This window comes from Hominisplanchenecus murintestinalis (genome assembly GCF_943193015.1).
GTDB lineage: Bacteria > Bacillota > Clostridia > Lachnospirales > Lachnospiraceae > Hominisplanchenecus_A > Hominisplanchenecus_A murintestinalis.
The window spans coordinates 55,123-112,793 of the sequence record NZ_CALPCM010000006.1 but is presented as its reverse complement, the minus strand read 5'-3'; the positions used below and the strand labels follow the sequence as shown (position 1 = coordinate 112,793).

Annotated in this window: 52 protein-coding genes, 1 tRNA gene and 2 other annotated features (2 of these 55 only partly in view); of the genes, 6 read left to right on the top strand and 47 right to left on the bottom strand. The window is 45.4% G+C overall.

The features are described from left to right. From rpsG to NFR99_RS04290, 5 genes are all read right to left on the bottom strand, one after another. On the bottom strand, nt 1-203 hold the 5' end (the start) of the coding sequence (gene rpsG / locus NFR99_RS04310; RefSeq protein ID WP_199735681.1) for a 30S ribosomal protein S7. 268 nt of this gene lie to the left of the window's left edge; the window shows 203 of its 471 coding nt (coding positions 1-203); the start codon lies at nt 201-203; its stop codon lies beyond the left edge, outside the window. A 178-nt stretch (nt 204-381) separates the two neighbouring features. Continuing rightward, nucleotides 382-804 carry a 30S ribosomal protein S12 gene (gene rpsL / locus NFR99_RS04305; protein WP_120482962.1) on the bottom strand — a complete coding sequence of 141 codons (423 nt, stop codon included), beginning with the start codon at nt 802-804 and terminating at the stop codon, nt 382-384. A gap of 320 nt (nt 805-1,124) precedes the next feature. Next, the gene (locus tag NFR99_RS04300; protein ID WP_135976577.1) at nt 1,125-1,691 is read right to left on the bottom strand and encodes a hypothetical protein; all 567 of its coding nucleotides are present in this window, start codon (nt 1,689-1,691) and stop codon (nt 1,125-1,127) included. Nucleotides 1,692-1,974: 283 nt separating this feature from the next. Next, a complete protein-coding gene (locus NFR99_RS04295; RefSeq protein ID WP_135976576.1) occupies nt 1,975-5,733 on the bottom strand; it encodes a phosphoribosylformylglycinamidine synthase in 3,759 nt (1,252 codons plus the stop codon). 139 nt (nt 5,734-5,872) lie between these two features. After that, nucleotides 5,873-11,344: a leucine-rich repeat protein gene (locus NFR99_RS04290; RefSeq protein ID WP_251352866.1), complete on the bottom strand. Its 5,472-nt coding sequence runs from the start codon at nt 11,342-11,344 to the stop codon at nt 5,873-5,875. Nucleotides 11,345-11,658: 314 nt separating this feature from the next. Between NFR99_RS04290 and NFR99_RS04285 the strand changes: the two genes are divergently transcribed. After that, nucleotides 11,659-11,729, top strand: a tRNA-Trp gene (locus NFR99_RS04285). A gap of 118 nt (nt 11,730-11,847) precedes the next feature. On the opposite strand, the gene NFR99_RS04280 is transcribed toward NFR99_RS04285, so the two are convergent. From NFR99_RS04280 to trxB, 14 genes are all read right to left on the bottom strand, one after another. Continuing rightward, on the bottom strand, nt 11,848-12,621 hold the full coding sequence (locus NFR99_RS04280) for a type III pantothenate kinase (RefSeq protein ID WP_120482970.1): 774 nt from the start codon (nt 12,619-12,621) through the stop codon (nt 11,848-11,850). Between the two features lie 71 nt (nt 12,622-12,692). Beyond that, nucleotides 12,693-13,331: an ECF transporter S component gene (locus NFR99_RS04275; protein ID WP_243126587.1), complete on the bottom strand. Its 639-nt coding sequence runs from the start codon at nt 13,329-13,331 to the stop codon at nt 12,693-12,695. Nucleotides 13,332-13,469: 138 nt separating this feature from the next. Further along, a complete protein-coding gene (locus NFR99_RS04270; protein WP_120482972.1) occupies nt 13,470-14,693 on the bottom strand; it encodes an SIR2 family protein in 1,224 nt (407 codons plus the stop codon). Nucleotides 14,694-14,695: 2 nt separating this feature from the next. Beyond that, entirely contained in the window at nt 14,696-17,563 is a 2,868-nt protein-coding gene (locus tag NFR99_RS04265) for a hypothetical protein (RefSeq protein ID WP_251352864.1), read from the bottom strand. A 97-nt stretch (nt 17,564-17,660) separates the two neighbouring features. Beyond that, nucleotides 17,661-17,822 carry a hypothetical protein gene (locus NFR99_RS04260; protein ID WP_160216367.1) on the bottom strand — a complete coding sequence of 54 codons (162 nt, stop codon included), beginning with the start codon at nt 17,820-17,822 and terminating at the stop codon, nt 17,661-17,663. A gap of 191 nt (nt 17,823-18,013) precedes the next feature. Then, nucleotides 18,014-18,550 (bottom strand): bL17 family ribosomal protein, encoded by a 537-nt coding sequence (locus NFR99_RS04255; RefSeq protein ID WP_120482976.1) that lies wholly within the window; start codon nt 18,548-18,550, stop codon nt 18,014-18,016. Between the two features lie 135 nt (nt 18,551-18,685). Continuing rightward, the gene (locus NFR99_RS04250; RefSeq protein WP_120482978.1) at nt 18,686-19,645 is read right to left on the bottom strand and encodes a DNA-directed RNA polymerase subunit alpha; all 960 of its coding nucleotides are present in this window, start codon (nt 19,643-19,645) and stop codon (nt 18,686-18,688) included. A 49-nt stretch (nt 19,646-19,694) separates the two neighbouring features. Then, on the bottom strand, nt 19,695-20,288 hold the full coding sequence (gene rpsD / locus NFR99_RS04245; RefSeq protein WP_120482980.1) for a 30S ribosomal protein S4: 594 nt from the start codon (nt 20,286-20,288) through the stop codon (nt 19,695-19,697). A gap of 18 nt (nt 20,289-20,306) precedes the next feature. After that, nucleotides 20,307-20,702, bottom strand: coding sequence for a 30S ribosomal protein S11 (rpsK, locus tag NFR99_RS04240; RefSeq protein ID WP_120482982.1), 396 nt, complete (start codon nt 20,700-20,702; stop codon nt 20,307-20,309). 65 nt (nt 20,703-20,767) lie between these two features. Further along, nucleotides 20,768-21,136, bottom strand: coding sequence for a 30S ribosomal protein S13 (gene rpsM / locus NFR99_RS04235; protein ID WP_120482984.1), 369 nt, complete (start codon nt 21,134-21,136; stop codon nt 20,768-20,770). Next, nucleotides 21,115-21,357: a hypothetical protein gene (locus NFR99_RS04230; protein ID WP_251352862.1), complete on the bottom strand. Its 243-nt coding sequence runs from the start codon at nt 21,355-21,357 to the stop codon at nt 21,115-21,117. The genes rpsM and NFR99_RS04230 overlap by 22 nt, the downstream gene beginning before the upstream one ends. Before the next feature lie 236 nt (nt 21,358-21,593). After that, on the bottom strand, nt 21,594-21,707 hold the full coding sequence (rpmJ, locus tag NFR99_RS04225) for a 50S ribosomal protein L36 (RefSeq protein ID WP_003497809.1): 114 nt from the start codon (nt 21,705-21,707) through the stop codon (nt 21,594-21,596). 188 nt (nt 21,708-21,895) lie between these two features. Then, the gene (locus NFR99_RS04220; RefSeq protein WP_120482988.1) at nt 21,896-23,128 is read right to left on the bottom strand and encodes a 6-phosphofructokinase; all 1,233 of its coding nucleotides are present in this window, start codon (nt 23,126-23,128) and stop codon (nt 21,896-21,898) included. Nucleotides 23,129-23,305: 177 nt separating this feature from the next. Then, the gene (trxB, locus tag NFR99_RS04215) at nt 23,306-24,229 is read right to left on the bottom strand and encodes a thioredoxin-disulfide reductase (protein WP_120482990.1); all 924 of its coding nucleotides are present in this window, start codon (nt 24,227-24,229) and stop codon (nt 23,306-23,308) included. 396 nt (nt 24,230-24,625) lie between these two features. Between trxB and NFR99_RS04210 the strand changes: the two genes are divergently transcribed. Together NFR99_RS04210 and NFR99_RS04205 are read left to right on the top strand one after the other, a co-directional pair. Continuing rightward, nucleotides 24,626-25,015, top strand: coding sequence for a Fur family transcriptional regulator (locus NFR99_RS04210; RefSeq protein WP_251352860.1), 390 nt, complete (start codon nt 24,626-24,628; stop codon nt 25,013-25,015). A 121-nt stretch (nt 25,016-25,136) separates the two neighbouring features. After that, entirely contained in the window at nt 25,137-25,679 is a 543-nt protein-coding gene (locus NFR99_RS04205; RefSeq protein ID WP_120482995.1) for an NADH peroxidase, read from the top strand. A 345-nt stretch (nt 25,680-26,024) separates the two neighbouring features. Here NFR99_RS04205 and NFR99_RS04200 read toward each other — a convergent pair whose 3' ends face one another. The 20 genes from NFR99_RS04200 to proC all read right to left on the bottom strand — a co-directional run bounded on the left by NFR99_RS04200 (nt 26,025) and on the right by proC (nt 48,245). Continuing rightward, nucleotides 26,025-27,065 (bottom strand): hypothetical protein, encoded by a 1,041-nt coding sequence (locus tag NFR99_RS04200; RefSeq protein ID WP_251352858.1) that lies wholly within the window; start codon nt 27,063-27,065, stop codon nt 26,025-26,027. Nucleotides 27,066-27,102: 37 nt separating this feature from the next. Then, a complete protein-coding gene (locus tag NFR99_RS04195; protein ID WP_120482999.1) occupies nt 27,103-27,606 on the bottom strand; it encodes a hypothetical protein in 504 nt (167 codons plus the stop codon). Between the two features lie 165 nt (nt 27,607-27,771). Next, nucleotides 27,772-28,632 carry a 16S rRNA (adenine(1518)-N(6)/adenine(1519)-N(6))-dimethyltransferase RsmA gene (rsmA, locus tag NFR99_RS04190; RefSeq protein WP_120483001.1) on the bottom strand — a complete coding sequence of 287 codons (861 nt, stop codon included), beginning with the start codon at nt 28,630-28,632 and terminating at the stop codon, nt 27,772-27,774. Nucleotides 28,633-28,634: 2 nt separating this feature from the next. After that, nucleotides 28,635-29,408 carry a TatD family hydrolase gene (locus NFR99_RS04185; RefSeq protein WP_135975550.1) on the bottom strand — a complete coding sequence of 258 codons (774 nt, stop codon included), beginning with the start codon at nt 29,406-29,408 and terminating at the stop codon, nt 28,635-28,637. 2 nt (nt 29,409-29,410) lie between these two features. Then, nucleotides 29,411-31,378: a methionine--tRNA ligase gene (metG, locus tag NFR99_RS04180; RefSeq protein ID WP_277613450.1), complete on the bottom strand. Its 1,968-nt coding sequence runs from the start codon at nt 31,376-31,378 to the stop codon at nt 29,411-29,413. 25 nt (nt 31,379-31,403) lie between these two features. Continuing rightward, nucleotides 31,404-31,649, bottom strand: a binding site (T-box leader). Between the two features lie 167 nt (nt 31,650-31,816). Next, complete coding sequence (locus NFR99_RS04175) at nt 31,817-34,165, bottom strand: ATP-dependent DNA helicase (RefSeq protein WP_251352841.1); 2,349 nt, start codon at nt 34,163-34,165, stop codon at nt 31,817-31,819. Between the two features lie 122 nt (nt 34,166-34,287). Continuing rightward, nucleotides 34,288-34,530 carry an HPr family phosphocarrier protein gene (locus NFR99_RS04170; RefSeq protein ID WP_120483008.1) on the bottom strand — a complete coding sequence of 81 codons (243 nt, stop codon included), beginning with the start codon at nt 34,528-34,530 and terminating at the stop codon, nt 34,288-34,290. Nucleotides 34,531-34,817: 287 nt separating this feature from the next. After that, the gene (locus tag NFR99_RS04165) at nt 34,818-35,588 is read right to left on the bottom strand and encodes a TIGR03915 family putative DNA repair protein (protein WP_135975552.1); all 771 of its coding nucleotides are present in this window, start codon (nt 35,586-35,588) and stop codon (nt 34,818-34,820) included. Beyond that, nucleotides 35,589-36,881 (bottom strand): putative DNA modification/repair radical SAM protein, encoded by a 1,293-nt coding sequence (locus tag NFR99_RS04160; protein ID WP_120483012.1) that lies wholly within the window; start codon nt 36,879-36,881, stop codon nt 35,589-35,591. It abuts the gene before it with no gap. 347 nt (nt 36,882-37,228) lie between these two features. Next, nucleotides 37,229-37,732, bottom strand: a complete 504-nt coding sequence (locus NFR99_RS04155; RefSeq protein ID WP_120483014.1) for a GNAT family N-acetyltransferase — start codon at nt 37,730-37,732, stop codon at nt 37,229-37,231. 51 nt (nt 37,733-37,783) lie between these two features. Beyond that, nucleotides 37,784-38,080, bottom strand: a complete 297-nt coding sequence (locus NFR99_RS04150; RefSeq protein ID WP_251352839.1) for a metallophosphoesterase family protein — start codon at nt 38,078-38,080, stop codon at nt 37,784-37,786. A gap of 130 nt (nt 38,081-38,210) precedes the next feature. Then, the gene (locus tag NFR99_RS04145; RefSeq protein WP_168354753.1) at nt 38,211-38,387 is read right to left on the bottom strand and encodes a DUF6472 family protein; all 177 of its coding nucleotides are present in this window, start codon (nt 38,385-38,387) and stop codon (nt 38,211-38,213) included. Then, nucleotides 38,384-38,980: a M48 family metallopeptidase gene (locus tag NFR99_RS04140; protein WP_251352837.1), complete on the bottom strand. Its 597-nt coding sequence runs from the start codon at nt 38,978-38,980 to the stop codon at nt 38,384-38,386. The genes NFR99_RS04145 and NFR99_RS04140 overlap by 4 nt, the downstream gene beginning before the upstream one ends. Beyond that, complete coding sequence (locus NFR99_RS04135; RefSeq protein ID WP_251352829.1) at nt 38,970-39,965, bottom strand: LacI family DNA-binding transcriptional regulator; 996 nt, start codon at nt 39,963-39,965, stop codon at nt 38,970-38,972. Before NFR99_RS04135 ends, NFR99_RS04140 begins: the two co-directional genes overlap by 11 nt. 42 nt (nt 39,966-40,007) lie before the next feature. Then, nucleotides 40,008-43,010: a fibronectin type III domain-containing protein gene (locus NFR99_RS04130; protein ID WP_251352828.1), complete on the bottom strand. Its 3,003-nt coding sequence runs from the start codon at nt 43,008-43,010 to the stop codon at nt 40,008-40,010. 201 nt (nt 43,011-43,211) lie between these two features. Continuing rightward, nucleotides 43,212-43,586, bottom strand: coding sequence for a 50S ribosomal protein L7/L12 (rplL, locus tag NFR99_RS04125; RefSeq protein ID WP_120483189.1), 375 nt, complete (start codon nt 43,584-43,586; stop codon nt 43,212-43,214). A gap of 44 nt (nt 43,587-43,630) precedes the next feature. Further along, nucleotides 43,631-44,119, bottom strand: coding sequence for a 50S ribosomal protein L10 (gene rplJ, locus NFR99_RS04120; RefSeq protein WP_120483022.1), 489 nt, complete (start codon nt 44,117-44,119; stop codon nt 43,631-43,633). Nucleotides 44,120-44,186: 67 nt separating this feature from the next. Next, nucleotides 44,187-44,321, bottom strand: a sequence feature (ribosomal protein L10 leader region). Nucleotides 44,322-44,368: 47 nt separating this feature from the next. Beyond that, nucleotides 44,369-45,916, bottom strand: coding sequence for a sodium/proline symporter PutP (putP, locus tag NFR99_RS04115; protein ID WP_120483024.1), 1,548 nt, complete (start codon nt 45,914-45,916; stop codon nt 44,369-44,371). 135 nt (nt 45,917-46,051) lie between these two features. Then, nucleotides 46,052-47,437 (bottom strand): aminopeptidase, encoded by a 1,386-nt coding sequence (locus NFR99_RS04110; RefSeq protein WP_135975559.1) that lies wholly within the window; start codon nt 47,435-47,437, stop codon nt 46,052-46,054. A 13-nt stretch (nt 47,438-47,450) separates the two neighbouring features. Then, a complete protein-coding gene (gene proC, locus NFR99_RS04105; protein ID WP_120483028.1) occupies nt 47,451-48,245 on the bottom strand; it encodes a pyrroline-5-carboxylate reductase in 795 nt (264 codons plus the stop codon). A gap of 128 nt (nt 48,246-48,373) precedes the next feature. On the opposite strand from proC, the gene NFR99_RS04100 reads away from it, so the two are divergent. Then, complete coding sequence (locus tag NFR99_RS04100) at nt 48,374-49,228, top strand: GNAT family N-acetyltransferase (RefSeq protein WP_251352826.1); 855 nt, start codon at nt 48,374-48,376, stop codon at nt 49,226-49,228. 6 nt (nt 49,229-49,234) lie between these two features. Further along, nucleotides 49,235-50,092: a class I SAM-dependent methyltransferase gene (locus NFR99_RS04095; protein ID WP_120483032.1), complete on the top strand. Its 858-nt coding sequence runs from the start codon at nt 49,235-49,237 to the stop codon at nt 50,090-50,092. A 108-nt stretch (nt 50,093-50,200) separates the two neighbouring features. On the opposite strand, the gene NFR99_RS04090 is transcribed toward NFR99_RS04095, so the two are convergent. After that, a complete protein-coding gene (locus NFR99_RS04090) occupies nt 50,201-51,058 on the bottom strand; it encodes a putative manganese transporter (protein ID WP_120483034.1) in 858 nt (285 codons plus the stop codon). 299 nt (nt 51,059-51,357) lie between these two features. Between NFR99_RS04090 and NFR99_RS04085 the strand changes: the two genes are divergently transcribed. Next, on the top strand, nt 51,358-51,900 hold the full coding sequence (locus tag NFR99_RS04085) for a manganese efflux pump MntP (RefSeq protein WP_120483036.1): 543 nt from the start codon (nt 51,358-51,360) through the stop codon (nt 51,898-51,900). 157 nt (nt 51,901-52,057) lie between these two features. Here the strand turns inward: NFR99_RS04085 and NFR99_RS04080 are convergent, their stop codons facing one another. The 7 genes from NFR99_RS04080 to dnaX all read right to left on the bottom strand — a co-directional run. After that, nucleotides 52,058-52,993 carry an ROK family glucokinase gene (locus NFR99_RS04080; protein ID WP_120483038.1) on the bottom strand — a complete coding sequence of 312 codons (936 nt, stop codon included), beginning with the start codon at nt 52,991-52,993 and terminating at the stop codon, nt 52,058-52,060. A gap of 93 nt (nt 52,994-53,086) precedes the next feature. Further along, entirely contained in the window at nt 53,087-54,559 is a 1,473-nt protein-coding gene (locus NFR99_RS04075; protein WP_135975570.1) for an HD domain-containing protein, read from the bottom strand. A 10-nt stretch (nt 54,560-54,569) separates the two neighbouring features. Continuing rightward, the gene (locus NFR99_RS04070) at nt 54,570-55,049 is read right to left on the bottom strand and encodes a hypothetical protein (RefSeq protein WP_135975572.1); all 480 of its coding nucleotides are present in this window, start codon (nt 55,047-55,049) and stop codon (nt 54,570-54,572) included. A gap of 218 nt (nt 55,050-55,267) precedes the next feature. Beyond that, complete coding sequence (hprK, locus tag NFR99_RS04065; RefSeq protein ID WP_120483045.1) at nt 55,268-56,200, bottom strand: HPr(Ser) kinase/phosphatase; 933 nt, start codon at nt 56,198-56,200, stop codon at nt 55,268-55,270. A gap of 149 nt (nt 56,201-56,349) precedes the next feature. After that, complete coding sequence (gene recR / locus NFR99_RS04060; protein WP_120483047.1) at nt 56,350-56,946, bottom strand: recombination mediator RecR; 597 nt, start codon at nt 56,944-56,946, stop codon at nt 56,350-56,352. Then, the gene (locus NFR99_RS04055; RefSeq protein ID WP_120483050.1) at nt 56,946-57,302 is read right to left on the bottom strand and encodes a YbaB/EbfC family nucleoid-associated protein; all 357 of its coding nucleotides are present in this window, start codon (nt 57,300-57,302) and stop codon (nt 56,946-56,948) included. The genes recR and NFR99_RS04055 overlap by 1 nt, the downstream gene beginning before the upstream one ends. A gap of 13 nt (nt 57,303-57,315) precedes the next feature. After that, nucleotides 57,316-57,671: the final stretch of a DNA polymerase III subunit gamma/tau gene (dnaX, locus tag NFR99_RS04050; protein WP_120483052.1), read on the bottom strand. 1,243 nt of this gene lie beyond the right edge of the window; only the last 356 of its 1,599 coding nucleotides appear in the window; its start codon lies off the right edge, out of view; the stop codon is at nt 57,316-57,318.

Genomic DNA, 57,671 nt, shown 5'->3' with positions numbered 1-57,671 from the left:
TTATTCATAGCCTCTTCAAAAACTTCGATCGCCGGCTTACCGGATTTCTCTTCAACTCTGCTAAATGCTCCGTATACGATTTTCTGTGCAATCCCCTTCTTACCATCTAACATGATGTTATTGATAAGCTTGGTAACCACTTTATTATTGTACAGCGGATCTGCTAAAACGTCTCTTTTCTGAGTATGTCCTTTACGTGGCACGGTACTTCCCTCCTTAACTATTGTTGCGGTCCTGCCGCATTGATTAAATCATCGGTACTCACAATGTGTCGTTCTACTTTGTGTGCATGCTGGGACTTCTATATCAACCTGCAACCACCTGGCGAATATATCATCCGGCACAACCATAGTTCTGTTAGTGATACGATTTTATGAAAATTTACTTCTTAGCGTCTTTCGGTTTCTTAGCGCCATATTTGGAACGTGCCTGCCTTCTCTTTGCAACGCCTGCCGTATCCAGAGTTCCACGGATGATGTGGTAACGGGTACCTGGCAAGTCTTTTACCCTTCCCCCACGAATCAGCACAACGCTATGTTCCTGAAGGTTATGTCCCTCACCCGGGATATAGCTTGTCACTTCAATTCCATTGGAAAGACGGACTCTGGCAATCTTTCTAAGCGCGGAGTTCGGCTTCTTTGGTGTTGCAGTCTTTACTGCGGTACATACCCCCCTCTTCTGTGGTGAAGATACGTTCGTGCTTCTCTTCTGCAGGGAGTTAAATCCTTTTTGAAGCGCCGGTGCAGTAGATTTCTTTTCAGAAGTCTGACGTCCTTTTCTTACTAACTGATTAAATGTTGGCATTCCTATTCACCTCCTGTTAGAATGTGGTTGCTTTAAATGTCAATTTTATGTGTGCAAAAAAAATGTGTTCACACACACTTTTTCATTATACGTATCCCACTATGCCCTGTCAAGGGCTTTTCTACTGTTTTTTATCCTGTTTTTTATCAAATAAAGTAACAGTTCAGCCTTCGGATTCACTGTTACGGAATCCAGCCCATTTAAAGTTTGCTGTTCGCAAAGGGCTGGATTCTCTGGCTGAATTTACGCATTCTCATGGACTTTGCAGCAGGTGCAAAGTCCTGGGCTGAACTGTTACCAAATAAAAACTATTTTCCGCGTCATATTTCGCTCTGTGAAACGTTTTTAATTAACAGGGAGTATTTTTTATGATACTGCACAAATTTCTGCAAGGCTCGGTGCGGATTGGTATCAAGAGTACGGAGTACTGTCTCTGTTTCTACCAGTCCCGTAACATTTTTATGCAGGTATTCGGAATAGCTGCTCCACCAGTAGTCCTGTATTCTCTCAGCATATCCCCTGGCCAGCATATGAATATAGCAACAGTATTTCAGCGTATCTTCACTGCCGCAGAAAACCATACGTTTACTCACGGTTTCTACCTCTTCCTTCCCGCAGGGATATAGGGAAAGATAGCTTTCCTGCAGTTCCTGTGCCATGGCATCCGAAGTCTGTCCAATACCGCTGTCTTTAAGAGGGTGCAGCAGAAAATGCGCTTCCTGGTCCAAAATACAGAATGCATATACACGAAACCTGACTTTTTCCCTTATCCGCAAGAGCCGGTTAAGAAACTGCTTTTTCACCCGTTCGTCTGCCAGCCACCACGTCCTTTTGCTGCCCCGAAAAATCAAATAATGAAAATCGCCTTCTATTTTTGTATACGACATAAATATCCTTCCTCCCAATTTTTGTATGGATGCAAAACAAAACGCCGGCTTTCGTCTTACATTTATTTTAAGACATTTTTCTTCAATATTCAACATATTTTTCTTTATGCCCCGCATCGAAACGCAAAACGCGTATATTCCGGAAGGACTTTTTTCTATTATCCTATTTTCTAAAAAATGCAACATTTTGTCGCATACAAAAGAACAGGCAAAACAGTTCTTTATCTGTTCTGCCTGTTCCCTGCACTTTCTGTATTCTATTACTGCTGATTTCTTATGTGTTTTATTTAAAGTATTCCACACCGGACTCAAAAATTCTGATATCCTGTTCACCGTAAATATTGAGCGCTACAGAATCGCCCTTTCTTTCACAATGCGCCATCTTTCCGAGTACACGCCCATCTGGGCTTGTAATTCCTTCAATCGCACAGTATGAGCCATTCACATTCCATTCTTCATCATTCACTTTCAGATTTCCATCCGCATCTACATACTGGGTAGCTACCTGCCCATTCGCAAATAATCTGTCAACCCATTCTTTATTTGCCACAAAACGCCCTTCACCATGGGAAGCCGGATTACAGTAAGTCCCTCCAAGTTTGGCCTGCTGCAGCCACGGCGATTTATTTGTTACAACTTTCGTATAAACCATTTTGGAAATATGCCGCCCAATCGTATTAAACGTCAGTGTCGGCGAATCCTCCGTCTGCCCTGCGATTTCTCCATGTGGCACCAGTCCCAGTTTAATCAATGCCTGAAACCCATTACAGATCCCCAGCGCCAGCCCGTCCCGCTCATTTAAAAGCTTCATGACTGCCTCTTTCATCTTTGCATTCTGGAACGCCGTTGCAAAAAACTTTGCTGAACCATCCGGCTCATCTCCGGCAGAAAAACCGCCTGGGAACATAATAATCTGCGCCTGTTCAATCGCATCTGCGAACACATTCACGGAATCACGGATATCCTCTGCTGTCAAATTCTTAAATACTTTCACATCCACTTCCGCTCCGGCACGCTCAAAAGCTTTCGTACTGTCATATTCGCAGTTTGTCCCAGGGAAAACCGGGATGAATACCCGCGGTTTCGCCACCTTATGCCTGCATATATAAACACTGTCCGCCCTGTAAAGCGACTCCTCTTTCTCTTCCTGAGGCTCTGCACCAGATACCGTGCGGAACACATTTTCGAGCGTTCCTGTCCACGCACCAAGCGCTTCTTCCATAGAAATGCACACATCCCTATATTCTAATGCTGCTCTGTCTGTCACCTCGCCAATGAGCGTATAGGTAATCGCCAGACTGCCAACTTTTCCATCTGGCACTTCTGCCACGATATTTCCAAAGCCCGGAGTAAACAAGTCTCTCTCATCTACATGATGTTCCATCTTGATACCCATATGATTTCCAAATGCCATCTTGCTTACTGCTGCCGCAATACCTTTACCGTCTACTGCATATGCTGAAATAATCCTGCCTTCTTTTACATCTTCAAAGAATTTGCCGTACTGCTCCATTGCCTGTCCGTAATTTGGCAAATCATACGTGTCCTTTTCCATTTTGAGCAGAACCAGTTTGCTTCCCGCACGTTTCAGCTCCGGAGTAATAATTGTCCGGCTGCTCGCCACATCCACTGCAAAGCTTACCAGCGTAGGCGGCACGTCAATTTCATTAAACGTACCGGACATACTGTCTTTTCCCCCAATGGAGGGAAGTCCGAAGCCAAGCTGTGCCGAATATGCCCCCAGAAGCGCCGCAAACGGCTGGCTCCATCTGGAAGGTTCCTCCGTCATGCGCCTGAAATATTCCTGGAAAGTAAAACGAATCTTCCTGTAATCCCCTCCATTTGCCACAATTTTTGCCACTGATTCCACCACGGCATAAACTGCGCCGTGATACGGACTCCAGCTGGACAAATACGGATCAAAGCCATAGCTCATCATAGTAACTGTGTCCGTCTTTCCTTTCAGTACCGGAAGTTTCGCTACCATCGCCTGTGTCTCGGTGAGCTGATACTTTCCTCCATGAGGCATAAACACGGAACCGGCGCCGATAGAACCGTCAAACATTTCCACCAGCCCCTTCTGTGAGCATACATTCAAATCTTTCAGAGTATCCATCCACTTTCCTTTAACATCAGCTATCTCTTTTCTGACAAAATATCTGTCTGTCTCGGAAGGCATCTCTACAAACACATCTGTTTCCTGATGCGCGCCGTTGGTATCCAGGAATGCGCGGGAAATGTTCACGATTTCCTTTCCTCTCCAAATCAATACCAAACGCGGCTCTGCAGTCACTTCCGCCACTTCTACTGCCTCCAGGTTCTCTTCCGCTGCATATTTCATAAACTCGTTTACATCTTTTGGAGCTACAACTACCGCCATACGCTCCTGAGACTCAGAAATCGCAATTTCCGTCCCGTCAAGCCCTGCATATTTTTTCGGTACTTTGTCCAGATATATATGGAGTCCATCCGCCAGCTCGCCAATAGCCACTGAAACGCCGCCTGCGCCAAAATCGTTACATTTCTTGATTAACCGGCTTACTTCCGGACGCCGGAACATACGCTGGATTTTTCTTTCAGTAGGCGCATTTCCTTTCTGCACTTCCGCCCCGCACACCTCGATGGACGCCTCTGTATGTACTTTGGAAGAACCGGTCGCACCGCCGATACCATCCCGCCCGGTACGTCCTCCCAGCAGGATGATGATATCGCCCGGATCGGAAGTCTCCCTGATCACGGCTTTGCGCGGAGCCGCGCCAAGCACTGCTCCAATTTCCATTCTTTTTGCCGCATAGTTCGGATGATAGATTTCCTTTACCAAACCTGTCGCCAGCCCTATCTGATTTCCATAAGAACTGTATCCGTGGGCGGCCTCCCGTACCAGCTTCTTCTGCGGCAGTTTTCCTTTCATCGTCTCTTTCACGGAAACTGTGGGATCGGCTGCCCCGGTCACGCGCATAGCTTGATATACGTAAGTACGTCCGGAAAGCGGATCACGGATTGCCCCGCCCAGGCAGGTTGCAGCGCCGCCGAACGGTTCGATTTCTGTTGGATGATTATGTGTCTCATTCTTAAAGTTCACAAGCCACTCTTCTGTTTCACCGTCAATCTCCACCGGAACTACAATACTGCACGCATTGATTTCATCAGATTCCTCCTGGTCCTCCAGCTTTCCTTCCTTTTTCAGCTTCCTCATAGCCATCAAAGCCAAATCCATCAGGCATACAAATTTATCATCTCTTCCTTTGAAGATTTCTTCACGGTCAGCCAGATATTTTTCATATGTTCCTACAATCGGCTCTTTATAATATCCTTCACCAAAAGCTACGTTTTTCAGTTCTGTGGAAAATGTAGTATGGCGGCAGTGATCTGACCAGTACGTATCTAACACACGTATTTCCGTCATAGAAGGATTCCGCTTCTCCTCAGCTTCAAAATATTTGCGGATATGCAGAAAATCTTTAAAAGTCATGGCCAATCCCAGGGAATTATACAGCTCTTTCAATTCCTCTTCAGACTTCCCGATAAAACCTTCAAAAATCATTACATCCTGTGGTTCTTCAAAATCTGCCGCCAGCGTTTCCGGCTTTACCATCCCTGTCTCCCTGGAATCTACCGGGTTAATGCAGTGTGCTTTAATCGCTGCGAATTCTTCGTCCGTAACATCTCCTTCAACCACATATGTAGTCGCTGATTTAATTATCGGCTCCTCATCCTCTTTTAGAAATTTGACACACTGCACGGCTGAATCTGCCCTCTGGTCAAACTGCCCCGGCAGATATTCTACGGAAAATACCCGTGCGCCTGCCGCCACGTCAAAGCTTTCTTTGTAAAGCACATCTACAGGAGGCTCAGAAAATACAGTTTTACATGCCCTTTCAAAAACCTCATCCGAAATATTCTCTACGTCATAACGAATCAGTTCCCGTACTCCCGTCAGGGAGCCGATTCCCAAATAGCTGCGGATTTCATGGCTCAGCTCCTTTGCTGCTCCCGCAAACGCCGGCTTCTTTTCCACATACACTCTTCTTACGTTGCTCATCTGGTTCCTCCATGCTCTATGTTATAATTTGCAGATACCAAAATCAGTTATCTTTTTTATTCTACCATTGCATTGGGTTTCTTGCAAGAAAAATACAGGCACAGAGTGCATTCCACACTCTGCGCCTGCAGTTTACTGCCTATTTAATTGTTGATTTTTTACTCATACCGCCCTTTTTCTTAAGGTTAGTAAGCAGTTTCTTTTTCTGTGCTGTCTTCTTAATCTTTTTCGCCGTAACTACAACCTTCTTAGCTGTCTTACTGAAAGCTTTCTTACCAATTGTGGGAGCTTTCTTACCCTGGAAGGTAACTTTTTTCAGTTTCTTACAGCCCATAAATGCCTGCTTTCCAATGGATTTCACATTCGCGCCAACCGTGAGTTTTGCGGCATTCTTACAGCTCTTAAAGGCATTATTGCCTATCTTCGTTACTTTATAGATCGTACCGCTAATCTTCACGGTAGATTTAACCGTTATGCTCTTAAGCTTTGCATCCCCTTTTACAGCAGATGCAGTTTTGCTCTTAGCATTGTCAATTTTATACTGAATGCCTGATATGGTTACCACGTTTGATACTGGTGGTTTCGGCGTCGGTCCTGGATCCGGCGCCGGCGTTGCTGCCGTAAACCGATACTTCACTAACCGCTCTGTCAGGCGCGTCAGTTCTGCCACACTCGGCGTCGCTTTCGCCAGCTCTGCCTGTAAAGCCTTCTTAATAGCTTCATAAGCGTTCCAGCTCTCGGCGGTATAGCGGCCATTATTACTGGTTTCTGCTTTACTCAGCGCTGCCTGTGCTGCTGCCTGTGCTTTTTTAAGTTCTTCGCTCGGCGGTACAACTGCCGACACTTCATCTAATTTATATTCTTTCAGCAATTTCGTCAGACGTACCAGCTCTGCTTCATTAAGCTCTTCCTTATCCAGCTCTGCCTGAAGCGCTTTTTTAATATCTTCATAACCCTTCCAGCTCTCGGCGGTATAGCGGCCCCCGTTAATAGCCTCCGCGTTAGCCAGCGCCTCTCTTGCCGCATCTGCCGCTGCTGTCGCTGTAGTGGTTTTCAAACATGCCATGGCAGCATCAAAAAGATCTTTGACCTCTTGTATCTCTTCTACAGAAAGCTGATCCAATCCCGGACTTGCGGCCGCATAAGCAATATCATATTTCCTTGTAAATTCCGTCCAGCTCTCAGCCGTATACTTTGTTTCACCATTTTCCAAAAGCACATTGCCTCTGTTCCTGATAGCGTGCGCCCTGTCTATAGCTGCCTGTGCTTCTGCTTTCACCTTTTCCTGCGCCTCTTTGCTTACCACCTTAATAATAAGCTGTTTTGCTTCTGTTAATGCATCGCCAAAGGAAGCGCTGACCATGAGCACTATCTGTCCCGGATTCGTTACTCGAAGTGTTTTCTGTCCGCCCTCGCCGTCAATAATAGACGCCCCGGCTGTATTCTGCTCTCCTGTCCCCAGCGAGTACGCCCGAACCAGCATCGGATCCACTGTATGCTTTAAACAGCCATATCTGTTCGTTCGTACTACTACTTTATTATCCATCACAACCATAGTTGATTCAGCGCCTGACTCCAGAACAATTTCGGACGGGCCTATATAAGAAATTGCACCAATCGCACACTCACAGGTATCTTTATTTCTGTCCTGTAAGTTTCCGTCTGCTGTCACCAAGTTTGTCTTTGCTGACGCATAAATCTCCGGCTTTCTATTTGCTTTCGACTGAACAAGCGCCTGGGCTCTGTCGTAAGCCGCCCTGTATGCCTGCCAGGTCTGCCGTGTATAACGGAGTTCGTCCGTATCTTCCATTTCTCCATTTTCATTTTCTACCTGCTTATAGGCAGATTTCCTTGGATTCTCCTGAATATACTCTGCCAGAGCCGCCTTGGGTTCTTCGAGTCCTTTACACTTATAAATATAAGTCAATACTGCTCCCGTGTCATCCAATTCACAAGATTCAATATCATCTTCCGAAACAGTTATCCATTCCTCGGCATTAGCTTCTGTACTTGGATTTTTTATATACAGGAAATTATTTTCTGCAGCATTTGACGGGAATACAACATCTTTATCCGTATCTTTTACCAGCTGCTTCTCACCTGTCTCTACCTCAACTTTCAGCCGATAGTCCTCATAAGCGCTTGGCATTTCAACCTCTGTCGTACTGCCTTCTGTATTTTCCAGCCATGTACAGCTTTTCAGCTTGTAGGCAGAAGGATTACCGCTCAACACTACATTCGGTTCATATCCCTCCAGATAATCATCAAAAAATTCTTTAATTTCAGCTGCCGTATCAACACTGGCCTCTGGCGCTGTATAACTTCCCAGAAAATCACTATCTCCGGCTTCTCCTGAATGTGTATAGGAGTACATTTCAAAGTTCTTTATTGTACCTGTATATATTTCTTTACTGGTCTTTGCTAGAGTTCCATCATCTCCATGCTCCCACATTTCGGCGTTATAGCCAATAGTAAATTTAGGAAATTCCGGCATATGCTCTCCAGGTTTCAGATTCCCGGACACTGCTCTGGCCGTACCACGTTTCCCGCCTGCATACAATTCGAACTTTCCGCCTGTATACACCGCTATCATCTCTATATTCTGTCCCAGGAACTCCTTAACATCAATCGTTGTTGTTGGCCACAGCTTTCCACTCGGATTGCTTGGATTCCACGCACACCCAAACACCTGCAGATTAACTGCGCTTCCGCTCGGCTCTAACTGTATTCCATATTGACTGTTCAGCTTTCCAATGACAGACTGCTTTCCGGTTACTGTTGCGGGCAGCCCCAGCTCACAGCGAATCAAAAAGCTCTTAGTCGGAGAATCCGCGCTTTCATGCCCCATATCAAAAATCTGGTTAATTGGATTCCCTTCCTCGTCGGTGTTATTTGCCGTTACCATTCCCTGAACGCTTCCATCTTTATTTACCTTAAATCCTTCTTCATAAATAAACTGTACGTCAGGGTTATCCGTAGTTCCCGTAATTCCTCCGTTATCCTCCATCCAAACTTTTTGTTCATCAAACGTCCTGTCTATATATACTTTGGGGTTAAACTCATCATTGGACAAATCCGCAGTGCTCACGTCTGCCGGTTTCAATCCTACATAACCTTTATACTCATACTCCGCCCGCAAATCTTCCAAAAGCTCTTTGTAATATTCCTCAGATTCATATGCAACATCCACCGTTTCCGATGAATCTGAACTTCCATAGGCTCCCACTGCGGCAACAGCTTCGTCATAAACCTCTTTAAACGTTTTCCAGCTTCTCTTGGAATACTGTGCTTCTGCCTGCTCTTTCGTCAGAGATGCAATCCTGTTCATTTCTTCTGCACGCCCGGAAGTCTGAACTTCAGCTTTCAGAGCGTTATATGCATCTATCGGAGAATTCAGCGGTTCATACTCGTAGTCTACGGTCAAATAGCTCTTCCCATTTTCATCCGGTCCCTGAGGAGCACCTGTTGGGTATGCCTGAAGCTCACTATCCCCGTTCAGGATAATTGTCGTCACATCTGCAAAACGGTTGGAAGTACTCAAAGTTGCTTCAAAACCGTACGTTACATTATCCCTGAATTTCTCATCCGCTGTCATGTCTGTTTTGGTATTTCCATTTTTCTTATACCATTTATAATTCTCCACATTATAATTGCCGTCTATTGCCGCAGAAATTCTGGAGTTCCCCACCGTTTCATTATATGTCGGCTCCTTAACACTCAGGCCTATATCCCCTGTTTCCTCTGCAATCCTTGTACCCATAATTTCGATTTCACTGATACCAATATTAGGATTCATTTCGTCTGCATTGGACGCCCTCTCCTTAAACTCAAAACGGACATATCTCTTAAGGCGTTTCGTCGTATAATTTTCCTCCGGAATGGCAAGCTCTTTAAAGCTCTGGCCTCCTGTATTTGTATCCGTCGCATTACCTACTACTTCCCACGTTCCCGGAAAAACAGGTGATCCGCCTGCCAGCTCAATATTATTCTCATTTTCCGGTACGCCATCCGGCTCACTATACTCGTCCGAAGTATAAACCATGTAATTATTCGCGGAGTCAAATGCAAACCATTTAACTGTAATAGAATTTACCAGCGTTGTTGTATCTTCTCCCAAATCCAACACAAAGTTAGCGGCATCCCTTTTATTTTCCAACATGTTGATACCTGTTTGATTTTCAGCATTGAACACGGACGGAACCCAATGCTCAACATCACTTTCTGATGTTTCTGCTTTCCCGTCAATCGCATATTCCGGAGTCATGGTGATCTTCTGTCCTTCAATTTCATATGAGTCCGCTCCTGAGTAAGCCGCAATCCGAGTGGAACCGCCTGCACTAATTCCCAAAGCCACGTTCTCTTCACCCTGTGGTTTCCAAACATCTCCATAGATTTCAAACTCGCGAAGCCCGCCTTCTGCCATACCGCTGTCTGACGCCGTATTTACGTTCTTAATTACCAGACGGACGTATCTCTTAAGCGTAGTAGTCTTAAGCTTCCTATTCTCATTATCGGAATCATTGAACACATCCAATGGCTGCTGAATCGGATTTGACGCCGTATCACTGTATACCTGACGGTCAAACTCCGCTACACTCGTCCAAGTGGAACCTTCCTTTCCGGCGTAATCCAGCTGTGCCCACGAAACCCCTGTGCTGTTTTCTCCTAAAGTAGACGTACAGGTATCTGAAGTCTCTATGGAATATCTGCTTCCCCACGCCCGCGCATTCCATCTAAGCTGAATCTCTGAAATTTTCGTTTCTGTAGAGTGCAGGTCATAAACAATGTAGTTTACATTCCCGTTTCCGTTATTCCATGCAGGAGCACTCTTTGGCCGCCAATAATCATTATCAGCCGTACCGGCCTCCACATTCCCATGTCCATTAATGGTATTTAAAGGACTCGTATCATTGTTCATCCTTCCGGTATACGCTTTCACAGTTGCTTTTCCACCGGCGCTCGCTCCCAACGCTACATTCTCGCTCTCTGCTTTTTGGCTCAGTCTTCCGACTTCATTAATATACATACGGCTTCCTGAGATGAATTTATTCTCTCTTTCCGCACTGCTTCCAGACGTCTCCTGCACTTCTACGCATACATGGCGCGCCTTCTGCGCTCTGTCAAAAACAGCTTCTTGCCAGCCTTCTGAAGTCCATTTATCATCTGCAGGCGTTTCGTAAACCTGGAGCCAGCCTGACTCATCAATCGTCTGTATATCCTCCGTATCTACATTAGATACGTAAATCTTACACCGCTCAATACTACCGTCTTCCCCGATTGGCAAATAACTCACAGACCCCAAAAGCTTTGAAGTTTCAAGGGTAAAATAAAGCTTTTTTCCTGCCGCTGAGGACAATTCATTGGTAAACATATACTTTGACTTTACTTTCAAACCGCTAACCGGCGTTGAAGTATTTTCCTCGCTGCTGCTCAAATTAGATGTCACGCTCAGCTTTCTTTCATCTACCGGTCTGTATTTATACTGCAGTCCCATATCCTGTTCCGTCTGCGCAGCCGCCTGCACTGAAATTCCTGCCAGCTTGGAGAACGGAACGCCCGTTACCGCCAAAGCACCTGCCAGGAAACCTGCCAAAAACCTTTTCCACTTCATACTTAAAATCTCCTTCGCAAAATATCCAGTGTATCCTACACCCAATTTATCAGATAACAAAAAACTCCGGAACTTTCTCTGTCCCTTTGAATATACCATCTCCTTTCCCACAAAAATCCCCTGCTATAAAAGTTTTTGCGAAACTTCTCTCTAATGTTTTTAATTATAGCATACACATTTATAGAAAGCAACTTAGAATCCCCTGCTCTCCACCTTTCGCTTTGATTTAAATTCGTAAAAAATAAAACGAAATTTCCGAAAAATTTTATTGACTTTTGTCACATTTCATGATATAAAGATATAGTATTTTGTACAGGGGATTGGTCAAATGGTATGACAGGAGTCTCCAAAACTCTTAGCGGGAGTTCGATTCTCTCATCCCCTGTTAAATAATATAAGGTTTAGTCAGTATTTGCTGACTAAACCTTATATTATTTAACATTTATTTGGGGCGGCTAACAAGCCGCCCCATTCTTATTTCCGCATAACTGCTGCCTGTCTTATTAGCATTTGGGCTTATTTTTCTGATAGATCAGTTTTAAGCCTTTCAAAAGCAGGGCATCATCAATTATCACATTTTCTGTACAATGCGGAATGATACATTTTGCAAATCCACCTGTAGCAATAACAGTCGCACTCTCTCCCAGTTCCCTGTTAATCCTCTGAATCATCCCATCAATGCAAGCTGCATTGCCATAAATCAACCCGCTTTTCATACAGTCAATCGTATTTGTGCCAATCAGTTTCTTCGGCGCTTCGACACTGATACGGGGAAGCTGAGACGTCCGGCTGGTCAGGGAATCTGAAGAGACACGAATCCCCGGAAGAATCATCCCGCCGATATAATTCTGCTTTTTATCCACCACCGAAATGGTCGTAGCCGTCCCGATATCAATAATAATCAATGGAGTTCTATATTCAGCAATTCCCGCTACTGCATTCGCTACCAGATCACTTCCAACCTGCGCCGGATTATCCATCAGTAAATTCAGTCCGGTCTTGACTCCCGGCCCGATAATGATGGCCTCCTTATCCGTAATCTTCCTTGCGGCTTCTTTTACGATATTCGTAACAGGAGGCACCACTGAAGAAATAATACAGCCCTGAACTTCCACCGCGTCCAGATGATACATTTCCAATACATTTTTAAAGCTTATTGCATATTCGAGGACAGTCCGGGTAACCTCTGTGGAAAGCCGCTCTACAAAGAGAATCTTCTCATTTTTTATACATCCGATTACGATGTTTGTATTTCCGATATCTATTGCTAAAATCATACATACTCCTTTTTCTGTAATAATCCGCACCTGTATAAATTTTCAAAACGAACGCCTCTGACCTATCCTGTTTACTGTGTCTGCCTGTACTGAAACAAAACCCGGCAGATAATGCTTACCAAAACAGCAGATACAACCGCCTCCGGAACTCCGTTCATTCCGATTATAGACAGGATAAACGTGTAAACCGCCCCTTCTGCCACGTTGTTGGCAGCCGCATAAGCTGTGCGGAAAAATACATAAATTAAATTCATCACTAACAGCGTATTCGTCAGCGCCCCCGCAATCCCGGCAGCCGCAAGGGAAAGCATCTGTTTCCCGAAAATGCGCTCAAGGCCACGGTACACATACCAGGGAACCACCCCCACCAAAATCCTTGGCACAAAGCAAATAATTACGCTCCCGATTCCGCCATGAACCTCCCCCAGTTCAAAAAAAGGGGTAAATACAAAGCTGGTTGCCGTCGGGTTCATCGTATTGTTGATAAAGCTTGTCATTCCAAATACAAATCCCAAAAATGCTCCCTTTTTCGGTCCAAGCATCAGGGAACCGATAATGACCGGTATGTGGATAATTGTTGCGCGGGTAAATCCCAAAGGAATATAGCCCAGAAACGGTGTGAACGCCAGGATGATAATCAGTGCCGCGAAAAGTGCAACCTGTACCATGCCCAGGGTCTGTGCAGTGTTTTCATGTGTTGTTGTTTTCATGTTCTTCTCTCCTTTGTTATTATTCTCATTGTTGAGATACAATACCAGGACAGTATAGCATATCTACGCGGAGAGTTCAAAATCAAATTCACCAAAACAGCTTCCTAAGCAGCGATTCTGGTGAATCTATGTATCTATTTATCCGTAAAATCCATGTATCAGTTCCGGCAGTTCGTCAAAAGTCGTCCAGATGGGAATAATACCGTGCCGTCTCCAGTAATGGTACTGGGCAAAAAGCCTGTCGATAAGTTGGATGTTTTCATACACAAAATTTTTATCTTCCAGAAGCTCCCGACGGATTTCATCTTTTTTTACCTCCGAATCCCCTCCTGCTGCTGACATTAGAAGTTCTTCCTCGTATCTCTTATCTACTTCTTCTTGATACAATTCATGAAACAAGTCGTTAAGGCAGAAAAAAATGTAATGCCTGGGCTTACATGCACAATCCACGTTCTTAATAATTCTCCGAAAATTATAATCATCTCCCGAAAATCCTATAAATGCGCAGCTCGTATCCATCAGCGCTTTGGCCTGGACAGAATTTTGCCAGCTATATGCTTTCTGCTCCATCTGATAGTAGCTATGTTCTGTCAAAATAATATGCTCAGATTCTTTGCTGAACCTATTTCTTTTAATTGACAATGCCCCGTGGGGATGATGGATATTTATCCTCTGAGAATTATCAGTTTTTCTCTCATCACAATCGCAAATCACTTGCACTTCATGGGAAGACGCGTTGGCAACTTTATCCAGACAGAACTCCAGTAAATCATCATAATTATACGTAATTACACTGCCTTTTTTCTGCTTTTTCAGCAGCTTTGCCAGACATCCCACTGCCTGATTCTTCAATTTGTTCTTAAGCTCTGTCTCTTCCATAACCGTCTGCAGGGAGTCACGCAGCAATGCTTTTAGTACCCGTTCCTGAAGCCTTCTCTTTTCCCTTTGATTCCCTCCTTCAGGTATCAGCATTTCAATATAATTCCACATATATTCTGCTGATTCCAGCATATTTACGCCTTTCCAAAAATCTTTAAACTTTCCTTGCAGTGCTTTTTCTGCTATTGAATGATATGCTGGATAACCTTTTGTCTCCTGCAGCGCCCTGTGTTTTGCGCTCTGGAAGATTCTTTCCCCTTCTTCTACCTCATGGTTTAAAGGCATTTCATTTTCTAATTCTGAAAGCCTGGCCCACATTTTAGCCAAAAGTGTTGTCCAGTTGGGAAGCCCCGCGGGCGCGCTGATTCCCGCGCCTAATATCCATGTGACGTTCTCATCTGTTACTTCTTTTTTCAGCATGTCATAATGCTTCCTATTTAGCTCATAAATATCTTTCCCCAATATTTCTTTTGTCATCAGCATCTTTACAACTCCCTTTTTTCAAGCGCCATCTGTCTCCACAAGTCATTCATTTTATCCAAAAGAAGATACATTTCCTGTGGCGACTGCATATTTGACAATCTGCTTATTTCTTTTATTTCATCGAATTTATTTGTCCGAAAAATCTTCATACAGGCATTTAAATATCCTTCAAGCTCAACTTTGCATCCCTCGTCAAATTCCTTCTGATATTCCCATAGAATCTCATCAATCCTGTCGCACAGACAGGCAGAATAGTCTTCCTTTCTGCAATACTTAAATCCCTGGGTTTTCCAGTACTTCATCTTTTCTTCAATTTTTTCCCTTTCCTGGAGGGTCAATCTTCCTTCTACCCCATAGAGCATTTTCATTTCTGAACCAAACCGAAAAGTTTCCAGCTTTGTTCTTGGAAACGCAAGCTCGATATCCCAGGTCTCATAAATAAGGCTTAAAATGAAATCTTCCATTGGAATTCCCAGTATCTGAGCCGCAATACAATCCGCATAACTTTCTTTCATAGAATCAATAAGCACAAGAATCACATCACCAACGGTCGCTATATCATTTTTATCTATGCGCACTTCCTCTGGAATAAGCACCTGATTCCCAATGTATACGTCAAATAACGCCTGAAGCACTCTTTCTTCCTCCGGATCGTATCTGTCATCTTTCTGAGCCTCCAATTTATATTCAGAAGTCTCCCTTAAAATGTTTGCTCCCGAAAATCTGATCCCCTGTGTACCCAAATACCCTATCAAATCCTCCGCAACCCGGCGCTGATATTCCATATACTTCCGGTAAGTATACGCAAAAAAAGAATTACCCGTTTTACGTTCAATAGATTGAAAAACCTCTTCCCTTCCAAGTTCCCCCATTACTGTCTGAAGGTTACTTCCGAAAAACGCGAACTCCTCCCATCCCTCGCTGGCCTCTTCCATTTTCCTGCACATTTCCTCAATAAGTTCTGTTTTTATTTCCTCCTTTCTCCGCCATACGAACTCCAGACTTTTCTTCTTCACTTCTTCCCATTCCATCGGCGAAAAACGGTTTTCCAAAGCATAAAAAACAGTTTTTCTCATATGCTCAGTAAGACTTGTTTTCAACCCATTACTTAACACCCATGCAGAATAAGAAGAAAAACTCCTTATCAAATGCCCAAACCGCTCCTCTCTTTTTCTTTCCCCGCAAAAATGCAGGCATTCATGGAGAATCCTGAACATCGTACCTTTTATATCATACAAACTCATCTCTGGCACTGTTATAATAATCAGAGAATGCCCTTCTTCATCCGCCGGGTCCATATACGAGAAAATATCACTTGCTGTCGTTACGTCACAACCTCCACTCATGATTACAAACGTATATGTTTCCTCCTGCCCCGCATTCCCTCCGCTTTTCGTTTCCATCAGCATTTGCGCTGTTTCATTAATATATTGGTTATAAAAGAATAGCAGCTTCGTTGCAGAACCGATTGACGGATGCGATAAAGACTGCCCTTCTATAAAAGAACGGTCGGATCTCTGCATGTCCGCCAGATAATCTCCTATATTTTCCCGAAAAATCCCTACCGCCGAAAGCAGCCGTTCTACCAGGATTTCTTTTACTTCTATATCTTCTGCTTCCGCCAACATCTTCATGGTTCTTTTCATATTGCACACCATAGCTTTAAACGCACTTCCAATAATCTCCTGAATATCAAAACAATGAGATTCACGTATCAAACCCAAAAAGTTTTTCATAACTGTCTGCAGTCCATTTACAAGCCGTATTGGTTTTCCATACTCTTCTACAAGCTCTGTTAAACCCTCAATTAAATCCACAAACTCCCTTTGATATTCTTCATATGCGCTATCTATTCCACTCTCCGGCACCTCAAAATATACTTTCTTTTCTACTCCCACCCGGATAGACGAACACAGATTCCTGATATATTCCGGAAACCGTTCATTGCCAGGATTGAAAAGCTTCGAATCATAAAATAGCGGTATAAAAAGACCGAACGGCATATCAGATAATATCAGGCAATCCGAATTGCCAAACATCTGATAGAGTTCTGACTGCTTTTCAATTTTACCAGGATTTTGCGCAATACATATTTTTTCCAGTTCCGCATCAAAATACTTTTGGAACTGGCCCGCTGATACACCTTCTCTGAGGTTTACACGTATAGAAAGTTTTACATTATCAAGTATCAGCTTATCCAAATTTTGCAGCCCTTCTTTTGCAAATCCTGTAATCGCATAACTATTTGACAGCACTGGATAATTCCTGTCCCCTTCTATGACCTGCGTCTCCCTCAAAATATCCAAGATGTCAATAACTTTCTGTGGATTATCACTGAGGAACAACAGTGTAAAATCCGCATATCCAATCGACGGCATAACTGCGCAGTGGACTTCTTCCACTGGAATTGCTCTCTTATCTGCAGCATCCTTGATAGAGGCTGTAATTTTATCCAATAGTTTTTCTCTTCCCGCTACAAATTGTTTGGATAAATTAATTACAGAAACTGAAATAAAAGGATATCGTTTTAACAGCTCCACACAAGAATCGTTACTGTCACGATATCCCATCTGCTCCCATATATTATAAGCAAAGCCTTGCTTCTCCAGACATTCTCTTACCTCTGGCTCTGGCATATATAATTTCAACGTGTATTTATCTTGAAAGGTATCTCCAATTATAATATTGCCGGCCCTTTCACACACACCTTTTGGCCTCAACTGATACCACTCGCGTGTGCAGTGAATATCCATCCCATCATAATGCCCAAACATCATATATTGATAATCTCTTGTATCATCCTGGCTAATACATGATATTCGTTTCTTTAAAGTAATCAGCATTCCATTAAATCCATCTGTGCTGTTCATGCTGCCACCTCCCTGTACAAATCTTTCTATCAATCAGGAAAGCCCTGCCTATAGATTTCTCCATAGCACAGGGCTGCCCTTCATGAACGTCATGTTATCATATTCCTCTGCTTACCGGACTGAAAATCCTTGTTTTCTCTGAATACTCATGCATCGGCATACGCAAATCCTTTTTAGGGGAACGCATGTTGCTCTTTTTCCCAGCAGGGGCTATATTCTCTAACCACAATTTCTTTTTATCCAACTTCTTTCCCGCCATACCTGCACCTCTTGTCTCCAATAATGCTACCATAGAAAAAACGATAGCTATACAAAATATCTATGCACATAGCTTATCCCATGTACCAAAAAATATACCATCTCTATGCTGCTTACCACCAGCATTATTGATTGCAAAGAAAGCAGGATGAATCGAAATTCAACCTGCTTGATCCCATAAAGTTTCTGCTCTTATACCAGCTCCAGAAGAACTTCCATCGCTGCGTCGCCTTTACGAAGACCAATCTTTACAATCCTGGTATAACCTCCGTTGCGGCTCGCATATTTCGGAGCGATTTCTGTGAATAACTTCTCAGCCAGATCAATTTCCTTTGTATTTCTTTTTTTGCCGGCTGCTTCCTGCGGAACTTCTTTTACTGTGTAGAGCACTTTGTTCATCTGGCGTCTTGCATGAAGCCTGGAAGGAAGATCCTTTTTGATTTCCTTCTGAACTTCGTCATAAACGGTAACTTTCTTTCCGTCCACAACTTCTTTCACTCTCTTACCATCTTTATCCTTGCGCGGTACTTTTGCAGTAACTGTAACAGTCTCGTAATTGTCTTTCTCTTTTACAGCAAGTGCAATCAGACCTTCTGCAACCTTACGGATTTCTTTTGCCTTTGCCTCTGTTGTAACAATTTTTCCATGCTGGATTAAGGAAGTTACCTGTCCTCTGATTAAAGCCTTTCTCTGGCTTGATGTTCTGCTAAGTTTTCTATAACCTGCCATGATTTTTTCCTCCATTTGTGGAACACCCGCGAATGCTCTTCGGGCTTACTTCGGGAGTGCTTTTATTCCATAATGTCTACTCGCCGCCTAAACGGAACTGCTTTCACATCTCTAAAGATGCAAATATACAGGTTTTTATTCGTCACCTGCGTTCAGCTCCAATCCAAGCTCTTTCAATTTTCCTAATACTTCTTCAAGTGATTTCCGTCCCAAGTTACGGACTTTCATCATATCTTCAGAAGTCCTGTTGCACAATTCTGCCACGGTGTTGATACCTGCCCTCTTTAAGCAGTTATAAGAACGAACAGACAGCTCCAGCTCATCAATGTTCATATCCAACACCTTGCCTTTTTCATTGTCCTCTTTCTCTATCATGACTTCTGCACATTTGGCATTCTCTGAAAGGTCAATGAACAAGTTCAGATGCTCACTCAGTACTTTCGCAGACAGGCTCACTGCCTCATCCGGCGCCAGCGTACCGTTTGTATATACATCCAGTGTCAGTTTGTCATAGTCTGTCACCTGACCGACACGGGTATTGGCAACTGTAAGGTTCACACGCTCTACCGGAGTGTAAATCGCATCTACCGCGATTACGCCGATCGGCATGTCCTCCGTCTTTCCTTTTTCTGCGCTTACATATCCCCTTCCCTTGGTAATCGTAAGCTCCATAAACAGCTTGCTGTCTACGCCGCCGTTTAAGGTAGCAATCACCTGATCCGGATTCATAATGACAATATCCTGGTCTGCCTGAATATCAGCCGCTGTTACAATCCCTTCGCCCTCAAATTCAATATAGGCAATTTTCGCCTCGTTTGTCTCACTGTTGTTCTGAATGGCCAGGGATTTAAGATTCATGATAATTTCAGTTACATCCTCTTTCACACCGGGAATGGAACTGAACTCATGCAGTACACCTTCAATCTTTACCTGGCTCACTGCTGCGCCCGGCAAAGAAGAAAGCATAATCCTGCGGAGAGAATTTCCCAGAGTTGTCCCATAGCCTCTTTCCAGCGGCTCTACAACAAATCTGCCATATTTTTTGTCTTCGGATATCTCAGAGATTTCAATTTTAGGTCTGTTAAAATCGAACACTATCAAGTCCCTCCTTTGGGTTTATATAGTTACGAGGGTTCCTACAATTTTACTTAGAATATAACTCGACAATAAGCATCTCATCCACTGGTACGTCAATCGCTTCTCTTGCCGGTGTCTCTTTTACAGTACCTCTCAGAGCCTCTAAATCGCAGTCAAGCCACTCCGGAACAAGCCTTCCTCCGGTAACTTCTACGATGTCTTTATATCTCTGCATTGATTTGCATTTCTCTTTGATTTCGATAACATCCCCAACCTTTACCAAATAAGAAGGAATGTTTACCTGCTTGCCGTTCACAAGGACATGCTTATGGTCAACAATCTGCCTTGCCTCTCTTCTTGTCCTTGCAAATCCTAAACGAAAAACAACGCTGTCCAGTCTCATCTCCAGCATAACCATCAGGTTTGTACCTGTCATGCCTGACATTCTCTCGGCTTTTTTATAATAATTTCTGAAAGGTTTCTCCAGAACGCCGTAAATAAATTTCGCTTTCTGTTTTTCTCTGAGCTGTAAACCGTACTCACTCATTTTACGGTTCGCTCTCTTCAACTCTCTTGTAGACTTCTTATCGACCCCTAAATAAACCGGGTCTAAACCAAGTGATCTGCATCTTTTAAGAACAGGAACTCTATTAACTGCCATCTTCCTAATACCTCCTCATTAGACTCTTCTACGTTTGGGCGGGCGACATCCGTTATGCGGTACAGGTGTTACGTCCCTGATACTGGTTACTTCCAGACCACACGCTGATAATGCACGGATTGCTGCTTCGCGTCCTGAACCAGGACCCTTCACGAATACGTCTACCGTTTTCAGACCATGTACTAATGCTGCCTTTGTAGCAGTCTCTGCTGCCATCTGCGCTGCATATGGAGTAGATTTCCTTGAACCTCTAAATCCCAGACCACCGGCACTTGCCCATGATAAAGCATTTCCCTCTGCATCTGTCAGGGTAACGATTGTGTTATTGAAAGATGACTGGATATGTGCCTGTCCGCGTTCAACGTTTTTCTTTATACGCTTTTTTGTCACTTTTTTGGTAACTTTTTTAGCCATTTTAAACTAACCTACTTTCTCATAATGATTACTTGTCAACTTGTTACTTATGGTTCGGTAGCTTTTTATTTCTTCTTGTTTGCAACCGTTCTCTTCGGACCTTTTCTTGTCCTTGCATTTGTCTTGGTCTTCTGTCCACGTACAGGAAGCCCTTTCCTGTGACGGATTCCCCTGTAGCATCCGATTTCCTGAAGTCTCTTGATATTCAGGGCGATTTCTCTTCTCAAATCACCCTCTACGGTATAATGCTCATCCATAACGTCACGAATTCTGGACACTTCCTCATCCGTAAGATCCCTGACACGCGTATCCGGATTCACATTTGCAGCCGCAAGAATCTTGTTTGAGCTTGCCCTGCCGATTCCGTATACATAAGTTAAACCGATTTCTACACGTTTTTCTCTTGGTAAGTCTACACCAGCAATACGAGCCATGTAATTTTCCTCCATTTTCCCGGCCGGTCCACGCAGCCCACTGCCCCGGGTGGACAGTGTCTGAAATGCCGTGCGCCCCCTGCGCCTTCATAAATATTGTCCCTAATTGAGATACCTTCAGACTGGCAGTCAAAAACGACTGCCCCCTCTTTGATATCCAGCCGCATAAATACGACCTTTCCGCACCCATGACGGTACTCATAAGTCCGGTATTTGAGCAATATATCTCGTGTAATACAACAGCAACAAAATGCAAAAGAAGCTTTACAGGCTACTTAACATTTCTCTCCGTCGCTACTCTACTATATATTGTCATCAGTATAACAACACCGCCTGGTGCGTCACACTGCAGCCGCTTTCAATTTCACAAACATAAACCTAAACGTCCGATTCGCTCCGCGCATCGGACAGCTTTTCCACGAAATGCACACATATGCATCCATTCCATATCCTATGCCTATCCCTGGCGCTGTTTGTGCTTCGGGTTTTCACAGATTACTCTGATGCTGCCCTTTCTCTTGATGATTTTGCATTTTTCGCAAATAGGTTTCACTGATGATCTAACCTTCATGGTTATGCCTCCTTTCACCATTATTGCCGCTTGTATGCAAGCATAAAAGGACACAAAAATAGCGTCCTGACACAAAGTTCGTTTACCAGTATACCACTTGCCTTTCACGAATGCAAGTACTAATTTTGAAAAATTTGCCTGAAAAAACAGGTTCCCGAAGGAGCCTGCTTTTCTTCCATAGCCTGTTATTATTTTTTCAGAACCAGATGTCTCGGCGTACCGTTTACCATCATCGGCGTCAGCTCGCCCAGAATCAGAGGACGCGCATAGTTTACATACTCCTCGCTCACATCTGTACCGTCGTTGATAATCCACTCAGCCGGAACCGGACGCTCTACGTTTGCAATTGCGTGGATATCATAGATGCTGTAACCTACCTGATACGGATTGCGCTCTTTTACGTCAATCGTAATCATCATGCCTGTCTTGCCTTCCTCTGCCGCCTGTCCAGCCAGATAACCTACGCTGAACGCTTCATTAATATCCTGAAGGGAAGCAATATGTGTAGCAGCCCTCTGCAGAGTAGAGAACTCTACGGCACGTGTCTTAAGTCCTGTAGCGCCTGCCACGATATTTGCCAGGGCTGCCGCGCAGCCTGAAAGCTGCTTATGTCCAAATGCATCCACAAAATCAGAAGCATTTCCAAGCTCACATGCAAAACGTCCGTCCGCGAGTTTCAGCCCTTCGGAAACTGCGATGACAACAGAACTCTTCTCTGCCGCAAGCTTCTTCACTCTCTCCACGAAATCATCCACATCAAAGGTAACTTCCGGCAGATAAATCATATCCGGTCCGTCACAATCCTCGCCTCTGGAAAGCGCTGCCGCTGCTGTCAGCCATCCTGCATGGCGTCCCATAATCTCTACGATCGTAACGGTCGGCTTCTCAACGCCAAAGCTCTCGTTATCGCGGATAATCTCTTTCATAGAAGTTGCAATATATTTTGCTGCGGAACCATATCCCGGACAATGGTCTGTAATCGGAAGGTCGTTGTCAATCGTCTTTGGAACGCCCATAAACCTCTGTGATTTGCCCTTCATTGCCGCATAATCGGAGAGCATCTTAATCGTATCCATAGAATCATTTCCGCCGATATAGAACAGGCACTCGATATCATATTTCTCTAAAATCTCAAAAATTTTATCGTATACTTCTTCGTTTCCTTCAATCTTCGGCAGTTTGTAACGGCAGGAGCCAAGGAAAGCTGACGGTGTCCTTTTCAGCAGTTCCACATCCTTATCATCCTTTACATACTCAGAAATATCAATCAAGTCTTCATTCAGGAAGCCCTGGATTCCGTGATGCATACCATAGATTTTCTTAACTCCTAATGCCTTTGCCGCACTGAATACGCCTGCAAGGCTGGAATTGATAACGGCTGTCGGTCCTCCTGACTGACCTACTACAATGTTCCCTTTCATTCGTTCATTCCTCCTAAAATTATATTAGTGTGTTTACCAAGCGCCCCCGTTTATGCCTGCGGCAGTCCAGGACGCCTATTGAAAAAAGTATAACAGAGAATCCCTCTTACCGCAAGCATCAATCTGGAAAAACCCGGATGAAACTATCATTCCATGCAATAAGCGCCATTCTAACGCTCATTGCACAGACAGCAGGTATTCCTGTACAGCAGTCACCGCATTCGCCCCGTCTGCCACTGCAGTGACAATCTGGCGCAGCGGTTTCTTTCGGATATCTCCTGCCGCAAAGATGCCCTTCACGCTGGAAGCACAGTCCTCGCCTGCCAAAATGTATCCGTTTTCATCTACTCCTACCAGTTCTTTAATAATCCGGGAATTTGGAATCACGCCTACTGCCACAAAGACTCCGTCCATATCCAGGCTCCTTTTTTCTCCGGTCTTCAAATTCTCCAGCCGTATGGATTCTACATGATCTTCACCGTTTATCTCCCTGACAGCAGTATCCCATATAATTTCCACATTCTCACAAGCGAAAAGGCGCTCCTGCAGGCTCTTCGCCGCCCGAAGCTCATCCCTACGGTGAATCAATACTACCTTCTCGCATCCCCGCGCCAGGAAAATCGCATCCTCAACAGCTACGTCGCCGCCGCCAACCACTGCCACTCTCCTTCCCCGGAAGAAAGCTCCGTCGCAGGTTGCGCAATAAGAAACTCCCATTCCTGCCAGCTCCTTCTCTCCCGGAACCCCCAGTTCCCTATGGGCTGCTCCCATTGCCAAAACCAATGCTTTCGCCCGATATTCCCCAGCAGAAGACTCCACCTTTTTCACTGTTTCTTCTATTATAATTTCCTCCACTTCGGCCGTAACAAATTCCGCTCCAAGCTGATCCGCATGTTCCCGAAACTTGACTCCCAATTCGTACCCATTGATTCCCGGAAGTCCCGGATAATTGTCTACCTCGTAAGTATTCACCACCTGCCCGCCGCTGATATATTCCTTTTCCAACACTACCGTAGAAAGCTTTGCCCTCTGTGCGTAAATGGCGGCCGCCAGCCCTGCCGGTCCCGAACCGATGATCAGTAAATCATATACCTTATCCATACCTCTTCTCCTTTAATGCTGCACTTTTTTTATTAATATATCATATTTTGCCGCCGTTCAACCACAGTTTCCTCAGGTTTTTTCAAAAATTATCATTACCCGGTTTCAACTTCCGGTTTGTAACAGTTCAGCCTACGGCTTCACTGTTACGGAATCCAGTCCATTAAAGTTTGCTGTTCGCAAAAGGCTGGATTCTCTGGCTGAATTTATGCATTCTCACGGACTTTGCAGCAAGTGCAAAGTCCTGGGCTGAACTGTTACTCCAATTTTCCCAGGCTCTAACAAACAATTGACAAATTGCCGTGCATCCCCTATCATATTCATAGTAATAATGATTACTATTTTTATGAAAATTGTTGAATGCAAAGTATTTTTCAAAAGAAAGGAATTGCATCCATGCCTACTTTAAAATACAGCCGGCAGAGAGAAGCCGTCAAAGAATTTCTGGCCTCCAGAATTGACCACCCCACCGCCGACACCGTTTACACAAATCTGCGTGAAAAGTTTCCTAATATCAGCCTCGGAACTGTTTATCGCAACCTTTCCCTGCTGGCTGATATGGGGGAAATTATAAAAATCACCACCGGAGACGGGGCAGACCGTTTCGACGGACGAATTACTCCGCACAATCATTTTATCTGCCGCAAATGCCATAAAGTCTCAGACCTGGAAATGGAAGGCATCGATTCCATTCTGGGTATTGCCCAAAAAAACTTTCCGGGAAAAATTGACAGCCATGTCACGAATTTTTATGGGATTTGTGGGGATTGTATTAAAAAACCATAAATTTCCGAAAATCTCTTGACGAGCCTTCGAAACTATGGTAAGTTAAATCAGTAATTATTACTGATTTTAAGTGACGGCTATTGCCGCACGAAAAAAATATATGAAAAAGGAGATTTTAATAATGGCTAAATGGGTATGTAATGTATGTGGTTATGTTGCAGAAGGAGAAGCAGCACCGGAAGTTTGTCCGGTATGTAAAGCACCTGCTTCTAAATTTACAAAACAGGCGGGAGAAAGGACTTGGGCAGCTGAGCACGTAGTAGGCGTGGCACAGGGCGTACCAGAGGACATCCTGGCTGATTTGAGGGCAAACTTCGAGGGCGAGTGCTCTGAGGTTGGTATGTACCTGGCAATGGCAAGAGTTGCTCACAGAGAAGGATATCCGGAAATCGGATTATACTGGGAGAAAGCTGCTTACGAAGAGGCAGAACACGCTGCAAAGTTTGCTGAACTGCTCGGTGAAGTCGTAACTGACAGCACAAAGAAAAACCTTGAGATGCGTGTAGATGCTGAAAACGGCGCTACTGCAGGCAAGACCGACCTGGCTAAACGTGCAAAAGCCCTGAACCTGGATGCAATCCATGACACCGTTCATGAGATGGCAAGGGATGAGGCAAGACATGGCAAGGCATTTGAGGGACTGTTAAAGAGGTACTTCGGCTAATCAAATCGCCGGATTTTGAAGGATTTTTGAAATTAAGGGAATGAATCAGAAATGGTTTGTTCCCTTTTTGATTGTCCTTTATTATACTCCTATTCTCCCTCATAAATGCCCTGTTTTCAAGCCTTTTTCCACATTTCCAATTTTACATTTACATAAAAATAGTGTAATGTAATTATACCATAATTCGTTTGATAATACTACTTTTTTGTCTGACGTATGTCTCAGCAGTTCGGATGTGTAAGGCAAACATCAATGTCCTTTTCGAGATCATTAAAAATAGGAATCCACTATTCCTCAGTGGATTCCATACAGACATGATGGCGATTTTCCTGCCATATCTATCTTCTATTTTACTTCCATTCCCAACCGCGTGCTTGATTCCACTTCAACCCCTGATTCAGGATCGTACTCTTTATAAATACTGGCTATTTTCAGCACTGTAATTTCATGCACTCCCTCTTCTTTAAAAGAAGCCTTCAGCGGGATTGTTATCTGTGTACCGGCAGACATATGAATAATTTTCTTCATCTCCCCATCCAGGGGCTTCTGCTCCCAATCTTCTAAAAGTAACAGGGCAAAATCCATATCCTCTTCTTCTGCATTCCCCACTGTAAGATAGTAATCCATTTCTTCATTTTTCTTTAAAGATTTCCTGGTAAAAATCTTATTTACCTCTTCTTTCTCTTCATGAAGCATGAAATCCGTAATATCTTCTGCTACTTCCCCCTGGACATCCACTGGTTGAAACTCTGGAATACTCTCATCATCTACGTAAATCGTACAGCGCAAATAAACTGTATTAAAATCATACGTGTCTATACGTTCATCACTCGTCAGGTTTATATCTGAATCACAGACAATAAGGAAAATAATATCATTCAAGCCTTTATGAAAAGACGAAAGCGTCACTGGTATCGGCAGCTTTTCGTTTTCTTTTATATACACATCGCATACACTTTGCCGCTTTCCATCCACATCAAATTCAATCTGCTCGCAGTTATTGAACACGAGGAGCTTGAAGTCCAGATCTTCTCCCAGAAAATTTCCTATCTGTATAAAACGTTCAAATTCCTCTCCTGATTTCAAATGATAAACTCCTTCTGTCTCTACCAGACCATCCTTCCCCATAATCGAATGCCCTAACGAATTCCCTTCGCTGATAGGCTTCGCATACTCAGATCGGTCTTCTCCCATCTTATTCTCAAACTCTGTATATTGCTTTTTAGGATAAGACAGTTTTGTAATTTCTTCTTTCCCATTCTCTATGCTGATCGTCGCCGTTTCCGGATTCTCTTTCACAGTCTTTTCTTCTTGCCGCATATCACATCCAGATACACATAAAATAAGCAGACACATAACAATGGTTGTCCTGATTTTATATTTCATGTCCAGTTTCTCCTTCCAGCCCACCTAAAGCTACTTCTCATTTCCCATTGGGGTATTTCACCATTCTATCTGTAACAGGCTCATATCCTTTATTTTTATATTGATGTCCACTCTTAAAGCACTTTACCTGGCTCAAAGGAACTTTTTCACTGACAAACTCAGAATGAGACGATGCACTTTTTTTCGTACTTTTTTTCGTCGTAGCCGTACCATTATATTGTACAATACTGGCTCTGGCATATATAGATGTTATTGCTTTAGGTTTTCCAGCATATGTAGCTGTAGAAGTTGCAGTTACACCAACTTCTGATGTTACTACAGGATACCATGTTATTTTCGAAGTATATAGCCATTGACTTGATGACGCCAACGGCACGGCCATATTGCCAATTGGGACAGGTACACTTACCTTTTCAATTTCACATTTGGGGCTTCCTTTTATTAACCCATCATTTGCTAATGCTCGAAAAGACAAACCTCCAAACATTAATGATAAAGCCACCGCCGTATACCCTATTTTCCTCAGTCTTCTTACTTTCATGATTATCAAACTTCCTACTATTTTTTGTATTATTCTGTTGTTTTTCCTTTTTTCGTATTATATATTTGCTTTCATTATTTGTCAACATTAATTATTGTATGATTTAATTCCTGAAAAAAATGCAAACCTCTCGGTCTGCATTTTTATTTATATCATAATATGATGCTATCCGCAAATCTTATCCGCCAGCGCCGCGAACTGCTCCAGGGTAAGCGCCTCTCCCCTCACCCCCGGAGGCAGTCCCAGCGCAGCAATCGCTTCTGCAATCTGCTCTTTTGACGTTGAAATCTCCGGGGAATTGTTCAGCCCATTCTGCAGCGTCTTTCTTCGCTGGTTAAAAGATGCCCGGATGATCCGGAACATCAGCGCTTCATCCTTCACGGATACTCGCGGTTCTTCATGCCGTATCAAACGTATAACTGCACTCCCTACATTTGGACGGGGCATAAAGCAGTTCGGAGGTACATTTGCCGCCAGATATGGTTCTGCATAATACTGAACTGCCAGGGAAAGCGCGCCATAGTCCTTTGTTCCCGGCTGTGCCTGCATCCGCAAAGCTACTTCCTTCTGCACCATCACCGTAATGCTTTCTATCGGCACATGGCTTTCAAACAACCCCATAATAATCGGCGTTGTAATATAATAAGGAAGATTCGCCACCACCTTTATCGGCCTTCCCCCGTTCTGCTCGCGGACAAGTTTCCCGATATCCAGCTTCAGCACATCTGCATGGATGACGTCTGCATTCTCATATTCCTCCAATGTCTCTTCCAAAATAGGAAGCAGCGCCTTATCAATTTCTACTGCTACAACCTTTCCTGCACTCTCCGCAAGGTATTGGGTCATCGTACCGATTCCCGGCCCTACTTCTAACACAAAATCTTCTTTCGTAATTTCCGCCGCCGCTATGATTTTATCCAGCACATGGGCGTCTATCAAAAAATTCTGTCCGAATTTTTTCTGAAAAACAAATTTGTATTTTTGGATGATTTCTATGGTTTTTCGGGGATTTGATAATTTCTCCATTCCTACCTCTTTCCAATCCTATACATTTCCACGGCATTTTCCCATGTCGCACGCTCCGCTTCTTCCCGTGACACGCCTTTCAAGGCGGCAATCGTATCTAACACATACGAGAGCAGGGACGACATATTTCGCTTTCCCCTAAAAGGAGCCGGAGCCAGATAAGGACAGTCTGTCTCTACCAGTATCCTGTCAAGAGGCGCGTATTCCACAACTTCTTTCAGTACCCTGGCATTTTTAAACGTAACGACTCCGCCTACTCCCAGATAATATCCCATATTCAGATAATCCCTGGCCATCTCCTTTGAACCGGAATAGCAATGAATCACCCCGCCTGTGCTGCCTGCATGTTCCTGTTTGATGATATCAAACGTATCCTTTGCCGCTTCTCGGCTATGGATATTTACCGGAAGATTTACCTCTTTTGCCATAGAGAGCTGCCGTACAAACCATTCCTGCTGCATCTTCCGTGGATTCTTATCCCAGTAATAATCCAGGCCGATTTCGCCGACTGCTACGATTTTTTCCCTGCCGCACAGTGTCCGCATCTCCTCAATCACTTCATCATTTAACTGATCCACATGGTCGGGATGAATACCCACAGCTCCATATACAAAAGGATATTTTTCTGCCAGTGCAGCCGTGTCCCGGACGCCCCTGAGACTGGCTCCTACATTTACAACGGCTCCTACTCCCGCCTGATACAGCCCGGAAACCACCTCGTCCCTGTCTTCATCGAATGCCTTATCATCGTAATGGGCATGACTGTCAAAGATCATACCTAGCACACCTCCGCGCCCGCGGGCATTTCCTTCTCCGGCACCATCAGAGACAACACACCGTCCGCATCCTCAGCACAGAGCAGCATCCCTTCTGAAAGCACTCCCGCGAGCTTCGCAGGCTTCAAGTTCACCAGTACCAGTACCTTCTTTCCAACCATCTCCTCCGCACTATAGTGGGATTTGATCCCCGATACAATCTGCTTTACCTGGCTTCCGATTTTCACCTGGGAGCAGAGCAGCTTCCTGGACTTCTTCACTTCCTCGCAGGCAATGATCTCCCCCACCTGGAACTGCAGCTTTTCGAAATCATCAAAAGTAATCTCCGGCTTTGCCTCAATATCAATCACAGGCTCCTCTGGTTTCTCTTCCTCCGGCTGACCGTAAAGCTCCTCTACCTTTGCCAGCACCTCATTCAAATCCTGGCGTACAAAAAGGATTTCCGGTTTCTCCGTCACCTTACTGCCCGATACATAATGTCCCCATGTCTCCATATCCTCAAGACTGCGTTTCTCTGCATGAAGCTGAGCAAGGATTTTTCCGGAAGTCTCTGGCATAAAAGCCTCCAGAAGCGACGCACCGATAGAAATCCCTTCCACCAGGTTATAGAGCACGGTTGACAGACGGTCTTTTTTCGCCTCATCCTTCGCCAGCGCCCAGGGCATCGTCTCATCAATATATTTATTGCAGCGTTTAAACAATGCAAAAATCTCCGTAATCGCATCTGCCACACGCAGGCCATCCATCTTTTCCGCTGCTTTCTTCGGCGTTTCAAGAGCTAGCGCTTTCAACTCTTCATCCACAGGTTCCGCCGCCCCTTTATCGGCAACTACACCGCCAAAATATTTATTTGACATAGAAATCGTGCGGTTTACCAGGTTTCCAAGCGTATTTGCCAAATCAGAATTCAAACGTTCTACCATGAGCTCCCAGGAAATCACACCGTCATTTTCAAAAGGCATCTCATGAAGCACAAAATACCTCACGGCATCCACACCGAAGAATTCTGCCAAATCATCCGCATATAACACATTCCCTTTTGACTTGCTCATCTTGCCATCCCCCTGCAGAAGCCACGGATGTCCAAACACCTGCCTCGGCAGCGGCAAATCCAGAGCCATCAAGAAAATAGGCCAGTAAATCGTGTGGAAACGGATAATATCTTTTCCAATCAGGTGCAAGTCCGCCGGCCAGTTCTTCTTAAACTGCTCCGTGCTCTCCCCCTCACACTCATAACCGATTCCTGTGATATAGTTTGTAAGGGCATCCAGCCATACATATACCACATGCCTATCGTCAAAAGATACAGGAATCCCCCATTTAAACGAAGTCCGTGACACGCACAAGTCCTGAAGCCCCGGAAGGAGGAAATTATTCATCATCTCATTTTTCCGGGACACAGGCTGGATAAACTCGGGATGCGTATTAATGTGCTCTATCAGCCTGTCGGCATATTTACTCATTTTGAAAAAATATGCTTCCTCTTTCGCTGGCTGCACCTCACGTCCACAGTCCGGGCATTTCCCGTCCACAAGCTGCGATTCCGTAAAAAAGGACTCACATGGGGTACAGTACATCCCTTCATAATGTCCTTTATAGATATCTCCCTGCTCGTACAGCTTCTTAAAAATCTTCTGTACCTGCTTCTCATGGTCAGCGTCTGTCGTACGGATAAACTTGTCATAAGAAGTATTCATCAAATCCCAAATCCTCTTAATCTCAGAAGCTACATTATCCACAAACTCTTTCGGCGTAATGCCTGCCTCTCCAGCCTTCAGCTCTATCTTCTGTCCATGCTCATCCGTCCCTGTCTGAAAAAACACATCGTATCCCTGCTGCCTTTTAAACCTTGCAATGCTGTCCGCAAGCACGATTTCATAGGTGTTTCCAATGTGGGGTTTGCCTGAAGTATACGCAATTGCCGTAGTCATATAAAACTTTTTCTTTTCCATCTTCTTTCTTCCTTTCATCAAAAAAGCCCTCTCAACATCACATTGAGAAGGCGAGTTTTCCCGCGTTACCACTTCACTTTATCCATTCCTCACGAAATGAACCTCTGCAAGTGCGAATTTCACACTCTTCCGCTGTAACAGGCGGTTCCTGTCGCAGCCTTGCCGCACACTGTGCAGTTCGGTGCGCCGCTCAGAAGCCATCTTCCACCTTTCTTCCTATATCCCTCTCAGCTATCGGGAATTCTCTGTAATATTCCAAAGGGTGTACTCTCTTCGTCTCCGCGTTTTCCTTTTCACTAAGCTAACACATCGCGCCTGGGATGTCAAGAAGGGTTTCGCAGTTCTTTTAAACTGCTGTAACTATCCCGGCGCAAATTGCGGTTTGCCGGGGAATCTGCCGCTTACCCCGGGCAGTTACGAAACCGATAGTCCCCACTCGAACTTTACTCTGCTCTTTCACCCGCCCCGTCCCTCCCAGAACCGCCGCATTTCCTCTGCGGCATTCTCCCTGGTACAGTACCGATAGTCCGCCCATTCGCGTGGAAACAGTTCAAGATACTGCCGTCTGGTAAAACGCTCATCCAACAGGAGAATGACTCCCTCGTCTTCGTCGGTGCGTATCACCCGCCCCGCAGACTGCAGAACCTTGTTCATGCCGGGATACAGATAGGCATAGGCAAAACCGTCCTGCCCCCGCCCGGCATAATAGTTTTTCAAAATCTCCCGCTCATTGCATACCTGGGGCAGCCCTGTGCCAATGATAGCCGCGCCTATCAGACGGTCATGCTTCAAGTCAATGCCCTCGCCAAAGATGCCTCCCATCACACAGAATCCCACCAGGCTCTTTTTCCCGCCACACGCAAAAGCTGCCAAAAATTCTTCTTTCTCTGCTTCTTTCATCCCGCCGCTCTGAAGCAGAACCTCAGCTTCTCCACGATTCAGTTCTCCAAAACATTCTGCTACCTCCTGCATCATCTTATATGACGGAAAAAACGCCAGGTAATTCCCTGTTCTCTGCTGTATCATCGCCTGGATATACTCCGCCATCCTCCGGTACTCCGCATATCCTCGTCTGGTATAGCGGCTGCTTACATCCGTGCCAACCAGAAGCAGCTTTTTCTCCGGCCGAAACACAGATTTGGCATACATCGTATACGGTTCTCTGTCCTCCCCCAGAAGGCTGATATAGTACTGCACCGGAAGTAACGTAGCAGAAAAGAACACGGCGCTCCTGCCTTTGTTCAGACATTCCTGAAGATTCGCAGATGGATCTACACAAAAAAGTTTCACCATAAAACGCCCATCAGATAACATTTCCGTATAAATCACATAATGTTCATCCAGCCTTTCGCACACATCCAAAAAAGTACGTACCGCAAAATACAGTTCCAGCGTTTTTTCCCTGGCTTTCCCCTGAGATACATCCTCCATAAAAGTTTCCATCTCCCCTGCCAGGCTCATCAATGCCGCGGAAAATACCGTAACATCCGGTAACACACGGTAATCCGGACATTCCCTCTTCCATTCCAGCATCCTGCGGTTACACTGTTCCAGGAGCCGTTCCAATTTCCGGCTGTAAGGTTTCACTACCCGCTTGACCTCCAGGAAATCCTCTTTCACCAATACGGCGCTGAACATTTCTCTTCCCCGTTCCACCAGGTTATGAGCCTCATCTATGAGAAAAAGATAACTACCCTTCACATTTTCTCCAAAGAACCGTTTGAGGTGTGCCCTGGGATCAAACACATAATTATAGTCACAAATAACCGCATCCACCCACCGAGACACATCCAGCGACAGTTCAAACGGACACACCTGCCATTTCTCGCTCTGCCGGACAAGAGCCTCTCTGGAAAAATCCTGACGGGTTGTCACCATATCATAAACCGCATCATTAATCCTGTCAAAATGCCCTTTGGCATAAGGACATGCCTCCGGGTTGCACTCCATCTCTTCACATCCGCAGATTTTCTCTTTGGCCGTAAGCGTCACTACTTTATAAGACAGTCCACGATCTTTTAACAGGGAAAATGCCTCCTCTGCAACGGTTCGGGTAATCGTCTTTGCCGTTAAATAAAAAATCTTTTCTCCAAGCCCCTCTCCTACGGCTTTCACTGCCGGGAAAATCGTGGAAATCGTTTTCCCCACCCCGGTAGGCGCCTGAAGAAATAGCGTCCTTTTCCGAAAAATCGTCCGGTACACGCCTGCCGCCAGCTCTTTCTGCCCCTCCCTGTAAGCAAAGGGAAATTCCATTTCCTTTATAGATGCGGTACGCTCTTTCCCCCAGCCTATCTGGTATTCACACCATTTCTTATACGCATCTATGAGCCCGTTAAACCACTCCTCCAGCTCCTGAAAACAGAAATCCGTCTGAAATCGCTTCACATCTTCTGTCTCCAGATTACAATACGTCATCTGTACACAAACCTGCTCCAGTTCCTTCTGCAGCCCATAAATATATGCATAGCACTTCGCCTGCGCCTGATGCACAGGAACAGGTTCTTCCACCAGCGCCAAATCCCGGTAAACGCCTTTGATTTCATCCACCAGCACTCCCTTGCTGTCCGTCTGTATTCCATCTGCACGTCCTTCAATTACAATCGCATACGTCCCGCAGTCTATCCTGTGCCGCAGCGGCACTTCCGCAGCATAGGACGCCCCCATCTGGCCCTGGATTTTTCGGTGAAGACGGCTTCCAATCTGCATAGCCTCCTTATCAGCCATCGTTCCCTTTCGATTGTCAATGTCCCCGCTCTGTAAAATAAATTCCACCAGATTTCGGACGGATATCCTGATTTCTTCCATGACTGCCCTTTCCTTACCGCTTGTTTCTTTCATTATAATACAAAAACAGCCAGCCCGTAAACACTTACAGACTGGCCGTTTCACAAAACTCTTATAAACTCACCTGCGGCGATGGAACTCTTTTATGCCGTTGCATATTTACTTAATACATTTTCAAACTGCATATTCTCTCCGCCGTATTTTACTGTCAGCGCACGGGTTAAATCCAGGCTCAAAACGCCCAGCATAGATTTCGCATCAATGATAATCCTGTTGCTATTATAAGAAACATCAATGTCAAAGTCACAATTCCCGGCAGCATTGACGAACTCCTTCACCTCTTCCAACTCGGTAAGCTTAATCTTCTTCTCTGTTCTCTCTGACATAGTTATTCACCCTTTCTTTACTTAAATCGAAATTCTCTTCAGCTGCCCGGCTCCGGAATTTCTGCATGTGCCAGACAGCTTCCGCATTTCTTGCCAGACATTATGCCACCGGGATTTCTATTTGTCAATCCTTTTATATCCCGGTTTGTCCCGGCATATTCGGACATTTTATCGGCTTTTTTCATGATTTTTACTAAAATATTTTTCCCGTTTTGTGCGAATTTATTCCAATAATTTTTCCAAATTTCGGTGTTGCTTTAAAATTTCGCAAAAAAATTATTTCCATTTTATCTCATTTCTGTCATAAATTCACGGAATTTCATCGGCAGGAACTGGCGCTGAAGATTCAGGTTTTTCCTTTCCTCTATTGCAATCGAACGGCAGAATCCCTTCCAGAGCTGTTCGATTTCCCTCTCTTTCTCTGATACCTTTCCTGCTTTCTCCCAATCCGGCTCTTCCCCAACGACCAGCACCCACTGCTTATACGCTTCATGCGCCAAAAACATCCGATGCGTCCTGTCATATATCAAAAAGTGTTCACAGGGGAACCTGTCCGAAAAATGCTCGCCAATCAGCGGCAGGATATGGTTCTCCGGACGGATTTCTGAAAACAATACGCCGCTCTCCAGCTCCCGGAAACGCAGAAACTGAAAGTAACGGTGCGCTTCATTCCCCGTAGTACGGGAAAGCTCAAAAACCCGGCATACGGCGGGATTCTGAAGATTCTGCATAATCGCTCCCTGCCTTCCCCCGGAAAGCCCCGCTGCCACCGTCCGGTAAATATAGTCTGCCTTTTCCCGGCTGCGCGACAAAGCTGCGCAATAAATATGATAATAATCTTCATCTCCCAGCTTTCTCCGAAGGGAATCCGCCACTTTCCCTGCCTTTTCCCCATCCGGTTCTACCTCAAGATAACGGGCAAAAAGCTCATAGTTCATATCTTCTTTCAAAGCCAGCTTCACATTCCCGTGTCCCAGCCTGCTGGCCCATGCATCATATACTCCGGTAAAAATCCCATCCGTGCTATCCTCGCACAAAAAGATTGTTTTTTCTCCCATCTATCTCGCCACCCCACAGTCGTCAAACAAATTCAACTGATGATAATGTTCCAAATCGAACGGAAGCCTCTCTTTCACACTCAGCAAATTCCTCATAATATAATCTTCCTCAATTTTTACCGGATACATCATTCTTCCCCCGCAGGTGATAAAATACAAGGCACGTTTCAGCACAACGCCCATTTTTTTCAAATCTCCAAAGCTTAATGCGCCATACCGCCGCGCCTTCACAATCCTCTGCGCCGACTTCACGCCTATTCCCGGAACCCGAAGCAGCGTCTGATAAGGCGCCCGGGTCACTTCCACCGGGAACTGCTCCAGATGCGAAAGCGCCCAATCACATTTCGGGTCCAGAAAAACATTGAAATTCGGACGCTTGGCGCTAAGCAGCTCCGACGCCTGAAAACCATAAAAACGCATCAGCCAGTCTGCCTGATACAGGCGATGCTCCCGCAGAAGCGGCGGTCCTCCCGGAAGCGCCGGAAGTTCCGAATCCTCATTTACCTGAACAAACGCAGAATAAAACACTCGCTTTAGCTGGAATTTCTGATACAAAGACTCCGCCACCGATACGATTTCAAAATCATTCTCCGGCGTCGCCCCGATAATCATCTGAGTACTCTGCCCCGCCGGAACAAACCGGGGCGCCTGCCTGTACACCATCAGTTCCTGCCTGTTCTGCTCCATCCGATTCTGTATCTGGCGCATAGGCGTCAAAATCGTGCGGCGGCTCTTATGGGGAGCCAGCTTTTTCAAACTTTCAGAAGTAGGCAGCTCCAGGTTAATGCTCATACGGTCTGCCAAAAGCCCCGTCCTGTCAATAAGCTCTTGGGGCGCCCCCGGAATCGCTTTTACATGGATATATCCCTGAAACTGACACTCATTCCTCAGCTTATACAATGTCTGATACAAAAGCTCCATAGTATACACAGGATTATGCAGAATCCCCGAACTCAAAAATAAACCTTCTATATAATTACGCCTATAAAACTCCATCGTAAGCGTGCAGACTTCCTCCGGCGTGAAAGAAGCCCTGGGCACATCATTCGAGCAGCGGTTAATACAATATTTGCAATCGAACACGCACTCATTTGTAAACAGAATCTTCAGCAGGGAAATGCATCTGCCATCCGCTGAAAAACTGTGGCAAATACCTTTTGCTACAGTATTTCCCATATGCTTACCGTCTCCCTTTCTGTCTATACCGCTGGAAGTGCACGCCACGTCATACTTTGCCGCGTCCGAAAGGATATCCAGTTTTTCATAAATGCTCATCGCTTCCTGTATCTTCATATGTTACACCTTCCAAAGAACACTCGTTTGTTTCTTTATTGTAACATATGTTCGGGTAGAATGCAAGTATTTACGAACAAAAGTTTGCACAAAAACAACAGAGCTAAAAAATCTTCCGCACCGCGCAACAATTTTGTGAATTTTGTTCACCTCTTTAATATGTAAAACTGATCTTTTTCTTACAAAAAAATATATTTTAAAAGCGTTAAATTAATAAAAAGAGAACATTTTCAGGAATAAAACCTGGAAATGTTCTCTTCTTTCATATATTGAACTTTGACAAAAAATAATATTTCAATTTATCATATCTTAAAACAAGAAAAATTGCCAGGGCTGCCCATATTATATCATAATTTAAATTCAAGCCATATGCATTTCCAGTCCTCTCCCAATATATGATACCTCTCTGTTTTTTCCGGTTCTGCTTCCTGAAATCCCACAGACTTGTAGCAATGATATGCCGACGCATTATTTTCAAAAACGCCCAGGGTGATTTTCCCGGCTTCCAAAGCTTCATGCGCATACTGTACCGCCAGCTTCAGCATCTGTTTGCCGTATCCTTTCCCTCTCTTGCTGCTGTCCACGATGATAAACCCAAAATGAACCGCCTTCTTTTCTCTGTCCAAAAAGCGCATGGTAAGATGTCCTGCCACTCCGTCTTCATCAACGGCTGTCAGGGCATACAGATTATCCTCTCGCGCATATCTTTCATAATATTCATTCATATCCTCTGCAGTAATAGGATACTTTTCATATCTGTCCGCGCACCATTGGCGAAATGATACCTCATCCTTGAGCCATCCCACAATCTTCTCTGCATCACTTGCCTCATACGGCCTTAACTGTAACATAACGCACCTCCGCTTTTTTGTATTCTGCCACGCTGCCTGCATGTTCCCTGATTATTCCTGCTGCCCGCGCAGATGAACCACAACATATTCACATTTTCCCTGTGTCCGAATCGGAAATCCCCACCCGGTAGCCCCGGAAGAAACGATTACCCTGCAGTCTCCCTCCTGATACTCTCCATAGTTCATCCCTCCAGACACCTCTGTAAAATACCCTATAGGAAAAATCTGCCCTGCATGGGTATGTCCTGACAGCTCCAAATCCACGCCCGCCGCCGCATTTTCCTCTGCTCCCACAGGCTGATGGTCTGCTACGATAATAAACTGGCTTCTGTCTATATCTTTCAGCAACTCCTCAGATGAAGCACGGCTAAAAAAAGAACCACTTTCCCGTCATCCAGTACAAACCTGCCATCAGGCATAACGCCATTGACCCTAAAACGATTGCGTACACGCAGTTTACCTCCTCATTCAACAACCTTTACATCTGATGCCGCACCACGGCATACTCATCCCCGTTCCTGTAATAAGGACAGCTTTCCCAGGTGTCCGTAACAAAACGGTACAGCTCGTCCTCATCCAGATTGACCTGGCAGGTATAAACATCATATTCTTCGTCATATTCATAATTTGCACACTGTTCGCACTGTGTATTCATCCTTCTACCATCCTGATTTCTTTTAGTCTTTTCCTGCAAACTTCATAGGCAGGATAATACTTCTCTACTTCCTGCCAGAACTCCGCCGAATGGTTCATATGCCTTCTGTGGGACAGTTCATGCACCACTACATAGTCCAGCAGCTCCTGCGGCAGATACGCAAGCTGGTAATTAAAGTTCAAATTTCCCTTCGCGCTGCAGCTCCCCCATCTCGTTTTCTGGTTCCGTATCGTAACCCGTCCATATGAAACGCCCATGAAACTGCTGTAATATTCCACACGCTCCGAAATCCTTTTTTTAATATATTCTATATCTTCCGCTGTCAGCTCGTTTACAGGAACAGCATTTGTAGATTCCCCGGCATTCTGCCGCTCTCTTACCATTCTTACCTTGTCTTGCAGCCATTCCTCATGCTTTTTCAGAAATTCCCTCAGCTCCCTGTCTGAAAGCCGGGCGGGAATCCTCGCCAGCGCCGTCCCATCGCCTGTTACTTCCAGACCGATGCTCTTCCGTCCCGAACGAATAATACGCACCGGAATATTTTCTTCCGTCCCCTGTAGTTTATACTCGCTCAGCATCCCTTCACCTTCCATTCCACGATTCTTTGTCAGGTTCTACCAGAGAGTATCCCAGTTTCACTTCTCTTCTGGCCTCCTCCCCATGCCCCATCTGTTCCATGAGCATCTGAACGGCGATCTGCCCGCTTTTCTCATAAAAATAGCGGACGCTAAACAGCGAAGGCGACAGCGCCCTTGCCATCTCTGCATCGCCGTGCCCGGCCACCAGAACCTGGGAGGGAACCTGAATCCCGCGTTCCCTCAGACACTTCACAGCCCCGACTGCCATCCTGTCGGTCGCACAAATCAAACCGTCGAGATCCCTGTATTTCTCCAGCAGTTCCCCCGCCTTCTCATAACCGGAAGCAAGCGTAAAAGAGGCTGTCACAAAACGTTGCGCCAGCTCCCCATGCCCCATATCCCACACAGCATCCTGGAAGCCCCGGCAGCGCTCCGCCCCGACCGCCTGGTCCTGAAGAATCGCGCTGATATACGCCAGCCTCGTCCTTCCCTTCTGCAGAAACAGCTTTGTCACATCATAAGACGCATGATAATCGTCATGAAACACGCAGCAATATCCCGCAAGCTGCTGCCCTACAATCACAACCGGAACAGACAGATTTTTCAAAATCCGTTTATGCTCTGCGCTGAACACCGTTCCGGCTAAAATCACGCCGTCCACCTGTTTGTCACAAAACGCCGTCAGATATTCCAGCTCTTTCTTCGCATCATTCTGGGTAACTGCCAATAGCGCCTGATAACCATGTTCATTCAATACAGACAATACGCCCTCCACAATCTTTCCGATCGTTCCTGACGCCACCTTCGGCACAATAACGCCAATCATCTTCGTTTTCTTTGTCCTGAGCGTCTGTGCCTGCACCGACGGACGGTAGCCTGTTTCTTCTACTACTTTCCGAATCGCCTCGCGCTTCTCGTCTGAAATATACCCCTGATTAAAATAGCGGGAAACGGCGGCCCTCGATACGCCCGCCATTTCCGCAATTTCTGCTATATTCATAGTTACACTGCTCCCTGTTCCCCGTCCGGAATCTATTTCAAATTACTTTTTTATATATACTTTCACCTGCGCCGGTTTCGATTCTACTGAAATTCCGCCGCTGTTTTTCTGCACGGCGACCACCCTGTAAGAACATGAAGTCCCACGCACCTGCCTTTTATGTACATAGGCGGTTACGTCCGCAGGCAGCTTTTTCAATTCCCGATATTCCTGATCCCCTGCCCCTTTATAATATACCACATATTTCTGGGCGTTGGGGGCTTCTTTCCATGTGAGCCGCACATTTCCTCCCGCCGTATTCACTGCTTTTAAACCTGAGACCTTTCCCTGCGCCATTTTACACACCGCCGGCTCGCTCATATCCCCGGTAAGCTTTAGCGTATTATTGACTGCCTGTACATAATAACTATAAGAAATCCCGGCGCTCAGCCCTTTGTCTGCAATACACGTTTCGTCTGTTTCACCTACAAAGAACATCTTGCTTCCATTAGAACGGTATATCTTATAGCTCTCCGCCCCTTCTGCTTTTTCCCAGCTCACCTTTACTTTTTCTCTGTTTTTTACAGCGTTTACCTTCTGAACAGTTCCGAGCTGCGGTCTGACTTTTATCGTATCTCCGCATTCTATTCTTTTTCCCAAATAGGCGCTGACGCGGTAAGTGCGGGCTTTCGCCTCCGCCGTCACCGGATTCGATATCGTATAGGATGTTTTGCTTCCTTTACGAATATTGCCAACACCTACATATTCCTTCTCTTCCGCATCATATACTTCAATATAATATCCTTTTGCCCCGTAAACACGGTTCCAGGAAAGCGTATCTTCCTGAACCAAAGCATCTCTATCCTTTTTATATGTAGTCTTTGTTACCTTCAACCCCCGCGGAGCTGAAAAACCCGTCTGGACAGAAACCTCCGTACTGGAAAAATACGTGCGCTTCTCATCCTTCGCCTGATATGCCTTTATCATGAAAAAATATTTTGTGTTCTGTTTCAATTTATATTTCAGGGACAGCTGCTTTGTCGTCGCCAAAAGCACATACGAGTCCCCCATCATGCCGGATTTCCCATAAATCTCATAGGTATCCGCATTGACCGCCGGCGTCCAAGAAAGTTTAACCGTATCCGATGATACTGCTAACGCCTCTGCCTTAATTGCACCTATTGTATTTTTTACCGAAGCTGCTTTCGAATACTTTCCATAAACCTTTTTTCCTGTATTTACGTCATAGTAATAGGCTTTTACCTTATAGGAATATGTCTTTCCGAACTTTAACTTCTTGTCTACATATTTGTTGTCTGTAGTAGACGCAATCTTTTCATATTTTCCGCGGTATTTACGGTAAATCTCATATCCGCTGACATATTCTTTCGCAGATTCCATTGTCAGCAGAATCTTCTTTCCTGCGCTCAGCTTCACTTTTACTTTCGGGCGCGGCACAAGAAGCCTGACATGCTCTGCATCGGAGAGCGCCGTATACAGCTCCTGCTCCAGATAATCATCCTCGACAATTTTACGGCGGATTTTATAATAATAATCGCCGAACCCTGCTTTTTCATCTATGTACGTATAGACTTCCTCTTTATCTGCCCGAACCGTAGCAATCCAGGCATACGCGCCCTTTTTATCCTTTTCTGCACGGTAAACTTCGTAAACTGCCTGCTTCTGCGCTTCCCACTGCAGCTTTATCAGCGGTTTCGTAAATCCGGTATAATTCCCCGCCGCATCCTTTACATCTACATTCATAACGGAAGCAGAAAACTCATACGGAACTTCGAATTCCCCAAAAGATATATCTTCCTCCAGTTCTTCTCCTTCTTCATCCTGACCGTTGTAAGGCAAAATAAAGACCTTATAAGAGGCTCCCGGCTGCAACACACAGTCAATTGTCAAACTATTCTCTTTATAATTTTCCGCCAGCTCCTCATCATTCAGATACACGGAAACATACTGCGTGTACATGCTCTCCCATTTCATCTCCAGCCGTTTCGTTTCTTCATTATACTCTATCGTATAATCCGTAATCTTCGCCTCATAATCATCCACAACCAAGGTATAGTCCTGCGGCGTACCCTCTTGATTGCCGTTATTGATAGGAACTATCTTGAGCTTATGTGTGCTCCTGGGTTCCAGCTTCAGGGACGCTACCCAGCTTCCTTCGTTATCCATGTAAGCGCCATTCAAAGGATTGTCCGAGTCATCCAGGTAAACTTTTACGTTTTTTACACTTCCCCAGCCATCGTCGCCCTCATCTTCATCCCAGTCCACATAAAGCACCTGTCTTTCCAGGTCATAATCTACATATAAGTTCTTGATAACCGCCTTTGGATATGTTACATCGCATGATACTTCTCTTGTCTCACCATTTATATCTTCCGTCCCTTCATTTCTCCTGTATGGCACCACTAGAAATGCAAATTCTTTCAAGTATTCTTCCCAATCCTTATATTCATACGCAAAACTCTCTCCTTCATACTCTTCAGCAATCGTAGTATAGCCGCCTGTTTTCTTTTTCACCTGAATATTGACATAATCCCCATCCAAATCATACCTTAAAACGATACGCCTTTTCTCTCCGTCCCACTCTGCAGACAGATTTTCAATCGTCGGCTTCTCTGAACCATCATCTGTGCCGGAATCTTCTCCTCCTCCGGCTCCATCTCCTTCGCCGGAATCTTCTCCCCCGCCGGTTCCATCTCCTTCGCCGGAATCTTCTCCTCCTCCGGTTCCATCTCCTCCGTCAGAATCTTCTCCTCCTCCGGAGCCGTCTCCTTCGCCAGAACCTTCTTCTCCGCCAGAACCTTCTTCTCCGCCGGATCCATCCTCTCCGCCGGAATCTTCCCCCTCACCAGAATCATTATTTGTGTTAATTCCCTGGTTTCTGTTTACATCCTTCTTAGATTTCAGGATTTCCTGCTTCTTCTCTCCTGCGTCCTGCATCCCTATTCCCCAGCCGCTATCAGCCGCCGCAATTGCCGAATTTGCCTGCATCACTGAAAATATCATCACTACTACTAAAAGCCATGCCAAACACCTCTTGTACCTCATAACTGTACCCCTTTCGCAGCTCAAACCGCAGTTTTTGATATATTATACCCTTATTCTCTCTTTATTTCCAGCCTTATCAAAACCCTTAAAAAGATTTTTAATCTATCTGTAATACTTTGCTGGAACGTTCCTGAAAAATAACATATATAAAAAACCCCGCAGATGCATTTCCAACATCCACGGGGTTGATTTTCACTGAAATTATTTGAGAGTAACTTTTGCTCCCTCGCCTTCCAGCTTTGTCTTAATCTCTTCAGCTTCAGCCTTAGATGCTGCTTCTTTCAGTACCTTCGGAGCGCCATCAACTACTTCTTTTGCTTCTTTCAGACCAAGTCCTGTTACTTCACGAACAACTTTGATAACCTTAACCTTGTTCGGGCCAACCTCTGTCAGCTCTACATCGAACTCGTCTTTCTCTTCTGCTGCCTCTGCTGCGCCGCCTGCTGCTGCTACAACTACGCCTGCTGCTGCAGATACGCCGAACTCTTCCTCACATGCTTTTACTAAATCATTTAACTCTAATACAGATAACTCTTTGATAGCTTCAATAAACTCAGCAGTTGTTAATTTTGCCATTTCATTTTCCTCCATTTTTATATTATTAGGTTCGGTATGCCGGGTTACGCCTCTTTTGCTTCAGCAATCTGGCTAATAACACGAGCAAAGTTTGCGATAGGTGACTGGATGCTTCCAAGAAGTTTTCCAAGAAGTTCTTCTCTTGAAGGAATGCTTGCCAGCGCCTGAATGCCCTTCTCATCGTAATAAGCATCTTCTACAACACCTGCAACCAGGTTCAGCGCCTGAACGGTCTTAGCATGCTTTGCCAGGATTCTTGCAGGAGCTGTTGCGTCTGTTTTGGAAATAGCCACTGCGTTCGGGCCTTCCAGATGCTTGCACAGTTCTTCACACGGAGTATCCTTGAATGCGAAATTCATCATCGTGTTCTTGTATACCTTGTAGACAACTCCGGCTTCCCTCATCTCTTTACGCAGAGCAGTATCCTGTTCTACAGTGATTCCACTGTAAGTAGCCAGCACAACCGCTTTTGCGTCTTTGATGTTTTCGCTGATTTCTGCTACGATAGGCTGTTTCAGTTCTACCTTTGCCATGAATGGTGCACCTCCTTTATAGTATGTGTACCGCCAAAACAGAAAACGCGCTGTGGCATCTTTCTGTACACGTGAGTAAAAGCCTCCCTGCAAGACACAGGGAGACTCATAAATCATTCTTACGAACTCATTACTCCTCGGTAGGCGTTTTGACCTTATGCCTTACGGCACCTACTGTCTTCGGCAGTTTCTCAAAGAGAATAGCACAGGACCGGCCAAAAGTCAAGATTTTTTTGAAAGCATTTACGCCTATTCTGTCACATTTCCCGACGCCACGTCCTCAAAAGCTTTTATCATCTCTTCATCTGGCGCTTTTGTACACAAGCTCACGATAACGATAAGCGCCAGGCTTACTGCAAATCCTACTACAAGGGAGTAAAGTCCCGTAGCAGTTCCCAGTGTCTGTCCTCCCATCAGAGGTATGTAATCCCAGATAAGAACGGTAAGACCGCCAGATATGATACCCGCCACAGCTCCCGCCATGTTTGTTCTCTTCCAGAACAGGGACAGCACAACCGTTGGGCCAAACGCTGCGCCCAGGCCCGCCCAGGCATTTGACACCAGCCCCATAATGCTGCTGTTTGGATCGAGCGCGATAATGTATGCCAAAATTGCCACAACGATTACGGTAACACGGCTAATCGTAAGCACTTTCTTATCACTTGCCTTGGGATTAATCACGCCCTGGTAAATATCCTTAGAAGCAGATGACGCGGTAATCAAAAGCTGAGAGTCCGCCGTAGACATAATTGCCGCCAGGATTCCGCACAGGAAGATTCCTCCGACAAACGCCAGGCTCAGATCCTTTGTGAAAAGCTGGGTAATCATTTCAATAAAGACATTCTCTGTGGATACCGCGCCCTCTCCAAGAAGCATCGGGAACAGATACGCGCGTCCAATAACGCCGATTACAACTGCCATTCCCAGGGAAATTGCCACCCATACGATAGCGATCACTCTTGATTTCTTTAGTTCCTTCTCGTTCTTAACCGCCATAAACCGTGTGAGGATATGCGGCATACCGCAGTATCCCAATCCCCAGCCAAGCTGAGAGATAATCTCTACCGCACTGTACGGACGCTCGCCATTGCTAAACATATTCAGATAGCCGTCCACTCCTCCCGGCACATTGCTCGCCTCCAGATTTGCCATCAAATTTTCACCGCCCATAACTGCATACGCAAGAATCGGCACAATCAAAAGCCCTACCAACATCAGGGTTCCCTGGATAAAATCTGTCGTGCACACTGCCATAAATCCGCCCATAAATGTATAAGCGAGAATAACTGCTGCTCCAATCGTAAGAGCCAGCGTATAATCCATGCCAAACACACTGGCAAACAGCTTCCCTCCGGCAGCCAATGCAGATGCCGTATATACCAAGAAAAAGATAACAATTACAATAGAAGAAATAAGCAAAAGCACTTTCTTCTTATCATGGAAACGGTTCTCCAGATATTCCGGGAACGTCACGGAATTGTTCGCACGGATGGTATAGCGGCGGAGCCTGCCTGAAATGCAAATCCAGTTCATCACCGTTCCGATAAACAGCCCCACGGCAATCCATGCCTGCCCTGTCCCCAGCGCATAAATAGAACCCGGCAATCCCATCAGAAGCCAGCCGCTCATATCAGACGCCTGCGCAGAAAGCGCTGCTACCCAGCCGCTGAGTCCGCGCCCACCCAGAAAGTAGTCATCAGCGTCTTTATTTTTCTTCATATAAAATGCGCCGATTCCCAACATCATTAACAAATACGCCGCAAATGCCAGCAAAAACCATATTGTATTTGTTCCCATTCTTTTCTCCTCTTATCCTTTTTGTATTTCAGCTTCCGGATAATTTCACGGACACTAATACTTTACACTTTAACAAACTATAGTGATAACGTCAAGCAAAATCGCAATTTCCCTGCTACTCTGCTGCCCACCGAATTACACCCCTATATTCTCCAAAAATGCCACATATCCCCGATATGCCTCATACACATCCACTTTGCTGACGATTTCCCACGGCGCATGCATATTCAGCACTGCCACGCCGCTGTCAATTACATCCATGCCATAATTTGCCAAAATGTAAGCAATCGTTCCGCCGCCGCCCTGGTCTACCTTGCCAAGCTCAGAAGTCTGCCAGGAAATCCCATTCTCATCAAGTACCTTCCTGATTTCCGCCATGTATTCTGCATTTGCATCGTTGGAACCTGATTTTCCTCTGGAACCGGTATATTTATTGAACGTCAGCCCCTTTCCAAAATATGCGCTGTTGTTTTTCTCCATAACGCTGGGATAGTTGGGGTCAAAAGCCGCGCTTACGTCCGAAGAAAGCATTTTTGAGTTGCGCAGCGCCCGCCGCAGCGCCAGTTCACTGTATTCTCCCGTGCAGTTCATGATCTCCGCAACTGTATTTTCAAAGAAACGCGAATGCATTCCTGTAGCTCCCACGCTTCCGATTTCCTCTTTATCCGTCAGAATGCATACACAAGTCCTTTTTACCTCACGCAGGTCAAACATTGCAAGATATGACGGATATGCGCACACCCTGTCATCATGCCCATAAGACATAATCATACTCCTGTCAAACCCATAATCCCTGGCCGCGCCCGCCGGAACCGCCTCAAGCTCCGCAGAAGTAAAATCTTCCTCGTCAATCCCATATTTTTCTTCCAACAACTTCAAAATTTGTTTTTTCACCGGCTCTTTTTCTTCACCGGCAAGCGGAATACTGCCAATCAGGATATTCATATCCTCTCCTTCAATGACCTTATTCGCCTTCTTCTCAAGCTGTGTGCCGGAAAGATGAATTAGCAAATCGGACACGCCAAATACCGGCTCCCCGTCCTTTTCACCAATGGACACCTGTACTGCCGTACCATCCTTTTTCGCCACTACCCCATGAAGCGCAAGCGGAAGAGCCACCCACTGGTATTTCTTTACGCCGCCGTAATAATGTGTTTCCAACATAGCCAAATCCGTATCCTCATACAGAGGGTTCTGTTTCAAATCCAGCCTCGGGGAATCAATATGCGCGCCCAGGATATTCATTCCGTTCTCCATAGGCTCCTCGCCAATATGATACAACGCCAGGGATTTTCCCATATTTTCTGCGTACACTTTATCCCCTGCTTTCAGGGTTCGTCCCGATGCGATCACATTTTCCAAGCTCTCATACCCATGTTCTTTCGCCTGGCGGATAATCTCTTCTGTACACTCCCGCTCCGTTTTGCATTTTGTTAAAAACGCCTTGTATCCTTCTGCAAAATCGAACACCTCTTTCTGCTTCTCACCCTCATATTTTTTCCATGCATTTTCACGTTCCATTCGCTTTACCTCCTTACATTCCTTTCGCTTTTCTTACACACGCTTTCATAGCCTCAATCACTGCACTGCGGAAACCTTTTTCTTCCAGAACCCTGACTGCCTCTATAGTAGTCCCTCCCGGAGAACATACCATATCTTTCAGCTCACCCGGATGCCTGCCCGTCTCCAAAACCATCCTTGCACTTCCCAGTATTGCCTGAGAAGCGAATTTATATGCCTGCGCCCGCGGCATACCGTCCGCCACTGCTGCGTCCGCCATTGCCTCAATAAACAGAAACACGTACGCAGGAGAACTTCCGCTCACCGATACTACCACATCCATCAAATGCTCGCTCAGCACTTCTGTCTCCCCGCAGCTTCGCAGTATCCGGCATACCTGCTCAAGCTCTCCATCCTCCACCCGGCGGTTCCGGCACACTCCGGTAATGCCCTCCCCTACCAGCGCAGGAGTGTTTGGCATACAGCGCACCAGCTTTAGCGGCTTTCCAAATCTTTCCTCCAGCCAGTCTAGGCTCTTTCCTGGGGCAATCGACACCACGATCTGGCTATCGCTTATGCACTCCCGGATTTCCTCTATGATTTCCTCATAATACTGAGGTTTTACCGCCAGAACCAGGATTTCTGATTTTTCCGCCACTTCCCGGTTACTGAGGGCAGTACAGATCCCAAAGCATTCCCGCACCCTCTGCAGGCTCTTTGCACTTGAAGTAGAAGCAATGATCTCATCCTTTTTCAGCAGTTCTTCTTTCAGGATGCCTCCGAGCATAGCCCCGGCCATATTTCCGCACCCAATAAAACCCAGTTTCATACGACGCGCCTCCTTAAATATATACAAAATCTTATTCCAAAGTCTACCAAAGGAACAGGATAAGGTCAAGTTTTTCATTGAATAAACCCCCGCCTTAGTCTATAATATGAATACTGAAAGGAGCTTCCATGGAAAAAAATGCATATATGAAACTAATCGAAGAAATTTCCTTAAATGCCTGGCCGTCCCATAAAATCGAGCTGTACGACGGCTGGCTTATCCGTTTTTCCCATAACTATACATACCGCACCAACAGCGTTGAACAGGTAGGAAGTTCCCTGATTCCCGCAGAAGAAAAAATCGCCTACTGCGAGCGCGTCTATACGAATTTCCATACGCCTGTAAACTTTAAAATCAATCCCCTGCTGGAACCGGAATTTGACCGTATGCTGGACGCACGCGGTTACAAAATCCGCCATACAACAGAAGTTATGACCATGCCCATAGAAAATCTCGCGCCTTATCCACAGCTTTCGGCGGAATACGAATATTATGGGCGGAATTCCGGGCTCCCCTCTTTTATAGAATACCCCGGAAATGTCATCGTGCAGCTCCGCGACCGAATTACGGACGAATGGATTTCTTCTCTTTTCCGCCTGAACGGAACCACAAACCCCACGCTGCGCCGCATCGTCCCTTCCATGTTTAAGGCAATTCCGAAAGAAACTATCGCAGCATTTATCGAAATTGACGGACGCCCCGTGGCATCCGGGCTTGGGATTCTTGACAGAGGACATGTGGGGCTATACGCCATCTATGTGGACGCCAGCTGCCGACGGAAACATTTTGCACGCGCCATCTGCAGCGCTGTTTTATCTGAGGCGCAGAAAAAAGGGGCGGCGAATGCATATCTCCAGGTTACCACGGAAAACGAACCTGCAAAGAGCCTGTACCGCTCCCTGGGATTTGAATATTTTTATACTTACTGGTTTCGTTCTTTGGATATGGAACACACGCATCATACATTTTACAGAAAGGAATAGAGAATCATGTGGATTGCACAAAATTGGAAGGATTATGAAGTCATCGATACTTCATGCGGTGAAAAATTAGAGCGCTGGGGAGACTATCTTCTGGTGCGCCCGGACCCCCAGGTTATCTGGGATACCCCCAAAATACACCGGGGCTGGAAAAAAATGGACGGCCACTACCACCGCAGCAAAAAAGGCGGCGGCGAGTGGGAATTCTTTTCCCTCCCCCAGCAATGGAGCATCCATTACAAAAGCCTTACCTTTAACCTGAAACCCTTCAGCTTCAAACACACCGGGCTTTTCCCTGAGCAGGCAGCAAACTGGGACTGGTTTTCTGAGAAAATCAAGACTGCCGGAAGACCCGTTAAAGTCCTGAACCTTTTCGCCTACACAGGCGGCGCCACCCTCGCCGCTGCCGCCGCCGGGGCAAGCGTTACTCATGTAGACGCTTCCAAAGGCATGGTCGGATGGGCGAAAGAAAACGCCCGCTCTTCCGGGCTAGCTGAGGCCCCCATCCGCTGGATCGTAGACGACTGTGTAAAATTCGTAGAGCGGGAAATTCGGCGTGGAAATCACTATGACGCCGTTATCATGGATCCTCCTTCCTACGGAAGAGGTCCCAAAGGCGAAATATGGAAAATCGAAGATGCTATCCACCCGCTGATAAAGCTCTGTACCAGGCTTCTCAGTGACGACCCACTCTTTTTTCTTGTCAATTCCTACACAACCGGATTGGCTCCGGCTGTCCTGACTTATATGCTCGCCACAGAGCTGAGACAGTTCCACGGAACCGTAGATTCCCAGGAGGTCGGACTGCCCGTCTCCTCAAACGGGCTGGTACTTCCCTGCGGCGCCTCCGGGCGGTGGAGCCGGTAAAATACACAACTGTGCAACTTTCCAAACTACAGCAAAAAACATGCCTGCTTTCAGAAAGAGCCTTACCGATACTTTCCACGTACGATAAGGCTCTTTCTTTTGCATGTATTATCCAAAAAAACTCAGAACTACGCCCGATACGGCTCCGGCTGCATACAATAGTCCTGTGATTTTCAAACTCTCCTTCTTATCTTCATTCATCCGGAAAAGCACCGCCAGCCCCAGTCCTGCTCCCGTACAAAGTCCCGCGACTGCGGAAGCAAAGCTAATAGCTCCGCTCAGGTAAAGCTGTGTCAGCATTACAGAAGAAGCACAATTGGGAATCATGCCGACCAGAGCCGCAAGCAGCGGCTGAAGCAGGGAATCCCCCATCAGCACCGCTGAAAGCTTTTCTATTCCCACCAACTCTATCGCCAGATTCAAAATCCCTGTAAAAACGAAAATATATGCAAATACGCTTACCGTATGATGCAATGCCGCCTGGAAAACATGTCCTTTTCCATGTTCATGTGTATGCCCGTGACAGCCGCAGTCCGCGCAGATACGCTCCATATCTTCTTCATAACTATGACGTTCCGGAATCCATGTATCAATCAAATAGCCCGCCGCCGTGCCAATCACAACCTTCGCCGCCAAAAGCCACAGAATTTCTCTTCCGCGCCCCGGATTTCCCATCAAAATCAGAACCGCCTCATCCGATGTCGCCAAAAAGACTGCCAGAATCGTTCCCGGTGTAATGATTCCTCCCGCGTACAGATTCGCCGCCACCACCGAAAAACCACACTGCGGCACACAACCCAAAAGCGCCCCCGCCAAAGGGCCTGCATGCCCTACCTTAGCCAGCAGCCGGTTCATATATTCCCCTGAATATTTCTCCAGCCATTCCATCAACAGAAAAGCCGCCAGAAGAAACGGCAGCATCTTCACGCTGTCCAGCGCGGCATCCATCAAAACATCTGCTATCATATATCCTCCCCTCCAGGCGGCAGACGCTTCTGACAGCGCCCGCACCTTCATGAGTATCCATCATAACACGGAATCGTCGCTTTCACAACTTTGTATTTTCTGAATAAATTGTAGGGAGGTAACAGTTCCGCTTTCAAATTGCGGTTTGTCGGGGAGTTTACCGCTCATCCCAGACAGTTACGGAACTGATAGTTCTCCGTGTTTACACCTGAAGTCTGCGAAACCGGAAGTTACCGCGCTTACGCCGGACGCCGGGAAACTGCAATAAAAGTATGGACTGTCGCACAAAGAGGTGAACTATGAATATCTTTATGGCTCTTCTGATTGGCCTTGCCGTAAACCTGGATAATCTGCTGATTGGGATTCATCTGGGCATACGCCATCAGAGACTTTCTATATGGCAAAACTTAATAATCGGCGGCACGACCGGGCTATGTGCCTTTGGCTCTACCTGTGCCGCCCGTTTGATTTCCGGTCATTTCCTGTTCTATACGAATCTGATTGCTTCCGCTATCATGATTCTTTTTGGAATTTTCTGTCTCTACCAAAGCATAACGCAAAAAAATGATACCCCCGAGCTCCAGGAAACACCCAGGTTCACAGACGTACTAATCCTTGGTTTCGTACTGGCAGTGAATTGTATTCCACCTTCACTTAGCGCAGGCGTAATGTCTCTCTCTCCCATATGGGTAGGATTCTTTTCTATGCTTTTTTCCTGCCTCAGCATCCAGGTCAGTGTTATTTTAGGGCAGAAATTCCTGCGCTGCAGATTTTTTTCCGTTCTCACTCCATTTTCAGCAGTTTTATTAATTCTAATTGGAGTTCTGGAACTGTTTGCATAACCTTTTTCTCTAGTCAAATCCCCCGTCTCAAAGGACGGTATTGACCCTCGCGGCAGTCGCCAAATACCTGCATACAGTCGCTTGGATCGTTGCCCGCGGGCACAAAATGGCGTACCAGACTTCTATATCCGGTACGCCATTTTCACATAGCATCTTTTTACTCTATTACCATCCTTGCCGCGCCATAAATACCCGCGTCATTTCCCAGCGTTGCCAATGCAAACTCTGTTCCCTTGCAGGCATCCAGCACATAATTCACGTAATATTTCTTTACATAATCCAGAATCACGGTTCCGGCTTTTGATACGCCGCCGCCGATTACAAAGATTTCCGGGTCTACTACGCCTGTAACACTAGCCAAGGCAGTCCCAAGGTATTTTCCAAACTCCTCTGCTACTTCACATGCCAATGTGTCCCCGGCTTTCACTGCATCGAACACGGTCTTTGCAGAAACCTCTCCCTCTCTCAACACTGACGACATGCTGCTTTCTGCAAGTTTCTTATTTGCCAGATATACAACTCCGGTAGCAGAAGCCACTTGCTCCAGGCAGCCCTTATTACCGCAGCCGCAAGGCTTGTCCATCTTGTCCTCAACGTGGATATGACCGATTTCGCCGCCTGCTCCATGACTTCCGGTAAGGATTTTCCCGCCAATGATAATACCGCCGCCGACGCCGGTTCCCAGCGTAACCATCACTACATTCTTATGGCCTTCACCGCCGCCCTTCCACATCTCTCCCAGAGCCGCCACATTCGCATCGTTTCCAACCTTCGTAGTAATACCTGTCAGTTTTTCCATCTCGCCTGCAAGATCTACATATCCCCAATGCAGATTAACCGCCGTGACTACTGCGCCTTCTTCATTTACAGGTCCTGGAACGCCTACACCGATTCCTGCGATGTCTGCTTTCTCAATCCCTTTTTCTGAAATCTTTGTCTCAATTGCCGCCGCTACATCCGGAATGATGTTCTCGCCATTTCCTTCGGAACGGGTTTTGATTTCCCATTTATCCAAAACGTTACCCTGCACGTCAAATAAACCGCATTTTACCGTAGTTCCCCCAATATCAATCCCAAAACAATATTTCTTCATCCCACAAATCCTCCTTACACAAAATGCCTGAGTACTGTTTACGCAATTCCACTTTAGAACACAATCCCCTATTGATAATCATATGATCTCTACTTATAAGTTTGCTTTGTCCGCCAACGGAAACTGAAATGCCCTAAAAATCACCAGATTCGTGCCATATAATTGTTTCATTAAAGATTTATCATCGTCGCATAAAAGATGAATCTCTTCATTTCTGTTATTACAGACACAAATCCCCTCCATATACCGGGAAAGCACCTTATTTTTTATATATTTTTCTTTGTCATCCTGTAATTCTTCCGGTATGTTTCGCTCTATGGCTTCGATAAATTTCTCGTACGGAACATTCTTTGTCATTGGTTTTTTGCTGTATAATACAACCTTATCGTGACTATTTACATATTCCGTATATATAGCTGATTGACAAAGACGCTCTTTCATTTCATCTGCATCTTTTGATATGATTCTAACTTCACTGTCACTAACAAAAGAAAGCTCTTCGTGATTTAAAAGCTTTTTGCTTAATTCAACAATATATTCGGGCGCATAATATTTTTTGGGGGATGTTTTTATCTCATCCAGCGCTTTCCAAAAGAAATTGTCTGTGAAGCTTAAATAATTGTCGAAGTTTCCTTTTGCATTTATCCATTGTTTTAACAGATTTTCCTTTGTTGGAAACAGTACACTTTGTTTCAACATCCAATCAACGATTATTTCTGCCATCCATTCCAGATTTGAAATATGCTTATTGAAAACAACCTGAGAGTACGAAAAAAATTTATTTATGAGATATTGATCCGCTGCCGCAATTCCCTTTTCATTAATACATAAGATTTCTTTTCCATCGTATACCCTTCTCTCGAAGCACCTGATTAATTGATTCATTTCAAAGCTTCCAAATCCGGTACCCGCAAAAGCTGCGTCACGCATCATATAGTCAATTCCATCTGCATCAATTTCTGAATGTAAAATCTGCACCCATAACGGGTTTGTATCTTGTCTTTTTACATTCCCTGTAATCATATCGCAAATAATATCTATAGACGCCTCACCACATTCCTCTGTGATAATCTTCTTTATCTGGGGATCTGTACGGATAATAGCTGCTCCTACTGCCTCATGATGCCCCTCTACAGAACCTACCATAAATTCTTTAGCGACTGGCAATGAAAATCTCTCTATATATCGTTTCATATCACCATTTACTGCCTGGCAAACACTGTCCTCTTTATAGTTTTCCATGCCTTTTTTATAAGGAGTTTCACATACATGCGAAAGAGGATAATGTCCTATGTCATGCAGAAGTCCCGCCATCCGTATAATCTTTCTGTCCTGATCAGGCAGCTCCAGTTGCCGTGCTATTTTATCCGCAATATGCATTACACCTAACGAATGGATATATCTTGTATGTTCCGATCCGGGAAAAATCCAATTTGCAATGCTTAACTGTTTAATACTTTGCAGTCTTTTAAACAACAGGGTATTCATGACTTCTTTTTCCGCATCCGAGTACTCAATAAATCCATGTACATTGTCAAGTATCTTATCCGTAAATTTTATCGCCATTTTCCAACACCTACATAGCTAAATTCTCTATTAAACGATAAGCCTTTCTATTTAAAGCGTCATCATTTAAATGCGGCTTTCTGTCCGTTAACACCTGAAGAATTTCTTCTTCTGAAGCATTGCTTCCCATTTCTTTCATTCTTAAAAAATGAATCGAAGCCAGACATTCTGTCCAGTTTTTCACCCCATATTTTTCTTTTGCGTCAGCATCGCTGAAGATTTCTTTTAATCTTTCAATGCGCTGTTCTGCTTCCGGCGTGTAGTTTAATCCCATACAGGCAGTCCCATTTTCCATATACATATCATCTAATAAGACCTGTGAATATGGTCCATGTTTATACCAGTCAAATCCGTAATGGCCAATATTCACTCCTTCTTCCTGCAAAAGATAAACCATTTTCTGCATTTTTAACCGATCTTCAAACCTTCCATACGAAAACGACTCACCAAAAACCTTCTTGTATACAGGCAATAAAAATTTATTCGCCATAGCAACCCCTCCTTTTGCCATCCTTTATCAAAAGTGTTCCTTCTTGATGAGAATGAACTTCTCTCTCTTTTATTATACAGTAAACATTGCCCCTCGTATACTGAACTTTTTATTGCTCTGTAATCCTGGCTTATCTTCTGTAATAGTATATTACCAAATAGTTTTAGATGTGTCAATCATTTTTGTGTATATTTCAAAAATCAAAATGTGATTTTTCTTTAATCCTTCCTTCCCCTTGATAGGGATTCCTGCACCCTCTTGTACAGCTCTTGCGCAGCGTTATACCCCATCTTCTTCTGTCTGTGGTTCACCGCCGCCGACTCTACGATAACTGCCAGATTCCGCCCCGGACGGATAGGCAGGGAATGGCATACAATCTTGTTTCCAAGAATTTCCGTATACTCCTCTTCCAGCCCCAGCCTGTCATACTCTTTATCCCGGTTCCACTCTTCCAGCTTAATTACCAAATCAATATTCTGGGTATTTTTTACACTTTCCACACCGAACAGCGTCTTTACGTCGATAATCCCAATACCCCGCAGTTCAATAAAATGACGCGTGATATCAGGCGCAGTCCCTACCAGAGTCACATCGCTGACCTTGCGTATCTCCACAACGTCATCCGTGACAAGGCGGTGCCCCCGCTTAATCAGCTCCAGCGCTGCCTCACTCTTTCCAATGCCGCTCTCGCCCATAATCAGCACACCCTCGCCGTATACGTCAACCAACACGCCATGAATGGAAATACAGGGAGCCAGCTCCACGTTCAGCCAGCGGATAATTTCTGCCATAAACGCAGATGTTGTCTGATGGGATCTGAAAATGGGAACGCCATATTTATGCGCCAGCTGCAGCATGTCCTCATCCGGCTGTGTCCTCGTAGTATAAATCACACATGGCATCTTGTATCCCAGAAACTGGTCGTATACCTTGAGTTTCTCTTCCCGGGGCAGATGCTCCAGATACGTGTATTCCACATATCCGATAATCTGGACGCGCTCAGAAGCAAAATGGTCAAAATACCCTGTGAGCTGCAGTGCTGGACGGTTAATATCCGGCAGGGTGATTTCAATTGACGACATATCAATATCCGGGGTCAGGTTTTCCAGCTTCATCTGCTCCATGACCTTCGTCAATGCTACATTACTCATACCTTTCCTCCTTTGAATCCTCTAGATACTTTTATTTTATCATACTTTTCCTCTCACATCCAGCATAATCCCGAACGAATGGGGTATGTATAGTATTCCTTCTAATTCCGGCTTTCCAGAGAATTTACCGCTTACATCCTGACGCATATCTATAATTCCACGCGCCCCTCCAGGGCACGCAGCAGCGTTACCTCATCAATATATTCCAGATCGCCGCCCACCGGAACGCCGCTAGCTATCCGGCTGACTCTGATTCCCGTCGGTTTGATAAGTTTACTGATATACATGGCCGTGGTCTCGCCCTCCAAGCTGGAATTCGTAGCTATGATAACCTCTTTTACCTCTCCCTGAAGCCGTACCATCAACTCTTTCAATTTGATATCTCCCGGCCCTATGCCAAGCATAGGCGAAATCGCCCCGTGAAGCACATGGTAAACCCCTTCATACTTCCCTGTCTTTTCATAAGCCGCCAGATCACGGGTATCCTCCACAACCATAATCATAGACTGGTCACGTTTGGGGTTGGCACAGATAGGGCAAAGTTCCTGATCTGTCAGCGTTCCGCACTGGCTGCAGTAGCGTACGTTTTGCCTGGCCTGTATCATCGTATCAGAAAGTCTCTGCACCTCTTCCACCGGACGGTTAATAAGGTAAAATGCCAGCCGCTGGGCAGACTTAGAACCGACGCCGGGAAGCTTTGAAAGCTCCCCGATAAGTTCACTAATTTGTTTGCTGTAATAATCCATCAGAACGGAAACCCTCCGCCCAGGCCTCCCATGCCTCCGGTAATCTTAGACATAGCCGCCCCTGCTTCTTCCTCCATCTTCCGGAGAGCTTCATTGGCAGCCGCCATAATTAAATCCTCAAGCATCTCAATATCATCCGGATCTACCACCTCTTCAGCCAGTTTCACTTTCGTAATCTCCCGCTTGCCGGATACGCTTACTTCTACTGCGCCGCCCCCTGCTGCTGCGGTAAACTCCTTTTCCTCCAAAGCTTTCTGGCTCTCTTCCATCTGCCTCTGCATTTTCTGCGCCTGTTTCATCAGATTATTCATATTACCCGGCATGCCTCCGCCCGGAAATCCTCCACGTCTTGCCATTTCACTTTTCCTCCTAATCCTCAATTTCAATATCCGCGTGGACAAATTTTTTGATAGCATCTTCCACACTAATTTTTGATAAACGTCCTCCCACCAAATGTTCATCTGCTCTCAGGACGAATTTCACTTCTACATGTTTCCCCAATTTCCCCTCAATGATTTTCTCCAGCTCTTGCTTTTTCTCCTCACTGTTTAGATATGTCTCTCCTAAAAAGTCTGAAAACACTACAAATAGCCTTCCGTCATTTTCCTGAAACTTTGGCACTGCCTGGGCAAGAGTCTGCCGAAACCTCTGTCCCTCTGCTGACGCCACGATGCTGTTCCACAACCGCATAACCTCCTGTAAGTCTTCCGGCGCCGCCATTTCCG

Coding starts and splice junctions, on each gene's coding strand:
- NFR99_RS04165 (WP_135975552.1), bottom strand. CDS start 35,588: ATGGGAGAAAAAACAATCTTTTTGTGCGAGGATAGCACGGATGGGATT.
- NFR99_RS04270 (WP_120482972.1), bottom strand. CDS start 14,693: ATGCTGATGACAAAAGAAATATTGGGGAAAGATATTTATGAGCTAAAT.
- NFR99_RS04070 (WP_135975572.1), bottom strand. CDS start 55,049: ATGGCGAATAAATTTTTATTGCCTGTATACAAGAAGGTTTTTGGTGAG.
- NFR99_RS04195 (WP_120482999.1), bottom strand. CDS start 27,606: ATGAAAGTAAGAAGACTGAGGAAAATAGGGTATACGGCGGTGGCTTTA.
- NFR99_RS04110 (WP_135975559.1), bottom strand. CDS start 47,437: ATGGAACGTGAAAATGCATGGAAAAAATATGAGGGTGAGAAGCAGAAA.
- putP (WP_120483024.1), bottom strand. CDS start 45,916: ATGGGAACAAATACAATATGGTTTTTGCTGGCATTTGCGGCGTATTTG.
- proC (WP_120483028.1), bottom strand. CDS start 48,245: ATGAAACTGGGTTTTATTGGGTGCGGAAATATGGCCGGGGCTATGCTC.
- NFR99_RS04145 (WP_168354753.1), bottom strand. CDS start 38,387: ATGAATACACAGTGCGAACAGTGTGCAAATTATGAATATGACGAAGAA.
- NFR99_RS04300 (WP_135976577.1), bottom strand. CDS start 1,691: ATGTCGTATACAAAAATAGAAGGCGATTTTCATTATTTGATTTTTCGG.
- rsmA (WP_120483001.1), bottom strand. CDS start 28,632: ATGGAGAAATTATCAAATCCCCGAAAAACCATAGAAATCATCCAAAAA.
- rpmJ (WP_003497809.1), bottom strand. CDS start 21,707: ATGAAGGTTAGATCATCAGTGAAACCTATTTGCGAAAAATGCAAAATC.
- NFR99_RS04210 (WP_251352860.1), top strand. CDS start 24,626: ATGCCTACTTTAAAATACAGCCGGCAGAGAGAAGCCGTCAAAGAATTT.
- rpsM (WP_120482984.1), bottom strand. CDS start 21,136: ATGGCTCGTATTGCTGGTGTAGACTTACCAAGAGAAAAACGTGTAGAA.
- NFR99_RS04280 (WP_120482970.1), bottom strand. CDS start 12,621: ATGATTTTAGCAATAGATATCGGAAATACAAACATCGTAATCGGATGT.
- rpsD (WP_120482980.1), bottom strand. CDS start 20,288: ATGGCAGTTAATAGAGTTCCTGTTCTTAAAAGATGCAGATCACTTGGT.
- NFR99_RS04170 (WP_120483008.1), bottom strand. CDS start 34,530: ATGTCAGAGAGAACAGAGAAGAAGATTAAGCTTACCGAGTTGGAAGAG.
- hprK (WP_120483045.1), bottom strand. CDS start 56,200: ATGAGTAATGTAGCATTGACGAAGGTCATGGAGCAGATGAAGCTGGAA.
- NFR99_RS04290 (WP_251352866.1), bottom strand. CDS start 11,344: ATGAAGTGGAAAAGGTTTTTGGCAGGTTTCCTGGCAGGTGCTTTGGCG.
- NFR99_RS04055 (WP_120483050.1), bottom strand. CDS start 57,302: ATGGCAAGACGTGGAGGATTTCCGGGCGGAGGCATGCCGGGTAATATG.
- NFR99_RS04090 (WP_120483034.1), bottom strand. CDS start 51,058: ATGATAGCAGATGTTTTGATGGATGCCGCGCTGGACAGCGTGAAGATG.
- recR (WP_120483047.1), bottom strand. CDS start 56,946: ATGGATTATTACAGCAAACAAATTAGTGAACTTATCGGGGAGCTTTCA.
- rplJ (WP_120483022.1), bottom strand. CDS start 44,119: ATGGCAAAGGTAGAACTGAAACAGCCTATCGTAGCAGAAATCAGCGAA.
- metG (WP_277613450.1), bottom strand. CDS start 31,378: ATGAAAGGAAGAAAGAAGATGGAAAAGAAAAAGTTTTATATGACTACG.
- NFR99_RS04275 (WP_243126587.1), bottom strand. CDS start 13,331: ATGAAAACAACAACACATGAAAACACTGCACAGACCCTGGGCATGGTA.
- NFR99_RS04160 (WP_120483012.1), bottom strand. CDS start 36,881: ATGAAGATACAGGAAGCGATGAGCATTTATGAAAAACTGGATATCCTT.
- NFR99_RS04260 (WP_160216367.1), bottom strand. CDS start 17,822: ATGGCGGGAAAGAAGTTGGATAAAAAGAAATTGTGGTTAGAGAATATA.
- NFR99_RS04080 (WP_120483038.1), bottom strand. CDS start 52,993: ATGAAGAAATATTGTTTTGGGATTGATATTGGGGGAACTACGGTAAAA.
- NFR99_RS04140 (WP_251352837.1), bottom strand. CDS start 38,980: ATGGAAGGTGAAGGGATGCTGAGCGAGTATAAACTACAGGGGACGGAA.
- NFR99_RS04135 (WP_251352829.1), bottom strand. CDS start 39,965: ATGAATATAGCAGAAATTGCGGAAATGGCGGGCGTATCGAGGGCCGCC.
- NFR99_RS04185 (WP_135975550.1), bottom strand. CDS start 29,408: ATGATCTTTGACAGTCATGCCCATTACGATGATAAGGCATTCGATGAA.
- NFR99_RS04155 (WP_120483014.1), bottom strand. CDS start 37,732: ATGTTACAGTTAAGGCCGTATGAGGCAAGTGATGCAGAGAAGATTGTG.
- NFR99_RS04095 (WP_120483032.1), top strand. CDS start 49,235: ATGTGGATTGCACAAAATTGGAAGGATTATGAAGTCATCGATACTTCA.
- rpsL (WP_120482962.1), bottom strand. CDS start 804: ATGCCAACATTTAATCAGTTAGTAAGAAAAGGACGTCAGACTTCTGAA.
- NFR99_RS04130 (WP_251352828.1), bottom strand. CDS start 43,010: ATGAGGTACAAGAGGTGTTTGGCATGGCTTTTAGTAGTAGTGATGATA.
- NFR99_RS04100 (WP_251352826.1), top strand. CDS start 48,374: ATGGAAAAAAATGCATATATGAAACTAATCGAAGAAATTTCCTTAAAT.
- NFR99_RS04295 (WP_135976576.1), bottom strand. CDS start 5,733: ATGAGCAACGTAAGAAGAGTGTATGTGGAAAAGAAGCCGGCGTTTGCG.
- NFR99_RS04265 (WP_251352864.1), bottom strand. CDS start 17,563: ATGAACAGCACAGATGGATTTAATGGAATGCTGATTACTTTAAAGAAA.
- rplL (WP_120483189.1), bottom strand. CDS start 43,586: ATGGCAAAATTAACAACTGCTGAGTTTATTGAAGCTATCAAAGAGTTA.
- NFR99_RS04205 (WP_120482995.1), top strand. CDS start 25,137: ATGGCTAAATGGGTATGTAATGTATGTGGTTATGTTGCAGAAGGAGAA.
- NFR99_RS04200 (WP_251352858.1), bottom strand. CDS start 27,065: ATGAAATATAAAATCAGGACAACCATTGTTATGTGTCTGCTTATTTTA.
- NFR99_RS04075 (WP_135975570.1), bottom strand. CDS start 54,559: ATGGCGATAAAATTTACGGATAAGATACTTGACAATGTACATGGATTT.
- NFR99_RS04220 (WP_120482988.1), bottom strand. CDS start 23,128: ATGAAAGGGAACATTGTAGTAGGTCAGTCAGGAGGACCGACAGCCGTT.
- NFR99_RS04255 (WP_120482976.1), bottom strand. CDS start 18,550: ATGGCAGGTTATAGAAAACTTAGCAGAACATCAAGCCAGAGAAAGGCT.
- NFR99_RS04175 (WP_251352841.1), bottom strand. CDS start 34,165: ATGGAAGAAATCAGGATATCCGTCCGAAATCTGGTGGAATTTATTTTA.
- rpsK (WP_120482982.1), bottom strand. CDS start 20,702: ATGGCTAAAAAAGTTACCAAAAAAGTGACAAAAAAGCGTATAAAGAAA.
- NFR99_RS04085 (WP_120483036.1), top strand. CDS start 51,358: ATGAATATCTTTATGGCTCTTCTGATTGGCCTTGCCGTAAACCTGGAT.
- trxB (WP_120482990.1), bottom strand. CDS start 24,229: ATGGATAAGGTATATGATTTACTGATCATCGGTTCGGGACCGGCAGGG.